This window comes from Mycobacterium neumannii (assembly GCF_048452905.1).
GTDB lineage: Bacteria > Actinomycetota > Actinomycetes > Mycobacteriales > Mycobacteriaceae > Mycobacterium > Mycobacterium neumannii_B.
Genome location: NZ_JBCGVF010000005.1, coordinates 1 through 54,436 on the forward strand (window position 1 = coordinate 1; position 54,436 = coordinate 54,436).

61 protein-coding genes and 1 pseudogene (1 of these 62 cut by a window edge) are annotated in these 54,436 nt (G+C 67.9%); 36 read left to right on the forward strand and 26 right to left on the reverse strand.

What is annotated here, in order from left to right; translation table 11 throughout:
• Positions 1-416, forward strand: a 416-nt coding sequence (locus tag AAHH99_RS16755) for an NAD(P)H-dependent flavin oxidoreductase (RefSeq protein ID WP_418769742.1), incomplete at its 5' end; no start/stop codon positions are given.
• A 133-nt stretch (positions 417-549) separates the two neighbouring features.
• On the opposite strand, the gene AAHH99_RS16760 is transcribed toward AAHH99_RS16755, so the two are convergent.
• Together AAHH99_RS16760 and AAHH99_RS16765 are read right to left on the reverse strand one after the other, a co-directional pair.
• On the reverse strand, positions 550-702 hold the full coding sequence (locus AAHH99_RS16760; protein WP_164673963.1) for a hypothetical protein: 153 nt from the start codon (positions 700-702) through the stop codon (positions 550-552).
• A 95-nt stretch (positions 703-797) separates the two neighbouring features.
• A complete protein-coding gene (locus AAHH99_RS16765; protein ID WP_418769743.1) occupies positions 798-1,340 on the reverse strand; it encodes a DoxX family protein in 543 nt (180 codons plus the stop codon).
• A 153-nt stretch (positions 1,341-1,493) separates the two neighbouring features.
• On the opposite strand from AAHH99_RS16765, the gene AAHH99_RS16770 reads away from it, so the two are divergent.
• Genes AAHH99_RS16770 through AAHH99_RS16780 form a run of 3 tightly spaced genes read left to right on the forward strand, consistent with a single transcriptional unit; the run spans position 1,494 to position 5,081 of the window.
• The gene (locus tag AAHH99_RS16770; protein ID WP_418769744.1) at positions 1,494-3,776 is read left to right on the forward strand and encodes an MMPL family transporter; all 2,283 of its coding nucleotides are present in this window, start codon (positions 1,494-1,496) and stop codon (positions 3,774-3,776) included.
• Complete coding sequence (locus AAHH99_RS16775; RefSeq protein ID WP_418769745.1) at positions 3,773-4,453, forward strand: TetR/AcrR family transcriptional regulator; 681 nt, start codon at positions 3,773-3,775, stop codon at positions 4,451-4,453. Before AAHH99_RS16770 ends, AAHH99_RS16775 begins: the two co-directional genes overlap by 4 nt.
• Positions 4,434-5,081: a class I SAM-dependent methyltransferase gene (locus AAHH99_RS16780; protein ID WP_418769746.1), complete on the forward strand. Its 648-nt coding sequence runs from the start codon at positions 4,434-4,436 to the stop codon at positions 5,079-5,081. The genes AAHH99_RS16775 and AAHH99_RS16780 overlap by 20 nt, the downstream gene beginning before the upstream one ends.
• Positions 5,082-5,086: 5 nt before the next feature.
• Here AAHH99_RS16780 and AAHH99_RS16785 read toward each other — a convergent pair whose 3' ends face one another.
• The gene (locus tag AAHH99_RS16785; protein ID WP_418769747.1) at positions 5,087-5,800 is read right to left on the reverse strand and encodes an NAD-dependent deacylase; all 714 of its coding nucleotides are present in this window, start codon (positions 5,798-5,800) and stop codon (positions 5,087-5,089) included.
• Between the two features lie 36 nt (positions 5,801-5,836).
• On the opposite strand from AAHH99_RS16785, the gene AAHH99_RS16790 reads away from it, so the two are divergent.
• Entirely contained in the window at positions 5,837-6,202 is a 366-nt protein-coding gene (locus AAHH99_RS16790) for a GntR family transcriptional regulator (protein WP_066847485.1), read from the forward strand.
• 9 nt (positions 6,203-6,211) lie between these two features.
• On the opposite strand, the gene AAHH99_RS16795 is transcribed toward AAHH99_RS16790, so the two are convergent.
• The 3 genes from AAHH99_RS16795 to AAHH99_RS16805 are packed head-to-tail and all read right to left on the reverse strand — an operon-like array spanning position 6,212 to position 8,435.
• Positions 6,212-7,018, reverse strand: a complete 807-nt coding sequence (locus tag AAHH99_RS16795; RefSeq protein WP_418769895.1) for a class I SAM-dependent methyltransferase — start codon at positions 7,016-7,018, stop codon at positions 6,212-6,214.
• A 59-nt stretch (positions 7,019-7,077) separates the two neighbouring features.
• Positions 7,078-7,599, reverse strand: a complete 522-nt coding sequence (locus tag AAHH99_RS16800) for a DUF1697 domain-containing protein (RefSeq protein ID WP_418769748.1) — start codon at positions 7,597-7,599, stop codon at positions 7,078-7,080.
• Positions 7,599-8,435 carry a class I SAM-dependent methyltransferase gene (locus AAHH99_RS16805; protein ID WP_418769749.1) on the reverse strand — a complete coding sequence of 279 codons (837 nt, stop codon included), beginning with the start codon at positions 8,433-8,435 and terminating at the stop codon, positions 7,599-7,601. The genes AAHH99_RS16800 and AAHH99_RS16805 overlap by 1 nt, the downstream gene beginning before the upstream one ends.
• 30 nt (positions 8,436-8,465) lie before the next feature.
• On the opposite strand from AAHH99_RS16805, the gene AAHH99_RS16810 reads away from it, so the two are divergent.
• Positions 8,466-8,909, forward strand: a complete 444-nt coding sequence (locus AAHH99_RS16810) for a PPOX class F420-dependent oxidoreductase (RefSeq protein ID WP_418769750.1) — start codon at positions 8,466-8,468, stop codon at positions 8,907-8,909.
• A gap of 42 nt (positions 8,910-8,951) precedes the next feature.
• Positions 8,952-9,119, forward strand: a complete 168-nt coding sequence (locus AAHH99_RS16815; protein WP_094289178.1) for a DUF5302 domain-containing protein — start codon at positions 8,952-8,954, stop codon at positions 9,117-9,119.
• On the opposite strand, the gene AAHH99_RS16820 is transcribed toward AAHH99_RS16815, so the two are convergent.
• From AAHH99_RS16820 to AAHH99_RS16830, 3 genes are read right to left on the reverse strand one after another with little or no spacing between them, the layout of a single operon-like run.
• Positions 9,120-10,310, reverse strand: coding sequence for an MFS transporter (locus tag AAHH99_RS16820; RefSeq protein WP_418769751.1), 1,191 nt, complete (start codon positions 10,308-10,310; stop codon positions 9,120-9,122). It lies immediately after the preceding gene.
• A gap of 41 nt (positions 10,311-10,351) precedes the next feature.
• The gene (locus tag AAHH99_RS16825) at positions 10,352-11,983 is read right to left on the reverse strand and encodes a cation acetate symporter (RefSeq protein ID WP_418769752.1); all 1,632 of its coding nucleotides are present in this window, start codon (positions 11,981-11,983) and stop codon (positions 10,352-10,354) included.
• On the reverse strand, positions 11,980-12,330 hold the full coding sequence (locus AAHH99_RS16830; protein WP_418769753.1) for a DUF485 domain-containing protein: 351 nt from the start codon (positions 12,328-12,330) through the stop codon (positions 11,980-11,982). Before AAHH99_RS16830 ends, AAHH99_RS16825 begins: the two co-directional genes overlap by 4 nt.
• Before the next feature lie 111 nt (positions 12,331-12,441).
• Here AAHH99_RS16830 and AAHH99_RS16835 point away from each other — a divergent pair, with 111 nt between their 5' ends.
• Complete coding sequence (locus AAHH99_RS16835; RefSeq protein WP_418769754.1) at positions 12,442-13,020, forward strand: HhH-GPD-type base excision DNA repair protein; 579 nt, start codon at positions 12,442-12,444, stop codon at positions 13,018-13,020.
• Here AAHH99_RS16835 and AAHH99_RS16840 read toward each other — a convergent pair.
• The gene (locus AAHH99_RS16840; RefSeq protein ID WP_064397985.1) at positions 13,017-13,397 is read right to left on the reverse strand and encodes a recombinase family protein; all 381 of its coding nucleotides are present in this window, start codon (positions 13,395-13,397) and stop codon (positions 13,017-13,019) included. The genes AAHH99_RS16835 and AAHH99_RS16840 overlap by 4 nt on opposite strands.
• A gap of 142 nt (positions 13,398-13,539) precedes the next feature.
• Here AAHH99_RS16840 and AAHH99_RS16845 point away from each other — a divergent pair, with 142 nt between their 5' ends.
• Positions 13,540-14,355: an alpha/beta hydrolase gene (locus AAHH99_RS16845; protein ID WP_418769755.1), complete on the forward strand. Its 816-nt coding sequence runs from the start codon at positions 13,540-13,542 to the stop codon at positions 14,353-14,355.
• Here AAHH99_RS16845 and AAHH99_RS16850 read toward each other — a convergent pair.
• Complete coding sequence (locus AAHH99_RS16850) at positions 14,336-15,004, reverse strand: nitroreductase family protein (protein WP_418769756.1); 669 nt, start codon at positions 15,002-15,004, stop codon at positions 14,336-14,338. The genes AAHH99_RS16845 and AAHH99_RS16850 overlap by 20 nt on opposite strands.
• A 47-nt stretch (positions 15,005-15,051) precedes the next feature.
• Between AAHH99_RS16850 and AAHH99_RS16855 the strand changes: the two genes are divergently transcribed.
• The gene (locus AAHH99_RS16855) at positions 15,052-15,198 is read left to right on the forward strand and encodes a DUF1059 domain-containing protein (protein ID WP_066808023.1); all 147 of its coding nucleotides are present in this window, start codon (positions 15,052-15,054) and stop codon (positions 15,196-15,198) included.
• Positions 15,199-15,356: 158 nt separating this feature from the next.
• On the opposite strand, the gene AAHH99_RS16860 is transcribed toward AAHH99_RS16855, so the two are convergent.
• Both AAHH99_RS16860 and AAHH99_RS16865 read right to left on the reverse strand, forming a co-directional pair.
• Complete coding sequence (locus tag AAHH99_RS16860; protein ID WP_418769757.1) at positions 15,357-16,367, reverse strand: hypothetical protein; 1,011 nt, start codon at positions 16,365-16,367, stop codon at positions 15,357-15,359.
• A 66-nt stretch (positions 16,368-16,433) separates the two neighbouring features.
• Entirely contained in the window at positions 16,434-17,003 is a 570-nt protein-coding gene (locus AAHH99_RS16865; protein WP_418769758.1) for a hypothetical protein, read from the reverse strand.
• A gap of 175 nt (positions 17,004-17,178) precedes the next feature.
• Here AAHH99_RS16865 and AAHH99_RS16870 point away from each other — a divergent pair, with 175 nt between their 5' ends.
• Positions 17,179-18,339, forward strand: coding sequence for a mannosyltransferase (locus AAHH99_RS16870; protein WP_418769759.1), 1,161 nt, complete (start codon positions 17,179-17,181; stop codon positions 18,337-18,339).
• Here the strand turns inward: AAHH99_RS16870 and AAHH99_RS16875 are convergent.
• A complete protein-coding gene (locus AAHH99_RS16875; RefSeq protein WP_418769760.1) occupies positions 18,317-18,601 on the reverse strand; it encodes a 4a-hydroxytetrahydrobiopterin dehydratase in 285 nt (94 codons plus the stop codon). The two genes, AAHH99_RS16870 and AAHH99_RS16875, sit on opposite strands and share 23 nt — an antisense overlap.
• Positions 18,602-18,628: 27 nt before the next feature.
• Between AAHH99_RS16875 and AAHH99_RS16880 the strand changes: the two genes are divergently transcribed.
• Positions 18,629-19,021 (forward strand): (deoxy)nucleoside triphosphate pyrophosphohydrolase, encoded by a 393-nt coding sequence (locus AAHH99_RS16880; RefSeq protein WP_066808028.1) that lies wholly within the window; start codon positions 18,629-18,631, stop codon positions 19,019-19,021.
• Here the strand turns inward: AAHH99_RS16880 and AAHH99_RS16885 are convergent.
• Positions 19,015-19,278 carry a hypothetical protein gene (locus AAHH99_RS16885; protein WP_418769761.1) on the reverse strand — a complete coding sequence of 88 codons (264 nt, stop codon included), beginning with the start codon at positions 19,276-19,278 and terminating at the stop codon, positions 19,015-19,017. The two genes, AAHH99_RS16880 and AAHH99_RS16885, sit on opposite strands and share 7 nt — an antisense overlap.
• Before the next feature lie 73 nt (positions 19,279-19,351).
• Positions 19,352-19,522, reverse strand: a complete 171-nt coding sequence (locus AAHH99_RS16890; protein WP_094292898.1) for a hypothetical protein — start codon at positions 19,520-19,522, stop codon at positions 19,352-19,354.
• A gap of 55 nt (positions 19,523-19,577) precedes the next feature.
• On the opposite strand from AAHH99_RS16890, the gene typA reads away from it, so the two are divergent.
• The 6 genes and pseudogenes from typA to AAHH99_RS16920 all read left to right on the forward strand — a co-directional run.
• The gene (gene typA / locus AAHH99_RS16895) at positions 19,578-21,467 is read left to right on the forward strand and encodes a translational GTPase TypA (protein WP_418769762.1); all 1,890 of its coding nucleotides are present in this window, start codon (positions 19,578-19,580) and stop codon (positions 21,465-21,467) included.
• Between the two features lie 50 nt (positions 21,468-21,517).
• Positions 21,518-23,380, forward strand: coding sequence for an ABC transporter family substrate-binding protein (locus AAHH99_RS16900; protein ID WP_418769896.1), 1,863 nt, complete (start codon positions 21,518-21,520; stop codon positions 23,378-23,380).
• A 57-nt stretch (positions 23,381-23,437) separates the two neighbouring features.
• Entirely contained in the window at positions 23,438-24,328 is an 891-nt protein-coding gene (gene mshB, locus AAHH99_RS16905; RefSeq protein WP_418769763.1) for an N-acetyl-1-D-myo-inositol-2-amino-2-deoxy-alpha-D-glucopyranoside deacetylase, read from the forward strand.
• Between the two features lie 161 nt (positions 24,329-24,489).
• Positions 24,490-24,882, forward strand: a complete 393-nt coding sequence (locus AAHH99_RS16910) for a hypothetical protein (RefSeq protein WP_418769897.1) — start codon at positions 24,490-24,492, stop codon at positions 24,880-24,882.
• Positions 24,883-25,012: 130 nt separating this feature from the next.
• A complete protein-coding gene (locus AAHH99_RS16915; RefSeq protein WP_418769898.1) occupies positions 25,013-27,562 on the forward strand; it encodes a bifunctional FO biosynthesis protein CofGH in 2,550 nt (849 codons plus the stop codon).
• Positions 27,563-27,663: 101 nt separating this feature from the next.
• Positions 27,664-27,915: pseudogene (locus AAHH99_RS16920) on the forward strand (YceI family protein); the annotation flags it as partial.
• A gap of 4 nt (positions 27,916-27,919) precedes the next feature.
• Here the strand turns inward: AAHH99_RS16920 and AAHH99_RS16925 are convergent.
• Entirely contained in the window at positions 27,920-28,531 is a 612-nt protein-coding gene (locus AAHH99_RS16925; RefSeq protein ID WP_418769764.1) for a DUF1353 domain-containing protein, read from the reverse strand.
• A gap of 245 nt (positions 28,532-28,776) precedes the next feature.
• On the opposite strand from AAHH99_RS16925, the gene fdxA reads away from it, so the two are divergent.
• Both fdxA and dapC read left to right on the forward strand, forming a co-directional pair.
• Positions 28,777-29,100: a ferredoxin gene (gene fdxA, locus AAHH99_RS16930; RefSeq protein WP_418769765.1), complete on the forward strand. Its 324-nt coding sequence runs from the start codon at positions 28,777-28,779 to the stop codon at positions 29,098-29,100.
• Positions 29,101-29,123: 23 nt separating this feature from the next.
• A complete protein-coding gene (gene dapC, locus AAHH99_RS16935) occupies positions 29,124-30,257 on the forward strand; it encodes a succinyldiaminopimelate transaminase (RefSeq protein ID WP_418769766.1) in 1,134 nt (377 codons plus the stop codon).
• Here the strand turns inward: dapC and AAHH99_RS16940 are convergent.
• Positions 30,244-31,827, reverse strand: a complete 1,584-nt coding sequence (locus AAHH99_RS16940) for a PucR family transcriptional regulator (RefSeq protein WP_418769767.1) — start codon at positions 31,825-31,827, stop codon at positions 30,244-30,246. The genes dapC and AAHH99_RS16940 overlap by 14 nt on opposite strands.
• A 93-nt stretch (positions 31,828-31,920) precedes the next feature.
• On the opposite strand from AAHH99_RS16940, the gene pruA reads away from it, so the two are divergent.
• Positions 31,921-33,555: an L-glutamate gamma-semialdehyde dehydrogenase gene (pruA, locus tag AAHH99_RS16945; protein ID WP_418769768.1), complete on the forward strand. Its 1,635-nt coding sequence runs from the start codon at positions 31,921-31,923 to the stop codon at positions 33,553-33,555.
• Entirely contained in the window at positions 33,555-34,553 is a 999-nt protein-coding gene (locus tag AAHH99_RS16950; RefSeq protein ID WP_418769769.1) for a proline dehydrogenase family protein, read from the forward strand. Before pruA ends, AAHH99_RS16950 begins: the two co-directional genes overlap by 1 nt.
• On the opposite strand, the gene AAHH99_RS16955 is transcribed toward AAHH99_RS16950, so the two are convergent.
• The 4 genes from AAHH99_RS16955 to AAHH99_RS16970 form a co-directional block, all read right to left on the reverse strand.
• A complete protein-coding gene (locus AAHH99_RS16955; protein WP_418769770.1) occupies positions 34,550-35,086 on the reverse strand; it encodes a hypothetical protein in 537 nt (178 codons plus the stop codon). The genes AAHH99_RS16950 and AAHH99_RS16955 overlap by 4 nt on opposite strands.
• Positions 35,087-35,144: 58 nt before the next feature.
• Positions 35,145-35,282: a hypothetical protein gene (locus AAHH99_RS16960; RefSeq protein ID WP_418769771.1), complete on the reverse strand. Its 138-nt coding sequence runs from the start codon at positions 35,280-35,282 to the stop codon at positions 35,145-35,147.
• An 80-nt stretch (positions 35,283-35,362) separates the two neighbouring features.
• Positions 35,363-35,737, reverse strand: coding sequence for a VOC family protein (locus AAHH99_RS16965; RefSeq protein WP_418769772.1), 375 nt, complete (start codon positions 35,735-35,737; stop codon positions 35,363-35,365).
• 72 nt (positions 35,738-35,809) lie between these two features.
• Positions 35,810-36,295, reverse strand: a complete 486-nt coding sequence (locus tag AAHH99_RS16970; protein ID WP_418769899.1) for an NUDIX domain-containing protein — start codon at positions 36,293-36,295, stop codon at positions 35,810-35,812.
• Positions 36,296-36,388: 93 nt separating this feature from the next.
• Here AAHH99_RS16970 and AAHH99_RS16975 point away from each other — a divergent pair, with 93 nt between their 5' ends.
• Both AAHH99_RS16975 and AAHH99_RS16980 read left to right on the forward strand, forming a co-directional pair.
• Complete coding sequence (locus AAHH99_RS16975) at positions 36,389-37,789, forward strand: acyl-CoA synthetase (RefSeq protein ID WP_418769773.1); 1,401 nt, start codon at positions 36,389-36,391, stop codon at positions 37,787-37,789.
• The gene (locus AAHH99_RS16980) at positions 37,786-38,136 is read left to right on the forward strand and encodes a VOC family protein (protein WP_418769774.1); all 351 of its coding nucleotides are present in this window, start codon (positions 37,786-37,788) and stop codon (positions 38,134-38,136) included. Before AAHH99_RS16975 ends, AAHH99_RS16980 begins: the two co-directional genes overlap by 4 nt.
• 37 nt (positions 38,137-38,173) lie before the next feature.
• Here the strand turns inward: AAHH99_RS16980 and AAHH99_RS16985 are convergent, their stop codons facing one another.
• Positions 38,174-39,229, reverse strand: a complete 1,056-nt coding sequence (locus AAHH99_RS16985) for an IS110 family transposase (RefSeq protein ID WP_418769775.1) — start codon at positions 39,227-39,229, stop codon at positions 38,174-38,176.
• 271 nt (positions 39,230-39,500) lie between these two features.
• On the opposite strand from AAHH99_RS16985, the gene AAHH99_RS16990 reads away from it, so the two are divergent.
• Entirely contained in the window at positions 39,501-40,061 is a 561-nt protein-coding gene (locus AAHH99_RS16990) for a M15 family metallopeptidase (protein ID WP_418769900.1), read from the forward strand.
• A 108-nt stretch (positions 40,062-40,169) separates the two neighbouring features.
• Here AAHH99_RS16990 and dapD read toward each other — a convergent pair whose 3' ends face one another.
• Positions 40,170-41,114 carry a 2,3,4,5-tetrahydropyridine-2,6-dicarboxylate N-succinyltransferase gene (dapD, locus tag AAHH99_RS16995; protein ID WP_418769776.1) on the reverse strand — a complete coding sequence of 315 codons (945 nt, stop codon included), beginning with the start codon at positions 41,112-41,114 and terminating at the stop codon, positions 40,170-40,172.
• A 24-nt stretch (positions 41,115-41,138) separates the two neighbouring features.
• On the opposite strand from dapD, the gene dapE reads away from it, so the two are divergent.
• From dapE to AAHH99_RS17015, 4 genes are all read left to right on the forward strand, one after another.
• Complete coding sequence (dapE, locus tag AAHH99_RS17000; RefSeq protein ID WP_418769777.1) at positions 41,139-42,203, forward strand: succinyl-diaminopimelate desuccinylase; 1,065 nt, start codon at positions 41,139-41,141, stop codon at positions 42,201-42,203.
• Between the two features lie 102 nt (positions 42,204-42,305).
• Positions 42,306-43,922, forward strand: coding sequence for an ABC-F family ATP-binding cassette domain-containing protein (locus tag AAHH99_RS17005; protein WP_418769778.1), 1,617 nt, complete (start codon positions 42,306-42,308; stop codon positions 43,920-43,922).
• A 93-nt stretch (positions 43,923-44,015) separates the two neighbouring features.
• A complete protein-coding gene (locus tag AAHH99_RS17010) occupies positions 44,016-45,134 on the forward strand; it encodes a hypothetical protein (RefSeq protein WP_418769779.1) in 1,119 nt (372 codons plus the stop codon).
• Positions 45,135-45,146: 12 nt separating this feature from the next.
• The gene (locus AAHH99_RS17015) at positions 45,147-45,836 is read left to right on the forward strand and encodes a hypothetical protein (RefSeq protein WP_418769780.1); all 690 of its coding nucleotides are present in this window, start codon (positions 45,147-45,149) and stop codon (positions 45,834-45,836) included.
• A gap of 3 nt (positions 45,837-45,839) precedes the next feature.
• On the opposite strand, the gene AAHH99_RS17020 is transcribed toward AAHH99_RS17015, so the two are convergent.
• Together AAHH99_RS17020 and AAHH99_RS17025 are read right to left on the reverse strand one after the other, a co-directional pair.
• Entirely contained in the window at positions 45,840-46,607 is a 768-nt protein-coding gene (locus AAHH99_RS17020) for an ESX-1 secretion-associated protein (protein ID WP_418769781.1), read from the reverse strand.
• Between the two features lie 46 nt (positions 46,608-46,653).
• On the reverse strand, positions 46,654-48,747 hold the full coding sequence (locus tag AAHH99_RS17025; RefSeq protein WP_418769782.1) for a tetratricopeptide repeat protein: 2,094 nt from the start codon (positions 48,745-48,747) through the stop codon (positions 46,654-46,656).
• An 83-nt stretch (positions 48,748-48,830) separates the two neighbouring features.
• Here AAHH99_RS17025 and AAHH99_RS17030 point away from each other — a divergent pair, with 83 nt between their 5' ends.
• The 7 genes from AAHH99_RS17030 to AAHH99_RS17060 form a co-directional block, all read left to right on the forward strand.
• Complete coding sequence (locus tag AAHH99_RS17030; RefSeq protein WP_418769783.1) at positions 48,831-49,406, forward strand: TIGR00730 family Rossman fold protein; 576 nt, start codon at positions 48,831-48,833, stop codon at positions 49,404-49,406.
• 49 nt (positions 49,407-49,455) lie between these two features.
• The gene (gene fadD6 / locus AAHH99_RS17035; RefSeq protein ID WP_418769784.1) at positions 49,456-51,237 is read left to right on the forward strand and encodes a long-chain-acyl-CoA synthetase FadD6; all 1,782 of its coding nucleotides are present in this window, start codon (positions 49,456-49,458) and stop codon (positions 51,235-51,237) included.
• Between the two features lie 131 nt (positions 51,238-51,368).
• Positions 51,369-52,193 carry a dihydropteroate synthase gene (gene folP, locus AAHH99_RS17040; protein ID WP_418769901.1) on the forward strand — a complete coding sequence of 275 codons (825 nt, stop codon included), beginning with the start codon at positions 51,369-51,371 and terminating at the stop codon, positions 52,191-52,193.
• Positions 52,190-53,137 (forward strand): glucosyl-3-phosphoglycerate synthase, encoded by a 948-nt coding sequence (locus tag AAHH99_RS17045; RefSeq protein ID WP_064396681.1) that lies wholly within the window; start codon positions 52,190-52,192, stop codon positions 53,135-53,137. Before folP ends, AAHH99_RS17045 begins: the two co-directional genes overlap by 4 nt.
• Positions 53,138-53,287: 150 nt before the next feature.
• Complete coding sequence (locus AAHH99_RS17050; RefSeq protein WP_418769785.1) at positions 53,288-53,641, forward strand: DivIVA domain-containing protein; 354 nt, start codon at positions 53,288-53,290, stop codon at positions 53,639-53,641.
• Positions 53,638-54,285 (forward strand): DNA-3-methyladenine glycosylase I, encoded by a 648-nt coding sequence (locus tag AAHH99_RS17055; RefSeq protein ID WP_418769786.1) that lies wholly within the window; start codon positions 53,638-53,640, stop codon positions 54,283-54,285. Before AAHH99_RS17050 ends, AAHH99_RS17055 begins: the two co-directional genes overlap by 4 nt.
• Before the next feature lie 145 nt (positions 54,286-54,430).
• Positions 54,431-54,436: the 5' end (the start) of a DUF3117 domain-containing protein gene (locus AAHH99_RS17060; protein ID WP_005059648.1), read on the forward strand. 162 nt of this gene lie beyond the right edge of the window; the window shows 6 of its 168 coding nt (coding positions 1-6); its start codon is at positions 54,431-54,433; its stop codon lies beyond the right edge, outside the window.

Consider the following 54,436-nt stretch of genomic DNA (forward strand, 5'->3'; position numbering starts at 1 on the left):
ACGGCATCAACATGGGATCGCGGTTCATGTGCACCGTCGAATCGGCGATCCACCAGAACGTCAAGGAGGCGATCGTTGCGGGCACCGAGCTCGACACGGAGCTGATCTTCCGGCCGCTGCGCAACACGGCCCGGGTGGCCAGCAACGCGGTGTCGCGTGAGGTCGTTGAGATCCTCAATCGCGGCGGTCAGTTCGAGGATGTCAAGGACCTGGTCGCCGGTTCGCGCGGGGTGAAGGTCTACGAGGTCGGCGACCTCGACGCCGGCATCTGGAGCGTGGGCACCGCGATGGGGCTGATCAACGACATCCCAACCTGTGGGGATCTGGTCGCGCGCATCGTCGACGAGGCCGAGGAGATCATCAGCGGCCGGCTCAGCGACATGATCGCTGACGACGAAGAAGAGAACGTGGCTTAAGAACGGGGATCGAATTTAGCGGGGCGGATTCAACTTAGCGGGGCGGGTTCAACAAGGAAGCATCACAGAACCGGCTCTGGCCCTCGAGGCCGAACCGTCGGAGCGAATGCGCGACCCCTCGGCGCGCGTTCGGTCAGACGGCGGTACGCAGGGTGTGCTCGTCGTCGAGCTGCTCCGAGGTGTCGCCTTCTACCAGGACGTCGCCGTGGTAGAGCGCCTCGAAGTCGACCTTGATGACATCGGCACTGGTGTCGTCGATCCACATGTACTCGACAGTAGGGGTCACCTCTAAGGAATCTTTGAGTCACGATTCGGAATACTGTGGCAATTCTTACCGCCAAGTAGGGTCGCGGACTACTCGCCAGTAGCGATTTGCTGGCGCTAGCCCCCGGCCGTGAAGTGGATGGGGTTGGTGCCGAGCAGCGCCACCCAGGTCAGGATCGCGGCTGCGAATGCCACGACCAGCAGGCCGACGGCTACGCGCCGCCCCCACGACACGCGGCCCCACACCTTGGCGTCGAGCGAGTACGCGCCCGCCCCGAGAAACAACAGTCCAGCGGCGCCGACGCCGATCAGGAACGGCACGTTGAACGGTTCGGACCAGAAAGCCGACTGCGACACGTTGACGGCCCAGGCGTCGACCATCGCCGCGATCACCGCGCACGCAGCCAGCGGCGTCAGCGCACCGAAGATGAGTCCAAGGCCACCGAGCGTCTCGGCTGCGGTGACCATGAATGCGGCCAACCCCGGCAACCGCCACCCGGCGGACTCCATGAAACCGACCGTGGTGCCGAAGTCGAAGGCCTTGATGAGGCCGGCCTGAAGAATGGCCGCGCCGACACCGATTCTCAGGATGAGCAGGCCGATGTCCATCGCGGTGTCGCGCGTGGTGGTGGCGGCGGTCGCCGCGTCTGTCGTCGTCATGTCGATTACGACTACCAGGAACGCCGCAACTCATCGCGAAGACTCGCAGTGAACGCGGCGGGTCCGTGAGTCGTGTGTCCGACAGGAGCGTTGACGCTGGTGACTTACCGTTGTTAAGTTACCGACGTTAGTCCAGAGCCGAGAGGACGCCGAGTGCTGCAACGAATCGCACATCTGGCCATAGCGGCGCCTCGGCGCATCATCGCGACAGCGGTGTTGGTGATGGTCGCGTGTGGGATATTCGGCATCCCTGTCGCCAAACACCTCTCCGCGGGCGGCTTCCAGGACCCTACGTCGGAGTCGGCGAAGGCCACCCAGCTCCTGGTCGACAAGTTCGGTCAGGGCGACATGGAGCTGATCCTCAGCGTGCATTCCGACGAGGGCGCGCAGAGCCCGACCGCCCGTGCTGTCGGGGAGGAACTCGCCGCCGAACTGCGGGCCGCACCGTCCGTCGTCGGGGTGACCTCGCTGTGGAGCGCACCGTCGACCGCTGCGCCCGCGCTCGTCAGCGAGGACGGGAAGACCGGGTTGATCGTCGCCGGTATCACAGGCGGTGAGAGCGCCGCGCAGAAGCATGCCAAGGAACTCTCCGAGCGTCTCGTGCACGACCGCGACGGCGTCACCGTGCGCGCCGGCGGCGAGGCCATGATCTACGTGCAGATCAACGGGCAGAGCGAAAGAGACCTCCTGAAGATGGAGGCGATCGCGATCCCGCTGTGCTTCGTGGCGCTGGTCTGGGTGTTCGGGGGCCTGCTTGCCGCCGCGCTGCCGTTGGCCATCGGTGGTCTCGCCATCCTCGGTTCGATGGCGGTGCTGCGCGGCGTCACCTACCTCACCGACGTCTCGATCTTCGCCCTGAACCTCACGGTCGCACTCGGTTTGGCGCTCGCAATCGATTACACACTGTTGATCATCAGTCGGTACCGCGACGAGCTCGCCGATGGGGTGGAACCCGACTCGGCGTTGGTGCGCACGATGGTGACCGCCGGGCGCACGGTGTTGTTCTCGGCGATGACGGTCGCGCTGTCCATGGTCGCGATGGTGTTGTTCCCGATGTACTTCCTGAAGTCGTTCGCGTACGCGGGAATTGCGGTGGTGACGTTCGCGGCCGTCGCTGCGGTGGTGGTCGCGCCCGCGGCGATCGTTCTGCTCGGCGACCGGTTGGACTCGCTGGATGTGCGGCGGTTCGGTCGACGGCTCTTCGGCAGGCCGGAGCCGGTTCGCAAACCCGTCGAGCAGTCGTTCTGGTACCGCTGCACGAAAGTCGTGATGCGCCGGGCGCTTCCGATCGGGCTCGCGATCGTCACGCTGCTGCTGGTCCTCGGCGCGCCGTTCCTCAACGCCCGCTGGGGGTTCCCGGACGAGCGGGTCCTGCCTCAGTCGGCGTCGGCGCGCCAGGTCGGCGACGAGCTGCGCAACGACTTCGCCGTCGACTCGGCCCGCAACATCACCGTCGTCATACCGGACACCAAGGGAATCACGCCCGCGATGGTGGACCGTTACGCCGCCGATCTTTCGCGGGTTTCCGACGTGTCGTCGGTGTCGGCTCCCGGCGGCACGTTCGTCGACGGTAGTTCGGTCGGGCCGCCGTCGGCCGCAACCGGCGTCAAGGACGGCAGCGCGTTTCTCACGGTGGCCAGTGAAGCGCCGCTGTACAGCGATGCCTCCGAAGCGCAGCTCGACCGGCTGGAGGCAGTGAGCACACCCGCCGATGTTCCGGTGCTGCTGACCGGCACCGCACAGGTGAACCGGGACAGTGCCTCGGCGATCACGTCGCGTCTGCCGCTGGTGCTCGGGGTGATCGGGGCCATCACCTTCGTGCTGCTCTTCCTGCTCACAGGGAGCGTGGTGCTGCCGGTGAAGGCGTTGATACTCAACGTTTTATCGCTGACGGCCGCATTCGGTGCGCTGGTGTGGATCTTCCAGGAAGGCCATCTCGGCGCGCTGGGCACCACGCCTACGGGGACCTTGGTGGCGAACATGCCGGTGTTGTTGTTCTGCATCGCGTTCGGGCTGTCGATGGACTACGAGGTCTTCCTGGTCTCGCGCATCCGCGAGTTCTGGCTGCAGTTGGGAAAGGAACCGGCGATGTCCGCGCGTGCCCGCAACGACGAGAGCGTGGCGCTCGGCCTGGCCAGGACCGGCCGCGTGGTCACCGCGGCGGCGTTGCTGATGTCGATCTCGTTCGCCGCGTTGATCGCCGCGGAGGTGTCGTTCATGCGGATGTTCGGTGTCGGGTTGACGCTGGCGGTGCTGGCCGACGCCACACTGGTGCGAATGGGACTGGTGCCGGCGTTCATGCATCTGCTCGGACGGTGGAACTGGTGGGCGCCCAAGCCGCTGGCGAGACTGCATGAACGGATCGGCTTCAGGGAGTCCGTCGAACCGTCGCGCGCCGCGGGGGAGACCCCGGTCGAACCGGCGGGTACGCGATGAAACGGCGACGCGCTCCGCGGGGGTCCGGCGAGCAGCTGCGCGACGAGATCCTCGACGCCACCACCGATCTGCTGCTCGAGTCGGGCAACGCGAAAGAGGTTTCGATCCGGTCGGTGGCGCAGCGGGTCGGGGTGACCCCGCCGTCGATCTACCTGCACTTCGCCGACAAGGACGCCCTGCTCGATGCGGTGTGCGCACGGTACTTCGAGAAGCTCGACGAGGAGATGCAAAGTGTGGCGGCGGGACAGCCGTCGACCATCGAGGTGCTGCGTGCCCAAGGGTTGGCGTATGTCCGGTTCGCGATGAAAACCCCTGAGCTGTACCGCATTGCGACGATGGGAGACAGCCGGCCGGGCAGCGATGTGGATATCGCGTTGAACAGCTCGGCATTCGTGCATCTGCGCAGCGCGGTTGAGGGACTGATGGCGGAGGGGACCTATCCGCCTGGCGATTCGACCGCGACGGCGCTGGAGTTGATGACCGTCGCGCACGGGGTCGCGGCGATGCTGATCTCCAAGCCGTACCTTCCATGGGGGGATGTCGAGGACTTCGCCGACCGGGTCCTGAAGGCCGTGTGTCTTGGCCATATCGCCCGGGGCGCGGTAGACCTCGATGCGCCACCACCGGAAACCGTCGCTCAGTTGAAGGGAATGCTTTATGTCGGACACGGTCGATAACCCGTTCTTCGCTCGGTTGTGGACGGTGATGTCCACCCACGAGACCGACGCCATCCGAAAGCTCAGGCGCGAGAACCTCGCAGGCTTGTCGGGACGGGTTCTCGAGGTCGGTGCGGGCACCGGAACGAACTTCGAGTTCTACCCCGACACGGTGAGCGAGGTGGTGGCCGTCGAGCCCGAACGCCGTCTCGCCGAACAGGCCCAGCGGGCCGCGGTGGGGGCCCGCGTGCCCGTCACCGTCAGTACCGACACCGTAGAGCACTTCGCCGCCGCGGGCAGCGAGCCGTTCGACGCGGTCGTCTGCTCGCTGGTGCTGTGTTCGATCGACGACTCGGATACGGTTCTGCGCCAGCTGCTTTCGTTGCTGCGACCGGGTGGTCAGCTCCGCTATCTCGAGCACGTCGCCAGTGACGGCGGCCGCGGGCGGCTGCAGAGAATCGCCGACGCGACGGTGTGGCCGCGACTGTTCGGAAACTGCCACACCCACCGCCACACCGAGCAGAGCATCGTGGGCGCGGGTTTCGAGGTCGAGGGTGCTCGGCGGGAATGGACGATGCCGAGGTGGGTGCCGCTGCCCGTCGCCGAGTTCGCGATCGGGCGGGCGGTCAAGCCTTCATTGGTTCAGTAACGCAGCTAGTTCAGTAGGGCAGGGAGCCGCTGCAGCAGGTTCGGCAGTGCACCGGCCGCCGTTTCGCGCAGTGACGCCGTCGCGGAGCCGGACAGCGGTGTGCGTTCCGGGTTGACTTCGATGACCGGGGTGCCGTTGGCCAGTGCGATCTCGGGTAGGCCCGCCGCGGGATAGACGATCGATGAGGTGCCGACGACGATCACCAGGTCGGCGCCGCTGACCGCCTCAACCGATCGCTGCCATGCGTCCTCGGGCAGCGCCTCGCCGAACCAGACCACGTTGGGTCTGATGAGCCCGCCGCACACACACCGCGGCGGGTCGACGGTCTCCACGGGTTCGGGCATGTCGGGTAGCTCACCGGAATACGTCTCCTGGCAGCGATCACAGCGGAACTCGAACAGGCTTCCGTGCACGTGGTAGACGTTCTTGCTGCCCGCTCGCTCGTGCAGGTCGTCGACGTTCTGGGTGACAACGTGCACGTCGGCGTAGTCCTGCCAGGCGGCGACGGCCCGGTGGCCGTCGTTGGGCTTCACCGCGCTCATCATGTGGTGGCGCCACAGATACCACGCCCACACCTTCTCCGGGTGTGCCCGCCACCCGTCCGAGCTGGAGATTTCATACGGGTCGACCTTCGCCCACAGCCCGGTTTCGACATCGCGGAACGTCGGCACCCCGCTTTCGGCCGAGATTCCCGCACCGCTGAGGACCGTCACTTGCACATGACCAAACTAGCCGCTGTGGGCGATACTGAGCACGTGGCCGGGTTGGGGGATTGGGTACGCATCGACCAGCGCTCGTCGGGGGCCTTGTTCGACCAGCTCAGAACGCAGATCATCGACGGGGTGCGCGACGGCAGGCTGCCGCCGGGAACGCGGTTGCCGACGGTGCGCGAGCTGGCGGGCCAGCTCGGGCTCGCGGTGAACACCGTGGCGCGGGCTTACCGCGAGTTGGAGGCGGCGGGCATTCTCGAAACCCGCGGCCGCTTCGGCACATTCGTCGCACATGCGGATCCCGTCGACGGAGCGATGGCCACCGCTGCGAACACGTTCGTGTCGGCGGCCAAGACGCTCGGCGTCGGCAGGGACGACGCGCTGCGGTATGTGGAAGCGGCGTTCGGTTGATTTCGGCAGCTAGCCGAATTCGAGCAGGGTGAAGACCGGTCGCACGGAATCGAACCACGGCAGTCGCTGAGCCCCCCACAACAGCGCGTTGAGCACCTTGCCGCGGCCGGGCGGCAGCGCGATATCGTGCACCGCGCGGATCCCGGGGATCTCGTTGACGAGGTTGGCGACCTGCGAGGGCGTCATGTGGAACGGCATGGGCGGGACCCGGTAGCTGAACGACGGCCGCAACAGGCCGCGGCTGATCAACCGGGCGAACCACGCCGGTGGCAGCTCGAACAGCATTCGTCCGCCGGGGAAGCGGGCCGCGCACTCGCCGATCAGGCCGAGTGCCTCCTCCGGCTGCAAATACATCAGCAGACCTTCGGCGGTGACGAACACGCCGTGCTCGGTGTCGACCTGGTCCATCCAGCTGTAGTCGAGCGCCGACTGGGCCAGCATGCGCACCCGATCCGATGCGGGCAGCAGACGTCGGCGCAGTTCGATGACCGGTGGGAGATCCACGGTGAGCCAGTGGAATTCATGCCCTACATCAGCGGCGTCGATCCGGTAGAAGCTGGTCTGGAGCCCCTCGGCGAGCGCCACCACCGTGGCGCGAGGATGGTCGCCGAGGAAGCGCCGCGTCTCGCGGTCGAACGCCAGGGCCCGCACCGCCATGTCCTGGCGGCGCGAGAGCCCGAATTTGGAGAAGTCGAAGTCGATGGAGTCGGCGAGCTGGATCGCCATCGGGTCGTCGATCAGTCTGTCCCGTCGACGCGCCTCCGTGGCTCGCACGTTCAGCGTCATCAGCGCGGTCTCGGAGACACCGGTCAGCATGGTGGCGTCGGCCTTGGCGGACTCGGCGTTCGAATCGGAACTCACCTGCTCGAATGTACCTAGCGCAGGACTTTGTCCAACGTCCGCAGGTTCCTGGTGGTGGTCGACGACTTGTACCGCTTTTTGCCCATGGTCTTGCCGATCGTGGTGTCGAGCGTCGCGGCCTTGGGCACCTGCCAGTAGATGACGCCATCGCCCCGCTCGATCTTCTCCTCGGGCGCGGCCTCAACTGCCAGGCCGGCGAGTTCGTCGAGCACCTGTTCGTCGGTCACGAATGTGACGTAGGAGTGGTGGTCGGGGACCTCGCGCTCGAACGGGTAGGCGCGCGAGATCGCCGCGACGGTGTCGATCGGGTAGGCCAGCACCCAGGCGTCGTATCCGAACGTGTCGCGCAGCGCCTTCTCGGCCTTCTTCCGCACCGCGTCGACCTTCGACCCGCTCTCGAACAGCACGTTGCCGCTGGCGAGAATCGTTCGTACCGAACGGAACCCGGCTTCTTCGAAGGCCTTCGCGACGTCAGCCATCTTGAGGTTGACGCCGCCGACGTTGACCCCTCGCAGGAAGGCGGCGTAGCGCGTCATCAGCCGAACTCCAACAGAGTGTGGCTGGGTCGGCCTCTGCGCAGGAAGCCGAGGCGGTCCCACACCGGCGAGGCCAGCACCTTGTACAGTCCACGCCCCGGAATCATGGGAAGGTCGTGGGCGGCGCGCACACCCGGGATGCGCCCAGCCAGCGCGACCGCCTCGTCGGGGGTCATCGCGAAGGGCATCGGTGGGGTGACGTAGCGGTCGGAGAGCTTCAGTTTGCCGCGCACCGTGCGTCGGCTGAACCAGGGCGGCACGTTGTCGAACACCATCCGTCCGCCGGGGAAGCGGGCCGCGCAGTCGCGGATCAGACCGAGCGCGTCGTCGGGGTCCAGATACATCAGCAGGCCCTCGGTGGTGATGAACACCCCGTTCGACGCGTCGATATGGTCCATCCAGCTACGGTCCAGCGCTGACTGTGCCAGCGAGACGACTCGGTCGTCGTGCGGCAACAGCTTCTCCCGTAGGGCCACGATGGGTGGGAGATCGACTGAGTACCAGGTCAATTCGTCGGTGACGCCCTGCCTCTGCAGTCGCCAGAAGCTGGTCTGCAGGCCTTCGGCGAGCGCCACCACCGAGGCCTTCGGATGTGCGGTCAGATACTCGCGGGTGGCGGCGTCGAAGGCGAGCGCCCGGACCGCGTGCGACTGGTTGGGTCTGCCGAACTTGCCGTAGTCGTAGTCGATGGCGTCGAACAGTGTGACCGCCCACGGGTCGCGGAGTACTCCGTCGGAGCGCTTGGCCTCGCTGGCGCGGAAGTACAGCGTCCACAGCGCGGTCGCGGATACGCCTTCGAGCACGTTGCCGTCGATTCGGGGTGCAGGACCGGTCACATCTCGATGGTAGAGACGTAGGCTCTGAACATGGGACGCCACGTGTTCGATGACAAACTGCTCGCGTTGATCGGCGGAAACTCGCTGGGCGTCCTGGCGACCATCAAACGCGACGGTCGCCCGCAGCTGTCGAATGTGTCGTACTACTTCGATTCGCGCGCGTTGACCATCCAGGTGTCGATCACCGAGCCGCGGGCCAAGACCCGCAACCTGCGGCGCGATCCGCGCGCCTCGCTTCACGTCAGCTCGGACGACGGCTGGTCCTACGCGGTCGCCGAGGGTGACGCGACACTGACGCCGCCCGCGGCGTCACCCGACGACGACACGGTGGAGGCGCTGATCGCGTTGTACCGCAACATCGCCGGCGAACATCCCGACTGGGACGATTACCGGCGCGCGATGGTCGACGATCGCCGGGTCTTGATGACGCTGCCGATCAGCCACGTCTACGGCATGCCGCCCGGCAAGCGCTAAAAGCAGGCGACGGCCGCCGGCCCCACGGGCTAGGCTGCCGTCATGGCTGAGACACCGGAAGACGACACCAAGCGCAAGTTCCGGGAGGCGCTGGAGCGCAAGAAGGCCAAGTCTGCAGGTGGAGGCGACCACAAGGACGGCGGTGCCAAGCAGCCGCGCACGCACGGGCCGGTCGAGCATCGCAGGGAGTTCCGCCGCAAGAGCGGCTAGCTAGCGGGACGCGCGCGCTTCGCGGAGCAGGATCGCGGCCAGACAGATCCCGGCGAGCACGGCCACCGCCACCGCGAAACTCACGCCCGCCGTGCGTAATCCCCATTGCTCGGCGGCCAGGCCCTCGCCGACGACGGGCAGCGAGATGGCCACGTAGCCGATGACGAAGTAGGTCGAGTTGACCTCTGCGCGACGGTCGGCCGGGCTGCGTTCGGAGATGGCGGCCAGGCCGCGGCTGAAGCTCATGCCCTGGCCCGCACCCGACACCACGGCAGCCGCGATGAGCCCGATCAGCGACGAGAGTTGAAGGGCCACTGCGAGAATTGCCATCCCGGCAACCAGGATCGCGCAGCCGATGGCGAGCGCCCGCTGCGGCTGCATGGTGCTGGTGGCGATCTGGGTCAGGGCGGACGCGGCGAAGATCGAGCCGGCGATGAGCCCGGCGACGGCCTGGTTGTCGATGCCGACGACGTCGGTCACGAAGGAAGGCGCGACGGCGGCGAACAGCCCGGTGACGGCGAATCCGGCGAAGCCTGCGATCGCGGCAAGGATGAACACCGAACGCACCTCGGGCGGTACCGCCAGCCGCTGCAGCGCGATGCGTCCGGACCGCGGCGAGGTCTCGGGCACCAGCAGCACCGCCACTCCCGCCAGTGTCGCCAGCACGATGTGCACGATGAAGCTCAGGTGCAGCGGCATCGGTGCGTACTCGACCAGCACGCCGGCCAGCATCGGACCGGCCCCCAGCCCGCCGATGTTGGCGACGGTAGCGACCGCGGCCGCCCGGCTGCGCCAGTGCGGCGGTGCGGCCTCGATGACGGCTGCGGTGGCCGTCCCGGTGAAGACGCCTGCGGACAGTCCCGAGAACACGCGGCCGATGACCAGCAGCGGCACCGAGTCCGCGACCAGGAACACCCCGGCACTGATCAGCGCCGCGACGACACCGCCGAGCAGCAGCGGGCGTCTGCCGATCGCATCGGACCACCGTCCGAACGCCAGCAGCGCGAACAGCACACCGCCCGCATAGGCCGCGTAGACGACGGTCGTGGTCACCACCGAGAACCGCATCTGCTCGCCGTAGAGCGCGTACATCGGCGTCGGCATCGTGGTGCCGAGCATGATCGCGGCGAATGCGTACGCCAGCAGGGGGAACGCCCAGCGCGTGTTCACGCGGGTCGCAGCCTCAGCCACGGCTCGGTGCTTTCTGCGCCGAGACTGCATTCCAGTAGAACTCAGTGGGCGACGGCCTTCTCGGCGCCGACGCCGGTCAGCGAGCGCACCTCGAACTCGGCGTTGATGTCCGGATCGCCCCGGTCGGATGAAGTCAGGGTGCCGAGGGTGCCGAGCAGGAAGGCCAGCGGAATCGACACGATGCCGGGGTTGGCGAGCGGGAACCATGCGAAGTCGACGCTGGGCAGCATCGCGGTCTTCGATCCCGACACCGCCGGGGAGAACACAATCAGCACGATCGTCGAGATCAGACCGCCGTACATGCTCCACAACGCGCCGCGGGTGTTGAACCGCGGCCAGTACAGCGAGTACAGGATGGTCGGCAGGTTGGCCGCCGCGGCGACCGCGAAGGCGAGCGCGACCAGGAACGCAATGTTCTGCTCGGCCGCCAGCACACCGAGGCCGATCGCGAAGACACCCAGCACCACGACCGTGATCCGCGAGACCCGCACCTGCTCGCTCTCGCTGACCCGGTCGCTCTTGAGCACGCTGGCATAGATGTCGTGCGCGAACGACGTTGCCGCCGTGATGGTCAGGCCGGCGACCACGGCGAGGATCGTCGCGAACGCGACCGCCGAGATGATGCCGAGCAGGATCACCCCGCCGAGTTCGAACGCCAAAAGCGGTGCGGCCGAGTTCTGTCCGCCGGGGGCGGCCAGGATGGTGTCGGGCCCGACGAGCGCCGCGGCGCCGTAACCGAGCGCCAGGGTGAACAGGTAGAACGCGCCGATGAGCGCGATCGCCCAGACCACCGAGCGGCGCGCCTCCTTGGCTGTTGGCACGGTGTAGAACCGCATCAGTACGTGCGGCAAGCCCGCGGTGCCCAGCACCAGGGCCAGTGCCAACGAGATGAAGTTGATCTGTGATGTCAACGAGGCGCCGTACTGCGCGCCGGGGGCCAGGACATCGCGAGCGGCGACGGCGTCGTTGGACGAACCCGATACCGCGGACTGGGCCGCGCCGAGGATGCTGGAGAAGTTCGCGCCGAACTTGGCGAGCACCCACGCCGTCATCAGCGCGGCGCCGCCGATCAGCAGCACGGCCTTGATGATCTGCACCCAGGTGGTGCCCTTCATGCCGCCGATCAGCACGTAGACGATCATCAGGACGCCGACGACGGCGATCACCACGGCCTGGCCGAAGTCACTGGTGACGTTGAGCAGCAGCGCGACAAGTCCACCCGCGCCGGCCATCTGCGCCAGCAGGTAGAACAGGCAGACCGCAAGTGTCGTTGTGGCCGCTGCGAGGCGCACCGGGCGCTGCCTGAGCCGGAAGCTCAGCACGTCAGCCATCGTGAATTTCCCTGCGTTTCGCAGCAATTCGGCGACCAACAGCAGCGCGACGAGCCAGGCGACCAGGAAGCCGATGGAATAGAGGAAGCCGTCGTAGCCGTAGACCGCGATCGCACCCGCGATGCCGAGGAAGCTGGCGGCGGACAGATAGTCACCGGAGATCGCGATGCCGTTCTGGGGGCCGGTGAACGACCGCCCGGCCGTGAAGAACTCGGCGGCGGTGGCGTTGCGCTTGCTCGCGCGGATCACGATGTACAGCGTCACCGCAACGAACAGCCCGAAGATGCCGATGTTGGCGGCGGGGTTGCCCACGTTCGGGTCGACGGCCAGCAAGGTGGTCATACCGCACCGCCTTCCAGCTTGGTGCGGATGGCCTCGGCCCGCGGGTCGAGTTCGCGGTTGGCAAAGCGCACATACAGGCCGGTGATCACGAACGTGGAGACGAACTGACCGACGCCGATCAACAGCCCGACGTTGATGTCGCCCCACAACTTGATCGCCATGAAGTCGTGGGCGAAGGCGCCCAGAATCACGTAGGCGGCATACCAGATGAGGAACACCGCGCTCATCGGAAAGACGAAGCGTCGCAGCCGGCTCCGCAGTTCCTGAAACTCCGGGCTGGCCTGCACGGCCCGAAATTCTTCGCCGCTGACCGCAGTGTCCGAGGATGATCGTTGCGTCTCGGGCACGGGCGACTCCTGATCTAGATGTCGTTGCGTGTGCGCAGCCGGGAGACGCGCGTCACGCTCAGCTGATTGCCAGGCAACTCTAAGCCCAAACCTCGGATCTAGACTGGCGTCGTGGCGAAACTGCAGCTTGTCCAAGATCCCGCGGCCGACGCGCTGCTGGAATCCAACCCGTTCGCATTGCTGACCGGGATGCTGCTCGACCAGCAGTACCCGATGGAGGCGGCGTTCGCAGGTCCCAAAAAGATCGCGGACCGCCTCGGTGGCTTCGATGTCCGCGAGATCGCCGACTACGACCCCGAGAAGTTCGTCGAGTTGTGTTCGAAAACGCCCGCCATTCATCGCTTTCCGGGTTCGATGGCCAAACGAGTACAGGCGCTGGCGCAGTTGATCGTCGATCGCTACGGCGGTGATGCGGCCGCGCTGTGGACCGAGGGCGACCCGGACGGCGCCGAAGTCCTGCGTCGGCTCAAGGCCCTGCCGGGGTTCGGGGAGCAGAAGGCGAAGATCTTTCTGGCTCTGCTCGGCAAGCAGTACGGCGTGAGCCCCGAAGGTTGGCGCAAGGCCGCCGGCGACTACGGCAAGGCGGGATCGTACCGGTCGGTGGCCGACGTGGTCGACGCCGGTTCGCTGGAGAAGGTGCGGTCGTACAAGAAGCAGGCGAAGGCAGCGGCCAAGGCCGCAAAGGGTTAGACCGCGGCGTCCTCGGAGTCCAGGCGGGCCAGCGTCTTGATGACGGATGCGACGACGCGGCCGGTGGAGGTCCCGGTGTCGAGGCCCTCTTTGAGAGTGCGAAGCCGAAGGCCGCGTTCGCAGAGTTCGGCGATGGTGCGGGTGACCTCGGTACCGGTGCGGCCGAGCCGGTCGAGCGCGACCACGACGATGGTGTCGCCGGAACGGGCGTAGCTCAGCATGGAGTGCAGGCCCGCGCCGATGCGGTCGGCGGAGTCGGAAAGCCGGTCGGTGAACACCCGTCGGGGGTCGACGCCTGCAGCGTTGAGCGCCGCGAGCTGACCCTCGAGGCCCTGCTCGGCGGTGCTTGCTGTGGCGTAGCCCAGCGTGCAGGTCACGTACCCAAGGTCTCACGAGGCAGGTCGTCCCGAAAGCGACGCCGTGATGTTTGCGCCGAACCGTTACCAGACGTCGATATCCGAGAGATGAAGTAGTGGATTACGCGTGGTGCCGGGGTCGAGACGGAGCACACTGCTTGCCATGGCTGACGAAGTCCTGGACCCTATCCGCTTGGTCGGGCTGGAAGTGCTCGACGAGGGCACGACCACTCCTGGGCATCCGGCGCCGCTACTCTTCATCCACGGCGCCTGGCACGCCGCATGGTGCTGGGAGAACTTCCTCGGTTTCTTCGTCGAGAACGGTTATCGCGCAGTGGCGGTCAGCCTGCGAGGCCACGGTGCCAGTGCCGTGCCAAAGCGATTCAGGCTCTGTTCGCTGGCCGACTACATCGACGATGTCGAAAGTGTCATTGCGCGATTACCCGTCGCGCCAATCCTCGTCGGCCACTCGATGGGCGGGTTCATCGTCCAGAAGTATCTCCAGCGCAACGACGCAGCGGCGGCCGTTTTGTTGGCGTCCGCGTCCGTTCGCGGCAGCCGTGGCTTCGCGCAGCGCTTGATGCGGCGACATCCGTGGCTGATGTTCAGGAACATGGTCACCGGCGACGGCGCTTACGGGTACAACACGCCGACCGTCGCCCGCGGGTTGTTCTACTCGCAGAACACCGCCGAATCGGACGTGGCTCGCTACGCGGGGCTGGTCGGTAACGAAAGCCTTCGGGTCGCATTCGACACCTTCCGTCCGATCGCCAGTCCCGAGGGCGTGACGACACCCGTCCTTGTTCTTGGCGCGGAACTCGACGGCGCGATCACACGCGCGGAGGTCGACGCGACCGCGAGGGCGTATGGCGGGCAGGCCGAGATCTTCCCGGACATGGGGCACAACATGATGCTCGAACCGGGCTGGGCCGAGGTGGCCCGCCACATCGACGCGTGGCTCACCGCTCGCGGTCTGTGAGCGGCTCTCCGTCGAAGCGCTCCCGTGTGGCGATCTCGGCGACGGGTTTGCGGGTCAACTTCGTCAGTTGGCGGACCGGCTTGCCGAGCGGCAGTACAGCGGCGACCGCGTAGTTGTCCGGGATGCCCAGCAACTCACGAACACGCGGCTCTTCGGCGACGGCGGCGGTGGTGAGCACACCGCCGTACCCCTCGTTGCGGGCGGCCAGCAGGATGTTCCAGACGAACGGGTACACTGACGCGCCGGCGATCAGACCCACCCGGTCCAGGTGCTGATCGAATGCGGCCACGACGCCCAGATCGACGCAGACCACGAGCACCACCTCGGCGGTGCGCAGCGGAGACTGGTTCGGTACGTTGACCGCCGCGATCGTCTGCTCGTCAACACCGCAGGGATGCAACGGATTCCACGGGCTCTCACCGTTACGCAGCTGCGCGATGTAGCGTTTTGCCCCGGGTATCGCGCATTCGATCAGCGCCTCGCGTGTTGCGGTATGGCGCACCACGACGACCCGAGTGCCCTGGCGGTTGCCGCCGCTCGGCGCGAAGCGGGCGTTGTCGAGAATGCGCTCGAGGACGTCGTCGGGCAGCGGGTCGCCGGTGTACTCGCGCACTGCAGCCGTCGTGCGCATGACGTCGTAGAGATCCATGGCTATATCTTGGGCCTGTTGGTGGCGACCTATGCGAAGGTGGGGATATGAAGACGCACCTGAACTGCCCGTGTGGCGAAGCGATTGTCGGTAAGGACGAGGAGGACCTGGTCGAGAAGGCCCAGGCGCATCTGTCCGAGTCGCATCCCGGCCGCGATTACGACCGGGACGCGATCCTCTTCATGGCCTACTGATCCTGATTCCAAACCGACGCAATGGTCGATCGCGGGCGGGCGAATCAGCCGAAACGTCGGTTTGACGACTACTGATCCCGGCGAGCGACCGCATTTGCACGCGCCGGCGCGGCATGTCGCGGTGCAAACACGGTCGCTCGCGGGGGTTGAGGCAGACGTTACGGAACGACCGTCGAGCCGATCGTCGGCATGAACTGGCACTGCCGTTCGGTCGTCGTGACCTGTCCGAAGATCGTCGAGAGGATGCTGCCCGACCCCGTGTCGGCGATCGCCGTCAGAGTGGTCGGACCCTCGGGGTTGATATCCGAGCGCGGCTTGAGCGTGGCACTGCCCGACTTGCCGGTGGTCAGGTTGACCCAGGTGACGTTGAGCGGCAACTTCTGCTCGGCAGCGGGACCCGGTGTGCCGACCGCGGTGAACACGTAGGCGGTTTGGCCCGGACCGGGGCCCGGAGTCGGGATCTTCGCGGGGCCGGCCACCGAAATCGCGGTGGCGAGCACGTTTCCGCCGTCACCCAGGCAGCCGTTGCTGATCGACGGGTACATGAAGTCCTGCGTCGGCGGGGCGTCCGGACCGAAGCCGGGGCCGGGCGCCGCGGCCGGAGCCGGTGCGGGCGCTGGGCCCGGAGCCGGTGCGGCCTCCGGAGCCGGTGCGGGTGCTGGAACCGGTGCGGCCTCGGGTGCGGGCGCCGCGGCGACAGCCACCGGTGCAGTCGCAGGCACGGGTGCCGGAGCGGGTGCGGCCGCAGGTGCGGGCGGCACCTCCGGTGCGGGCACCGCTTCCGGTACGGGTCCGACAGCGTGAGCCGGATTGATCCCCGCCGGCAGATGCGCCTGCTCTCCCGGCACCGCGCCGGGCGCAGGGTTGTGCGCGACGAACTCGTTCACGGCGGTCGCGACGTTCCGCGACTCGGTGGGCGCGACCGCGTCACCGGCGAACACCGCGGCAGCGGCCATCAGCGTCGACGCGGCATTCGTCGGATCCGCGGCGGCCTGCTGGATCGCCGGGCTGATGCCCTGGACCGCAGTCAGGCCGGGTGCCTGCAGCCCGTCGATCGGCGCCGGGGGCGCGGGTTCGGCGGCGGCCACACCGGTCACGCCGCTGGCGAGCAGCGTGGCCGATGAGCCGATCGCGAGGGCGACGGTGGCGAACATCCTTCGAGCTGACATGGCTCCCTCAGAACGTGGTTGTAGTGGTCGTGTCTGCCAGTGGGTCGTTCGGTGTCGCCCCTCGGATCACGGAAGAGCCGACAGCGGCATCAACAGCGGCGCCACACCCGCGCTGGGCAGAGCCGGGGCAGCGGCAGGTGCGGCGACCGGGGCAGCGGCGGCGGGTGCGGCGGCCGCTGGCGTGGCCGCCTGGGCCGCGGCGGGCAGGAGGCCGGTCAGCGGCGTTCCCTCAGGCAGCAGCGAGGCCAACCCGGTCGGCAGGTTGGACAGCAGGTTGGCTGGGTTGGCCGGTGCGGCCGCAGGCGTCGCTGCGGGTGCCGCCGGTGCCGCGGGCATACCGGGCAGTGATGACGGCGGCTGCGGAAGGGTGACCGTCGCCGTCGCCGACGGAGGCGTCGCGGCCGGGGCGGCAGGGGCCTGAGCGGTGTTCAACAGCGATGTGAAGCCCTGCATGAGCTGCGTCGCGGCGGCCGGGTTCGACGCCAACTGCTGGATGAGCGGCAAGCCCGGCACGCTCGGCGCGGGCGCAGGCGCCGCGGGCTGGGCGGTGGCGGTGGCGCTCAGCGCCAGCGCGGCCGAGACCGCTCCCGCCGCGGCGATCATGGTGGTCGCGAACAGTTTTCCGGTGCTGCGCATGGTTCTCCCAATCAGTTGTGTCGGCACGTCTTCGCCCGAAGCTACGGAGTTACTGGTGTGACTCAAGTGACACGTGTGGCGGTGACTCAACCGTTACGCAAGCGAGGGGTTTCGGTGACCGGCGGATAGAGTCGGGCGGATAGACACCTCGACAAGCGCCCCGTCGACGTCGCGGATGGCTGCCCGACTGGCCGCTGCGGCGCCCGTGCTGTTGGTGATCAGCATCGCCGCGCGACTGGCGTGGACCTATCTGGTGCCCAACGGCGCGAACTTCGTCGACCTGCACGTCTACGTCGGAGGTGCCGGCACACTGAACCAACCCGGCGCGCTCTACGACTACATCTACGCCGAGCAGACGCCGGACTTCCCGCTGCCGTTCACCTATCCGCCGTTCGCCGCGGTGGTGTTCTACCCGCTTCACCTGTTGCCGTTCGGCCTCGTCGCGTTGTTGTGGCAACTCGGGATCATCGCCGCCCTCTACGGCGTGGTGCGCATCAGCCAGCGACTCCTGGGTTCCGGCGATCGGCGGATCGCGATGCTGTGGACGGCGGTCGGCATCTGGCTCGAACCGCTCCGCAGCACCTTCGACTACGGGCAGATCAACGTGGTGCTCGTGCTGGCGGTCCTCTATGCGGTGTACAGCACGCGGTGGTGGTTGTCCGGCCTGCTGGTCGGGGTCGCGGCGGGGTTGAAGCTGACGCCCGCGGTCTCGGGGTTGTACTTCCTCGGCGCGCGGCGATGGGGTGCGGTGATCTTTTCAGCGGTCGTATTCGTTGCGACCGTGGGGATTTCGGCCTTGGTCGTCGGCGACGAGACCCGGCGCTACTTCACCGAACTGCTCGGTGACGCCAATCGTGTCGGCCCGGTCGGCACGTCGTTCAACCAGTCGTGGCGCGGCGGGATATCGCGGATACTCGGGCACGACGCGGGTTACGGGCTCGCGGTCGTGGCGGGCATCGCGTTGACGGCTGTGCTGGCGATCCTGGCGTGGCGCGCAATCGGCGGCGCTTCGGATCGGTTGGGTGCGATCGTCGTGGTGCAGTTGTTCGGTCTGCTGCTGTCACCGATCTCGTGGACGCATCACTGGGTGTGGCTGATCCCGTTGATGATCTGGTTGCTGCACGGGCCGCTGAGCGCCCTGCAGGGCACGCGGGTGTTGGGGTGGGGGTGGCTGGCCCTGACCCTGATCGGCGTGCCCTGGCTGCTGAGCTTCGCGCAGCCCACGATCTGGGTGATCCCGCGACCGTGGTATCTGGCGTGGGCCGGGTTGATCTACATCGTCGCCACGCTGGCGACGCTGGCGTGGATCGCCGCTACTGGCCGACGATCCCGTTGATGTCCTTGGCCATCTCGAGGTCCTTCTCGGTGATGCCGCCCTCGGAATGTGTCACCAGTGCGAAAGTCACCGTCCGCCAGCGGATGTCGATATCGGGATGGTGATCCTTGGACTCCGCGTGCTCACCGACCCGGCGCACCGCGTCGATGCCGTCGAGAAACGCGGGGAACTTGATCGAGCGTCGCAGGGCGCCGTCGGCTCGCTCCCAGCCGGGCAGATCGGGCAGTGCGGCGTCTACTTGTTCGTCCGTTAACACAGCCATGGGTTCGACGGTATACCTTCGGTCGCGATGTCAGAGCAGATCGTGGTGGCCGGTGCGCTGATCGACGCCGGGGTGCTGCTGGTGGCGCAGCGCGAGCGGCCGCCCGAACTGGCCGGGCTGTGGGAGTTGCCCGGCGGCAAGGTGTCGGCAGGCGAGACCGACGAGGCCGCGCTGGCCCGCGAGCTACACGAAGAACTCGGCGTGGAAGTGACCGTCGGCGCGCGTCTGGGCGCCGACGTCGCGCTCGGACCGACGACGTCTCTGCGCGCCTACGTCGTCACCCGGACCGGTGGCACCCTGCATCCCAATGACCACCGGGCGCTGCGCTGGGTCACCGCCGACGAACTCGACGGCCTCGCTTGGGTTCCCGCCGACCGCGCGTGGGTGCCGGAGCTGCGCCTGGCGCTGGGGGGTCAGTAACGCAAGCCGTCGCGGACGACGCGCACCGCCGGTTGGTGATGCATCGCGTAGATGGGGTGCAGCAGCGCCGGATGCCGGCAGTGCACGCAGGATTCGCGCGATGCGGTGGTCGACGACAGCGTCAGGTGGTGACAGGTCGCGCATCGCACCACGAAAGCGGCGCCCATCCAGTTGAGCAGTCCGATGTAGATCGCCGCGACTGCGGCGGCCGCCAGCGCTCCGATGAGCACCACGGTGAGGATCTCGAAGATCATCATGACCCGTCTCCCTCCCTCGGGTAAGGAGGTCGACGGTAGTCACCGCACCTGCGCAAACGCTGTGTGCTCCGGACTACTTGATCTTGCGCGCCCGCTTGTGCACCTTCGCCAGGTCCTTGCCGCGCAGACCGTTGAGTTCCGCCTTGCGGACCTGGTGCACCACGACCGGGCAGCGCTTACACCGGGGCTTGCTGCGGCAGCACTTCTTCTTCGGCTTGAGGTCGGCGAGCTTGCTGGGCTTCAAGTGACGGACATCTCTCGTTTTCGTGATCGGCCGACCGCACTGCGACAATCTCGAAGTGGATTTTAGGAACGTCGCCATCGTGGCACACGTCGACCACGGGAAGACGACCCTGGTCGACGCCATGCTGCGTCAGTCGGGCGCGCTCACACACCGTGGTGACGACGCCACCGAGCGCATCATGGACTCCGGCGACCTCGAGCGGGAAAAGGGCATCACGATCCTCGCCAAGAACACCGCCGTGCACCGCCACCATGCCGACGGCAACGTGACCGTCATCAACGTCATCGACACCCCGGGACACGCCGATTTCGGCGGCGAGGTCGAGCGCGGGCTGTCCATGGTCGACGGCGTGCTGCTGCTGGTCGACGCGTCCGAGGGCCCGCTGCCGCAGACCCGCTTCGTGCTGCGCAAAGCGCTGGCAGCGCACCTGCCGGTGATTCTGGTGGTCAACAAGACCGACCGCCCGGACGCCCGAATCAGCGAGGTCGTCTCCGACAGCCACGACCTGCTGCTCGACGTGGCATCCGACCTCGACGAGGAGGCGCAGAAGGCCGCCGAGGAGGCGCTCGGGCTGCCGACGCTGTATGCGTCCGGCCGCGCAGGCATCGCCAGCACCACCGAACCCGCCAACGGTGAGAACCCGGACGGCACCAACCTCGACCCGCTTTTCGACGTGCTGATGGAGCACATCCCGCCGCCCACCGGCGACCCCGAAGCTCCCCTGCAGGCGCTGGTCACCAACCTCGACGCCTCGGCGTTCCTGGGCCGCCTGGCGCTGATCCGCATCTACAACGGCAAGCTGCGCAAGGGCCAGCAGGTCGCCTGGATGCGCGAGGTCGACGGCGTACCGGTCTTCACGAACGCCAAGATCACCGAACTGCTGGCCACCGTCGGCGTCGAACGCAATCCGACCGACGAGGCTATCGCCGGCGACATCGTCGCCGTCGCGGGCATGCCCGAGATCATGATCGGCGACACGCTCGCCGATCCGGACCACGCGCACGCGCTGCCGCGCATCAGCGTCGACGAGCCGGCCATCTCGGTCACCATCGGCACCAACACCTCACCGCTGGCGGGCAAGGTGTCCGGCCACAAGCTCACCGCGCGGATGGTGCGCAACCGCCTGGACCAGGAACTGGTCGGCAACGTGTCGATCAAGGTCGTCGACATCGGCAGGCCCGACGCGTGGGAGGTGCAGGGCCGCGGCGAACTGGCGCTGGCCGTGCTCGTCGAGCAGATGCGCCGCGAGGGTTTCGAGCTGACCGTCGGCAAGCCGCAGGTGGTGACCCGCACGATTGACGGCAAGCTGCACGAGCCGTACGAAGCGATGACCATCGACTGTCCCGAGGAGTTCGTCGGCGCCATCACGCAGCTGATGGCCGCACGCAAGGGCCGCATGGAGGACATGACCAACCACGCCGCGGGTTGGGTGCGGATGGACTTCGTCGTGCCGAGCCGCGGGCTCATCGGGTTCCGCACCGACTTCCTGACCATCACCCGCGGCACCGGCATCGCCAACGCGGTCTTCGACGGCTACCGGCCGTGGGCGGGGGAGATCCGCGCCCGGCACAGCGGCTCGCTGGTCTCCGACCGCAGCGGTCAGATCACGCCGTTCGCGATGATCCAGCTCGCCGACCGCGGCCAGTTCTTCGTCGAGCCCGGCCAGGACACCTACGAAGGTCAGGTCGTCGGGATCAACCCGCGCGCCGAGGATCTCGACGTCAACGTGACCCGGGAGAAGAAGCTCACCAACATGCGCAGCTCGACGGCCGACGTCATCGAAACCCTGGCCCGGCCGCTGGAACTGACCCTGGAACAAGCCATGGAGTTCTGCGCAGAGGACGAATGCGTCGAGGTCACCCCCGAGGTCGTCCGCGTGCGCAAGGTGGAGTTGAACGCGAGCCTGCGCGCCAGGGCCAAGGCGCGCGCGAAGGCCCGCGGCTGAAACCGACGGTCGCCGATCGGGCGGGTGCCTCAAAGTTGCCCGATACCCTGTTGGGCGTGCCCGGCCCCCGACGCGTCATCGCCATGTTGTCCGCGATGGTGACACTGTTGGCCGCCTGCACCGTCAGCCCGCCGCCCGCGCCGCAGAGCACCGACACGCAGCAGCAGCCGCCGCCTCCTCCGTTGAAGGCGACGCAGATCATCATGGCGATCGACTGGATCGGCCCCGGCTTCAATCCGCATCTGCTGTCCGATCAGTCGCCCGTCAACGCGGCGATCAGCTCGCTCGTGCTGCCCAGTTCCTTCCGGCCCATCGCCGATCCGAAGACCCCGACCGGGTCGCGGTGGGAGCTCGACACCACGCTGCTGGACTCGGCAGAGGTGACGAGCCGAGACCCGTTCACCGTCACGTACAAGATCCGCCCCGAGGCGTCGTGGACCGACAACGCGCCCATCGCCGCCGACGACTACTGGTACCTCTGGCAGCAGATGGTCAGCCAGCCCGGGGTCGTCGACCCGGCGGGCTACGACCTGATCACCGGCGTGCAGTCGGTCGAAGGCGGCAAGACCGCGGTCGTGACGTTCTCGCAGCCGTATCCGGCGTGGCGCGAGTTGTTCAACGACATCCTCCCGGCCCACATCGTCAAGGACGTGCCTGGCGGGTTCGCGGCGGGCCTCGCGCGGGCGCTGCCCGTGACCGGCGGTCAGTTCCGCGTCGAGAACATCGACCCCCAGCGCGACGAAATTCTGCTGGCCCGCAACGACCGGTACTGGGGTCCTCCGGCGAAACCCGATCAGGTGTTGTTCCGCAGGGGTGGCGACTCGGCGGCGCTGGCCGATTCGATTCGCAACGGTGACACGCAGGTCGCCCAGGTGCACGGCGGGTCGGCCGTGTTCGCCCAACTGTCCGCGATCCCCGACGTGCGCACGGCGCGGATCGTCACGCCGCGCGTGATGCGGTTGAGTCTGCGGGCCCAGCAGCCCGCGTTGCGGGATCCGCAGGTCCGCAAGGCCGTTCTGGGCCTGCTCGACGTCGACCTTCTGGCCGCCGTCGGCGCAGGTGACGACAACACGGTGACGTTGGCGCAGGCGCAGGTGCGCTCGCCGTCAGATCCCGGTTACGTCCCCACCGCCCCGCCCGCGATGGCCAAGGAGGACGCCCTCGGGCTCCTGGCCGACGCGGGCTACGAGCTGGAACCGGTCGTGACCAGTGCGCCGCTCACTCCCGGGAGCCCCCCGCCGGACGGTGACCGCGGGCGCATCGCCAAGGACGGTGAGCCGTTGGCGTTGGTGATCGGGGTGGCGGCCAACGACCCGACGTCGGTGGCCGTGGCCAACACCGCAGCCGATCAGCTGCGCAACGTCGGCATCGCGGCATCGGTGTCGGCGCTCGACCCGGTGGCGCTGTACGCCGAGGCGCTGCCCAACAACCGGGTCGATGCGGTGGTGGGCTGGAATCACGCGGGCGGGGATCTGGCCACGTCGCTCGCGTCGCGCTACGGCTGCCGCGCGCTGGAGGCGACGCCGGTGGCGACGGCCGAACCCGGCCCCCGGACCACGCCTCCCGCCACCCCGACACCGAAGACGACGCGGCCCACACCGACGGCCACGACGCCGAGCCCGCAGCCAGAGCCGGACTCGGACGAGCTGGTCCAGGCGCCGAGCAACATCACCGGGATCTGCGATCGCAGCATCCAGCCGAAGATCGACGCCGCGCTCGACGGCAGCGACGACATCGCCGATGTCATCACCGCCGTCGAACCGCGCCTGTGGAACATGGCGACCGTGCTGCCGATCCTGCAGGACACCACGATCGTGGCGTCCGGTCCGAGCGTGCAGAACGTCAGCCTGTCCGGCGCCGTGCCGGTCGGCATCGTCGGCGACGCCGGCGAATGGGTGAAGACCAAGCAGTAGCGCCGCGCCGGGACACCTGGTGAAAATGTGTTCCGGGCGGCAGGCAAGCTGGTGCGAATGGAACGCGATGATCACAGCGATGGGCGGCTGTTGTTCGTGCACGCCCATCCCGACGACGAGACGCTGACCACCGGCGCCACGATCGCCCACTACGTCTCCCGCGGCGCGCAGGTGCGCGTCGTGACGTGCACGCTCGGCGAAGAGGGCGAGGTCATCGGCGAGCGGTGGGCGCACCTGGCCGTGGACGAGGCCGATCAGCTCGGCGGGTACCGCATCGGCGAGTTGACCGCGGCGCTGAACGCGCTGGGCCTCGACGAACCGGAGTATCTCGGCGGTGCCGGGCGCTGGCGCGACTCTGGAATGGCGGGCACACCGCGGCGGCACCACGAGAGGTTCATCGACGCCGATCCCGCCGAGGCCGTGGGCGCGCTGGTCGAGGTCATCCGCGAGCTGCGCCCGCACGTCGTCGTCACCTACGACCCGCAGGGCGGCTACGGACATCCCGACCACATCCACACCCACGAGGTGACAATGGCCGCCGTGGCCGCCGCCGAAGGGCCGGAGTTTCCTGGCGAGCCGTGGGCCGTGCCGAAGGTCTACTGGGCTGTGACGTCCAAGGACGCGATCGCTGAAGGGCTCGCCAGGATCGACGATGCGCCCTCCGAGTGGACCCGAGTGACTGTGGACGAGGTGCCGTTCGGCTATCCCGACGACGAGATCGACGCGGTGATCGAAGATTTCGAACAGTTGAGCGCAAAGGTGGCGGCGATGCGCGCGCACGCCACGCAGATCACCGTCGCCGCGGACGATCGCTCGTTCGCGCTGTCCAACAACATCGCGCTACCGGTCGGGGGCGTCGAGCACTACATCCTGGCCGCGGGTTCGGCCGGTGAACGCGACAGTCGAGGGTGGGAAACCGACCTCCTCGCCGGACTGGACCTTCAATAGCGGCGCCGAGAGGGAGTAAGCTCGCCCGCAGTCGGCGGCGCGACGAAGGGACGGCACATGGATCCAGATCTCGATCCCAACCTGCAGCACTGGCAGGACCGGTTCGACAGCCTGCAGTGGGTGATCGGTTCCCTCACCGGCATGCTGGACAGCATCCCGACCTGACCTCGCTCACTACCACCGCCGGGCCTCGAAGCGTGGCGGTCCTGACGCTGCTGGCCATCGATGGGGTGTTGTGCGCCATCGCTTCGGCCTTCTTCCTTCCGCTCCGCCTGGGATCCGTTCCTTTTCCGATCAGCGCGCTGATCGCCGGCCTGGTCAACGCCGCGCTGGTGTGGGCCGGGTTGCACTGGACCACGTCGCCGCGGGTCGCGGCCCTTCCGTTGTGGACCTGGCTGTTGACGGTGGGGCTGATGACGCTGGGTGGACCGGGAGACGACCTGATCTTCGGCGGCGCCGGCGTGCTGGAGTTCGCGGCGCTGCTGCTCATCGTGCTCGGCACGCTCCCGCCTGCGGCGGTGCTGCGGGCGTACGTGAAGCGAGGACTAGGGTGACCCGTATGTCAGGCGTACGGCACGCGCAAGCGGTTTCACCATGTGAGACCGGATCTGAGTCGGAGGGGATGAAACTCTTCGGCGGCGGGGTTACAGGGGAGTGGCTCTGAACCCTCAGCGCGGCGCCGATCTGCCCGACCCGGTGATCTCATCGAAGCCCGATCAGCCCAGTCCTGCGGCGCTGCGGCGGGTACTGCGACGCGCACGCGACGGGGTGGCGCTCAACGTCGACGAAGCCGCGATCGCGATGACCGCTCGCGGCGATGACCTCGCCGACCTGTGCACCAGCGCCTCACGGGTGCGCGACGCCGGACTCGAGGCGGCAGGGCGGCGCGGGCCCTCGGGACGGCTTCCGGTCAGCTACTCGCGCAAAGTCTTCATTCCCGTCACGCATCTGTGCCGTGACACCTGCCACTACTGCACGTTCGTCACCGTCCCCGGCCGGCTGCGTGCGCAGGGCAAGGGCATGTACATGGAGCCCGACGAGATTCTCGACGTCGCGCGGCGCGGAGCCGAATTGGGTTGCAAGGAGGCGTTGTTCACGCTCGGTGACCGCCCTGAGGCGCGGTGGGACGAGGCCCGACAGTGGCTCGACGAGCGGGGTTACGACTCCACGCTGGACTACGTGCGCGCGATGGCGATCCGCGTCCTCGAAGAGACCGGGCTGCTGCCACACCTGAATCCCGGCGTGATGAGTTGGTCGGAACTGTCCCGGCTCAAGCCGGTCGCACCGTCGATGGGCATGATGCTCGAAACCACCTCGCGGCGGCTGTACGAGACTCGCGGCGCGGCTCATTACGGCAGCCCGGACAAGGACCCCGAGGTTCGGCTGCGGACCCTGGCCGACGCGGGTCGGCTGTCGATCCCGTTCACCACGGGCCTGCTCGTCGGGATAGGTGAAACGCTTGTCGAGCGGGCCGAGGCCATTCACGCGATTCGTCGGTCGCACAAGGAGTTCGGGCACGTTCAGGAAGTGATCGTGCAGAACTTTCGGGCCAAGGACCACACCGCGATGGCCGCATCGCCGGACGCGGAGTTCGAGGACTTCCTGGCCACCATCGCGGTCACCCGTCTGGTGCTGGGACCGAAGATGCGGGTTCAGGCACCGCCGAACCTCGTGTCGCGCAACGAGTGTCTGGCCCTCGTCGGGGCTGGGGTCGACGACTGGGGCGGTGTCTCGCCGTTGACCCCCGACCACGTCAACCCCGAACGCCCGTGGCCTGCACTCGACGAGCTGGCCGCGGTGACCGCCGACGCCGGCTACGACCTGGTGCAGCGGCTCACCGCGCAGCCGCAGTACGTGCTGGCGGGTGCGGCGTGGATCGACCCGCGAGTGCGGGGCCACGTCGACGCGCTTGCCGACCCCGACACCGGTTTCGCGCTGGACGTCAACCCAGTTGGGCGGCCGTGGCAGGAGCCCGATGAGGCGTCGGAGTCGTTGGGCCGCACCGACCTTCACTCCGCGATCGACGACGCCGGGCGGCTCACCGAGACCCGCAGCGACCTCGACAGCGCGTTCGGCGATTGGGAGTCGATCCGGGAGAAGATTTCCGAACTCGCGGCCAGGGCACCCGAACGCATCGACACCGATGTGCTGGCGGCGTTGCGCGCCGCCGAACGCGATCCGGCCGGGCTGTCGGATGACGCGTACCTGGCGCTGGCGTGCGCCGACGGTCCGGCATTGGACGCGGTTGGCGCGCTTGCCGATTCGCTGCGTCGCGACGCCGTGGGCGACGACGTCACGTTCGTCGTCAACCGCAACATCAACTTCACCAACATCTGCTACACCGGCTGCCGGTTCTGTGCTTTCGCACAGCGTAAAGGCGACGCCGATGCGTACTCGCTGTCGGTGGACGAGGTCGCCGACCGGGCGTGGGAGGCGCACGTCGCGGGCGCGACCGAGGTGTGCATGCAGGGCGGTATCGACCCCGAACTGCCCGTCACCGGCTACGCCGATCTGGTGCGCGCGGTGAGGAAGCGCGTGCCGTCGATGCATGTACATGCGTTCTCGCCGATGGAGATCGCCAACGGTGTCACCCGCAGCGGCCTGTCGATTCGCGAATGGCTGACGTCGTTGCGCGAGGCGGGGTTGGGCAGCATCCCGGGCACCGCGGCAGAAATTCTCGACGACGAAGTGCGATGGGTGCTGACGAAAGGCAAGCTGCCGACGTCGATGTGGATCGAGGTCGTGACGACCGCCCACGAGGTCGGTCTGCGATCCAGCTCGACGATGATGTACGGCCACGTCGACCAGCCCCGACACTGGGTCGGCCACCTACGGGTATTGCGCGAAATCCAAGACCGTACGGGCGGGTTCACGGAATTCGTGCCGCTGCCGTTCGTGCACCAGAGCTCGCCGCTGTACTTGGCCGGCGGCGCGCGGCCGGGCCCGACACACCGCGACAATCGCGCCGTGCACGCGCTCGCGCGCATCATGCTGCACGGCCGGATCTCCAACATCCAGACCAGCTGGGTCAAACTCGGCGTCGAGCGCACCCAGGTGATGCTCACCGGCGGCGCCAACGACCTCGGCGGCACCTTGATGGAGGAGACGATCTCGAGGATGGCCGGTTCGGAGTTCGGCTCCTACAAGACGGTCGAGGAACTCGTCTCGATCGCCGAGGGCATCGGCCGCCCGGCGCGCCAGCGTTCCACGACGTACGCCCCCCTCGCCGCCTAGCTTTACTTCCGCGAGCGACCGTGTCTGCACCCCGACACGCCGCGTTCCGGCGACATTCTGCGGTCGCTCGCGGCCTGAAACGGGCCTGAAAGCGCGGGCCCAACGGCGACGCCTATTTCGTCGATGGCGACTTCACGCTCAAGGGCGTCACCAAGCCGATCACCCTCGAAGTCGAGTTCAACGGCGTCAACCCCGGCATGGGGCAGGGCGAGGTCGCCGGCTTCGGGGCCTCAGTTGTGCTGAACCGCAGAGACTTCGGCATCGACATCGACATGCCGCTCGAGACCGGCGGCGCGGTCGTCGGCGACAAGGTCACCGTCACACTCGAGATCGAGGCCCTCAAGCGGGCCTGACCCGTCAGGTCTTCAACGGCAGCGGTGGTGGTGTCTCGTCGGGCACCACCACCGCGACGACCGACTCGAGAAGCCAGAAGACCACGGTCGCCACCACGATCACCAACGCGGGCACGACGATGATCGGGGCGGCGACGAGCAGCACCAGAAGCAGGGCGCCCGGCAGATCTCTCCACCAGCCGGCGCCTCCCTTGCCCTGCAGGATCGCGGCCAGCCGCACCGTCGCCCAGATAATCCAGCGCCGCAGCAGGCTCACGCCATCGCGCTGCATCTGCAGGCGAAAGCGATAGTCGGCGGTCCGGCGGTCGCAACCCGTGCGCTCAGGAAAGCGCCACAGGTAGTCGTGGAGGACGGCCGCGCGCGCATAACGCCCGGCGCGAGGCACGAACCAGGCCACCACGCCCGGCACCGACACCAGATCGGTTGCGAAGTCGGCGCTGACCTCGAACTGCTCGTTCGGCCCCTCGAACCTGAGCCGCTGCGTAGTTCGCCACTCGTCCCACGCGCTCTCCTTGAAGACCCGTTTGGTGGCGCGTACGGCGTCGACCTCGGCTGCGGTCAGTTGTCGGACATGGAGGACGGCCGTCTTGTCGACGGGCGGGGCGCAACGTTCCATCACGCAGGTATAGCAAGGTCGTCGCCTCGCGCGGTCGGACTAAGGGGTGTCTGCTAGGCAGTTGTATGTGCAACGTTTAGTATCAGTAACCACGCGCAACCCTTAACAGGGCTGCGTGTGAAAGTTAGGGCACACTGAGACGACCGTCCAAGTAACGACCACGGATACTTGCGGCTGAGCTTGGATGCCCACCCCGTACGGCAGCCCACCGGACAGGAGATCGAGGAGACCTTGAGGAGAACACGGTGACGTACGTCATTGCCGAGCCTTGTGTCGACGTCAAAGACAAGGCGTGTATCGAGGAATGCCCAGTCGACTGCATCTACGAAGGCGCTCGCATGCTCTACATCCACCCAGATGAGTGCGTGGACTGTGGTGCCTGCGAGCCGGTGTGCCCCGTCGAGGCCATCTACTACGAAGACGACGTGCCCGATCAGTGGAGCAGCTACACGCAGCTCAACGCCGACTTCTTCGACGAACTCGGTTCGCCCGGTGGCGCGTCGAAGGTGGGCCAGACCGACAACGACCCGGAGCCGGTCAAGAGCATGCCGCCGCAAGGTGAGGACTGAAAACGGTTCACACAGGGCGCAGTATGCCGCCGCCCGCACAGCGCGGCCGAGCGGCGCGACAGCCCCGTAGCGCGTCGCTGCCGGCGTTTCCCTGGGACACGCTGGCCGACGTGACCGCTCTGGCTCGCGCGCACCAGGACGGCATCGTCGACCTGTCCGTGGGCACCCCGGTGGACCCGGTGGCGCCGGTCATCCGCGATGCGCTGACGGCGGCCAGCGCCTCGCCCGGCTACCCGACCACGGCAGGCACCCCGGCACTGCGAGAGGCTGCCGTGAACGCGCTGGCGCGTCGCTACGGCATCACGGGCCTGTCGGCCGACAGCGTGCTGCCGGTGATCGGAACCAAAGAGCTCATCGCCTGGTTGCCGACGCTGTTGGGGCTGGGTCCCGACGACGCTGTGGTCGCGCCCGAGCTGGCCTATCCGACGTACGACGTCGGCGCGCGGCTGGCGGGCGCGCGGATCGTGCGGGCCGACTCCCTGACACAACTCGGTCCGCAGACCCCCGCTCTGGTGTACCTGAACTCGCCGAGCAACCCGACGGGCAAGGTGCTGGGCGTCGACCACCTACGCAAGGTGGTCGGCTGGGCACGCGAGCGCGGTGTACTGGTCGCCTCCGACGAGTGTTACCTCGGGCTCGGCTGGGACGCCGCACCGGTGTCGGTGCTGCATCCGTCGGTGTGCGACGGGGACCATACGGGGTTGCTGGCCGTGCATTCGCTGTCCAAGACGTCGTCGCTGGCCGGGTATCGGGCCGGTTTCGTCGCGGGAGACCCGAGCGTCGTCGCCGAGCTGCTGGCGGTTCGCAAGCACGCCGGAATGATGGTGCCGACACCGGTGCAGGGCGCGATGGTCGCCGCTCTCGACGACGACGAGCACGAATGCGAGCAGCGCGCCCGCTACGAGAAACGGCGTGAGATCCTGCTTCCGGCCGTGCGTGCGGCCGGGTTGACCGTCGAAGACTCCGAGGCCGGGTTGTACCTGTGGGCAACGCGCGGGGAGCCTTGCCGCGACACCGCCGCCTGGCTCGCGCAGCGCGGCATCCTCGTCGCACCCGGCGAGTTCTACGGCGCCCGCGGGACCAAACACGTGCGGATCGCGTTGACCGCGACCGACGAGCGGATATCGGCGGCCGCACAGCGCCTCACGGCCGGCTAGGTTCCGTCGCTCGTAAGCCGAGCGCGAGCACCAGCCGGTCGTCGGGATCGTTCAGCGACGTCGACAACAACTTCTCGATGCGACGGATTCGGTAGCGCACCGTGTTCGGATGCACGTGTAATCGCTGAGCGACCGCGGTGATGTCACCGAACGCGTCAAGGTAGGCCCCGAGCGTTTCGGCGAGCACCGGATCCTGTTCTCGCAGTTGATGTATCCGCGGGTCGACGAGCCGCTGACCGACCCGCGACACGATCTCGTCGAGCAGCACGGTGGTACGCGCGTCGTCGAGCGACGCGACATGGCCGATCGCGCCGGGATGACGCTGTGCGCTGTCGAAGACCCGGTCCACATCGGCGCGTGCGTTCGCGGCGGCCGCCAGTCCGGCAAGCGGGGCGGCGACGACCGTCCGCAGCGAGAGACCCAGTTCCCGGTCGAGCGTCGCGACCACACCGCGCGCCCACGACATCACCGACGACGGCGCACCGATCTTCGGAAGTAGCACATAGACCCGCCCACCACTCGACGTGATCTGAGCATCGGGCCGAAAAGCGCTGGCGCTCAGGGCGATCACGCTCGCCGGTGTGGTGCCCTCGGGATCGACGAAACCGACGAGTGCCCCTCGGCCCTCGACGGAGATGCCGAGTTCCTGTGCGACGGCTGCGACATCGACCGCGTCACCGGACAGGCCGAGCAGCTCCTGCAGCTGTCTGGTGTGTGTGGACGGCGAGGCCGACAGCCGCGACAGGATTCGTGCCGCCAAGACAGCGCCGCCGCGCAGCACCTCCTCCACATCGTCGGCCAGCGCAACCGAACCCTGCTGCAGCCAAATGGTTCCGGCGAACCGGTCCGCTTTCGCATCGGGAACGTGGATGCCGACCGCCAGGCGCGGTCGCAGCCCCAACTCCGGTCGTTCGGCGACGCGCACGATGTCGGTGCTCGAACGCAGGGCGTCGAAAATGCCCCACTGCGCGAGCCAGGCCAGGTGCTCGGGCGGGCCGGCGCGGCCGAGGATGGTCAGCCGGCGTAGCTCGTCGGCCTCATCGCTGGACGCCGAATACGCCAGCACGTGGGAATTCTCGTCCTCGATGCTGATCATGCCGCGAGTGCGATCGGCCATCGACTGGGCCAAGCCGAACAGGTCGGTGCCCGGATCGTGGTGCGGATCGCCATGGTCGCCGTGATGTTCGAACGCGTGGTTCACCAGTTTGTACAGCGACTCCCAGCGGGCCTGCGGTTCGACGGCCACCACCGCGGTGCCCAGCGCGACCGCCTGCTCGACCGCGGCAGGAGACGGTTCCTTGACGAAGATCGCCGCGGGCACCCGGCCGGTGCCTGCGAACTGCCGCTCGAGCCAGCGCACCGCGTCCACGTCGTCGACACCGAGCAGAAAGAACAGGTCCGCCGAGCCGGGTCCGACGGCCAGACCCAGCCGGACATCGTCGGCGTCGACCAGGGCGACCGATGCGACGGGCATGTCCAGGCCGCGCGGCGCCTCGACCAGCGTCACCATGGTCCGGTCCAGCGTCAGCAGCAGTCGGCCGAGGCCGAGACCGGCGGTTCGTGGCTCCATCGCACACCCCTTTGTCTGATCCGACTATAGATCGCCGGTGGCATTGTCGAATCGGCCATCGGATCGGGAGTCGTGGCAGAGCATCATTTCGTCATGGATGCGATCACCGACGTGCCCCCTCCGGTGAACGAGCCGGTCCACGAATACGCGCCGGGCTCGGGTGAACGCGCCCGGCTCATCGAGGCACTCACCTCCGTCGCCGCCCACCCCGCCGACCTGCCGCACGTCATCGGCGGCCGGCACCGGATGGGTGACGGCGACCGCATCGACGTGGTGCAGCCACACCGTCACACCGACCCTTCCGGGCGGTTGGGCACTCTGACCAACGCCACTCACGCCGACGCTGCTGCCGCCATCGAGGCCGCGATGGCCGCCAAAGTGCAGTGGGAGGCCACTCCGTTCGACGACCGGGCAGCGGTGTTCCTGCGGGCGGCCGACCTCCTCGCAGGCCCGTGGCGCGAAAAACTGTGCGCCGCCACCATGCTCGGGCAGTCGAAGTCGGCGTACCAAGCCGAGATCGACGCGGCCTGCGAGCTCATCGACTTCTGGCGGTTCAACGTCTCGTTCGCCCGAAAGATCCTCGAGCAACAACCGATCAGCGTGCGCGGGGTCTGGAACCGCACCGACTACCGACCGCTCGATGGATTCATCTACGCGATCACGCCGTTCAACTTCACCGCGATCGCGGGCAACCTGCCGACCGCGCCTGCGCTGATGGGCAACACCGTGATCTGGAAGCCCTCGCCCACCCAGACATTCGCCGCCTATCGCACGATGCAGTTGCTGGAGCAGGCCGGTCTGCCGCCCGGCGTCATCAACCTGCTCACCGGGGACGGCGTGGCGGTTTCCGAGGTGGCGCTGTCGGATCCGCGGCTGGCAGGCATCCACTTCACCGGGTCGACCACGACGTTCCAGCATCTGTGGCGCGAGGTGGGCAACAACATCGACCGCTACCACGGCTACCCGCGTCTGGTGGGCGAGACGGGCGGCAAAGACTTCGTCGTCGCCCATGCCAGCGCGCAGCCCGACGTGCTGCGCACGGCGCTGATCCGCGGCGCGTTCGACTATCAGGGCCAGAAGTGCTCGGCGGCGTCACGGGCGTTCATCGCGCGCTCGGTGTGGCAACAGATGGGTGACGACTTTCTCTCGGCGACAGAGGAACTGCGCTACGGCGACGTGGCCGACCTGAGCAACTTCGGCGGTGCGCTGATCGACGCACGGGCGTTCGCCAAGAACGTCAAGGCGATCGAGCGCGCGAAGACGGCCCACGTGACCATCGCCGTCGGCGGCGAATACGACGACATGGAGGGCTATTTCGTCCGCCCGACCGTGCTGTTGTCCGACGACCCGACCGACGAATCGTTCCACACCGAGTATTTCGGGCCGATCCTGGCGGTTCACGTCTACCCCGACGACGGATACGACCGCATCCTCGACGTCGTCGACACCGGGGCGAAGTACGCGCTGACCGGTGCGGTGATCGCCGACGACCGCTCGGCGGTGCTGCAGGCCGAACGGCGACTGCGCCATGCCGCAGGCAACTTCTACATCAACGACAAGCCGACCGGCGCAGTCGTTGGGCAGCAGCCCTTCGGCGGATCGCGGGCATCGGGCACCAACGACAAGGCCGGTTCGGCGCTGAACCTGCTGCGGTGGACGTCGGCGCGCTCGGTCAAGGAGACCCTCGTCCCCCCGACCGACCACAACTATCCGCACATGGGGCAGTGATGGGGGTCTTCGAACGGTTTGCGCGGCCGGCGATCATGGCCGCGGGCCGGCGGGACTCTCTGCGAAGAGCCGCCGAGCGCCTTCCGGTGACACGCGATGTCGTGCACCGGTTCGTGCCGGGGGAGACGGTGCACGACGCGCTCGATGCCGTTGTCCAATTGCGTGATTCGGGTCGCCTCGTGTCGGTCGACCACCTCGGCGAGGACGTGACCGACGCGGACACCGCGACCGAGAACGTGCACGCGTATCTGGCGCTGCTGGACGGACTCGCACGGCGTGAAGAGGGGCCGGCGGTCGTGCGACCGCTCGAGGTCTCGTTGAAGTTGTCGGCGTTGGGGCAGGCGCTGGCACGCGACGGTGAGAAGATCGCGCTGGAGAACGCTCACACCATCTGCGAACGGGCACAGGGCATCGGCGTGTGGGTGACGGTGGATGCGGAAGACCACACCACCACCGATTCGACCCTGTCGATCGTGCGCGATCTGCGCACCGAGTTCGGCTGGCTGGGAACGGCTCTGCAGGCGCACCTCAAGCGCACCCATGCCGACTGCCGGGAATTCGCCGCCCCTGCTGCATTCTCTTCGCGCAAGCGCTCATCGGCGGCTGCGCGAATCCGGTTGTGCAAAGGTGCTTACAACGAACCGGCGTCGGTGGCCTACCGCGACCGCGACGCCGTCACCGACTCCTACCTGCGCTGCCTTCGGGTGCTGATGGCAGGGAACAGTTACCCGATGGTGGCCTCGCACGACCCGGCCGTCATCGCGGCGGTACCCGCACTGGCCGCCGAGAACTACCGCAGCCGAGACGATTTCGAATACCAGATGCTGTACGGCATCCGCGATGCCGAGCAGCGCAGGCTGACCGATGCGGGCAACCATGTGCGGGTGTACCTGCCATTCGGCGCCCAGTGGTACGGGTACTTCGTGCGCAGGCTCGCAGAGCGGCCCGCCAACCTGATGTTCTTTCTGCGGGCGCTGGCCGAACGTCGCGGCGCCTAGAGTGCCACGCCGACGGGAATACCGGGCGAGCTGACGGGGCGGGCCGCGACCGGCATCACGACCGTCCCCCGGCATGCTCCGCCCAGGATCTCGGTCTGCCAGGTCCCGAACAGCTGTCCGTCGATGTCGGGGGCGTAGAACACGCGGGACCGCGCCGGCGCGTACTCGCTAGCAACCCCATCACCGCGGAAGCACTCCCACTGCCAGTTGTAGGCGTACTGCCACCGCGCCCCGTCCCAGGTGTAGCGGACCGGTTGCGGGATGGTGGGATTGCCCGGCGCGGGACCCGACACGACGGTGGCGACGCACAGCCCAGTCGAGCAGTCGGTCGCCAGCACGTACTGCGCGCTGAAATCGGGTTCAGGTTGAGCGGCGGCGATGCTGGTGCCCATCTTGTCCGACGCGTAGGTGACGATCTCGTAGCGCCCGTTCCACGCCGGATTCGCTGCGGCGGCCGTCGGCAACAGCGAAACACTCGCGGCCACAGCACATGTCAGCCCCAACAGCGCACTGGTCAGGGCACGGGCGGACATATCGTGAACATTACTGAGCCGAATTCCCCCGACCCCTCGCGACACGGTTTGCCGAAGGCTACGACACCGTCACGGATTGGTCTCGATGTGCCGGTGGTTGCGGGGTCTCGCCGCAACCGGCGGAGGACACGACGAAGTAGCCGGCGCCGCCGAACACCAGCGGCATCATCGCCATCATCCCGTAGATCGCGGTCATCGTGTCACCTCCCCCGATCGCTCCTACTTGGTATACGAAGCAGCGCGGCTCGCGGTTCGAAGTCATTGTCGACGGGCCGGTTACACCCGAGGCGAGAAGATGCGGAACGTGTTGTCCTCGGGATCGCGGAAGACGACCCAGTACAAACCGTCCTCCTGGTGATCACTGACCCGCACCGCGCCCAACGATTCGACCCGGTCGGCGTGCTCCGACCACGCGGGTCCGCCGTTGAAGTCGATCATCAGCCGATTCTGTCCCGTGGGTAAATCCGCGGCCGTTTGCCCCTGGAACATCCAGGTCACGCCGCCGTCGTCGAGGCCGACGGTCGCGAACTCCGCGGTCGCGTGCTCGTCGACCGGCCGGTTGAGCACCCTGGACCAGAAGCGCGCCAGCGCAGCGGCGTCGCGGCAGGCGAACGAGTACATGCCGATCGGCATGGTGTCTGAGGTCGCCATGTTCAGTCTCCCGTGGTCGCTTTTCTGCGTCACTGTGAAGACTCGGCACCGCGACCAAACTCATCGCATCCGCTAGTGCCCCGACAGCACCAGCAGGGTCCATGCCGCGATCGACTGCGCGTCGGTGATCACCCCGTCGCGCATCATCTGCTCGATCTCGGCACGGGTGAACCATTCGCTGTGCATGTCCTGTTCCTCGTGCTCGCGGTCGTGCTCGCCCTCGGTGATGCCGGTCGCCAGGAACACCCAGCCGCGCTGGCTGCTCATTCCGGGCGCCACGTCGAGCAGTCCCAGCCGCACCAGCTCCGACGCGCGCAGGCCCGTCTCCTCGCGCAGTTCGCGGGCCGCAAGGTCGGCGGGCGCGAGTGCCTTCTGGTCCGGGGCGGTGCCCTGCGGAAACTCCCAGCGCCGGAGACCCAGCGGATAGCGGAACTGCTCGACCAGTCGGAACCGGTCACCGTCCCTGGCAATCACCAACGCATACGTAGGCTTGTCCACGACCGCGTAGATGCCGTCGCTGCCGTCGGGTCGGCGGATGTCGTCCTCACGCAGCGCCATCCAGTTGTTTCGGTAGACCTCGCGCGACGCCAGCCGCTCAATGTGAGTCACGCGCCCAGTATCGCCGAGTCGATATGGGTAACCTCGCTGCTTATGCTGCTGGCTTCGCTCAACCCCGCCGCGGTCGCGGGTGGTGCTGACGTCGGGGACGCGGTCCGCATCGCCGGGGCGCAGTTGTCGCGCAGCGATCTGGTGGGCGCCGCGACTTCGGTGGCCGAACGCGTCGCGGGTGCGCACCGGGTCGCCGTGCTGGCCACCCCGACCGTGGAGACCGTATTGGCGGTGACGGGCTGCCTGATCGCCGGTGTGCCGGTCGTCCCGGTGCCCGCCGACGTCGGCGCCGCCGAGCGCAGACACATACTGGGCGACTCGGGCGCGCAGGCGTGGCTGGGGGAGAAGCCCGCGGAGACCGAGGGTCTGCAGCACGTGCCGGTGCGACTGCACGCCCGCTCGTGGCACCGCTACGCCGAACCGCCCGCCGAGTCGCCCGCGTTGATCGTCTACACGTCCGGCACGACCGGCCCGCCCAAGGGTGTCGTTGTCAGCCGCCGCGCGATCGCCGCCGACATTGACGCACTCGCCGAAGCGTGGCAGTGGACCCCCGACGATATCCTGGTGCACGGCTTGCCGCTGTATCACGTGCACGGGTTGATCCTCGGCCTGCTGGGGTCGCTGCGCATCGGAAACCGATTCGTGCACACCGGAAAACCGAGTCCGCAGAACTATGCGGCGGCAGGTGGGACGGTGTACTTCGGGGTGCCGACGGTGTGGTCGCGGGTGGCCGACGACGCGGAGGCGGCAAAGGCTCTGGGGTCGGCGCGGCTGCTGGTATCGGGCAGCGCCCCGCTGCCGGTGCCGGTGTTCGACAAGTTGGTCGAAAGGGCCGGGCACCGGCCTATCGAACGCTACGGCTCGACGGAGTCGTTGATCACGATCAGCACCCGCGCCGACGGTGAGCGCAGACCCGGCTGGGTAGGCCTGCCGCTGACCGGTATCCAGACGCGGCTGGTCGACGAGCACGGTGGCGCGGCGCCGCACGACGGGGAAACCATTGGTCAGCTTCATGTTCGGGGCGCGACGTTGTTCGACGGCTACCTCAACCGACCCGATGCGACAGCCGAGGTACTCGACGCCGACGGCTGGTATCGCACGGGCGACGTCGCGGTGATAGACGCCGACGGTATGCACCGGATCGTCGGACGCGAATCCGTCGACATGATCAAGACCGGAGGTTTCCGGGTGGGCGCCGGCGAGATCGAGGCGGCGCTGCTTGGGCACGATGGCGTGCGCGAAGTCGCGGTCGTCGGTTTGCCCGACGAGGACCTCGGCCAGCGCATCGTCGCGTTCGTCGTCGGTGACGCCACCCCGGACGAGCTGATCGAGTTTGTGGCCCAACAGCTTTCGATACACAAGCGACCTCGTGAGGTGCGGCTGGTGGACTCGCTGCCGCGCAACGCGATGGGCAAGGTGCTCAAGAAGGAGCTGGCACGGTGACGCTGAAGTTCGACGAGATCTGCATCGACGCCCACGACGCTTCCGCATTGGGCCGGTGGTGGTCGCAGGTGCTGGGCTGGCCGCACGACGTCGACGACGACGGTGACGTCGTGCTGCACGCACCGACTGGCGCCGGCCCCAACTGGCTGTTTCTCGGGGTGCCCGACGACAAGGTCGTCAAGAATCGCATCCACTTCGACTTTCGGCCCGACGATCAGCAGGCCGAGGTCGAGCGGGTGGTCGGCCTCGGGGCCCGCCACGTCGACATCGGCCAGGGCGACGAAAGCTGGATCGTGCTGGCCGATCCGGAGGGCAACGAATTCTGCATCCTGGCCGCCGAAGATTGACCCCGCCCGCCCTTGTTGTGCGAGCATTGCTCCTATGTCAAGCCGCGGTGGTTTGGCCTGTGTGGTGGCGTGTTTGTTCGTCGGCGTGTAAGCGGTTGTAGACGACTCGTGCCAGGCGTCGTTTGAGGCAGCGCAGGGCTTCTTTGGTGGAGTCGCCCTGGGCGAGTTTCATGCGGTAGTAGGCGTGTCCTGGGCTGCCGACGAGGCGGATCTGGGTCAGTGCGATGCGGTGCAGGGCGGCGTTGAGTTGTCGGTTGCCGGCGCGGCTGAGGCGCACACGGCCGGTGGTGTTGCCTGACCAGACGGGGATGGGGGCGGTGCCGCTGTGGCAGGCGAAGGCGGCTTCGCTTTTGAACCGGGTGATGCCGGCGGTTTCGCCGACGAGTTTGGCGGCGGTGAGCTCGCCGCAGCCCGGCAGTGCCAGCAGTTGTGGAGATACTGGCTGCACGGCGTCGCTGATGCGGGTGTCGAGGGCTTTGATGGCCAGGGTGAGTCGGATGATGTCACCGAGCTCGTCGGTGGCCAGCTCGGCCAGCAGCCCGTCTTGGGTGGCCAACCATGCGGCCAGGGTGGTCTGGGTTTTGGCCCGGTCAAGTGATCCCTTCTTCGGCGCCTGGGTCGGGTCGAGTTCGTGGATCCGGCCCAGGAGTCTGTTGATGGTGGCAGTGCGTTGTCCCACAAGGTCTTCGCGTCGATCGACCAGTAGCTTGAGTTCGCGCGAAACCTCGTCGTGTGCCGCTACAGGCAGATCGCGATGGCGCAGGACCGCGCGAGCCACCGCCAAGGCGTCGATGGGATCGGATTTCCCTCGAGTGCGTGCACCGGCGCGTTCGTGGGCCATCAGTTTCGGTGCCACTCGCACCACCTTCTGCCCGGCCGATAACAGGTCGCGCTCCAGCCGCGCCGAGAGATTGCGGCAATCTTCGATACCCCACAGTAGGTCCTCGCCGAAGGTGGTCTTGGCCCAGGCCAACGCGGCTAGATGCCCTTGTGTCGTTGCGGGGACGACTTTCTCTCCGACCTCGCGGCCCCGTTCGTCGACAGCGACGAAGGTGTGGGTGCGCTTGTGTACATCGGCTCCAAGAACCACCATGGACGGTGCCTTCTTTCATCGTGATGGGTGAGGAGAAGGTTGGGCCGACCGGTTGGACACATCTCAGTGGGGGCGATACCACGCTCCTATCAAGTCACGCCGGTCGGTCCTTCCATCCGGCGTCGGCAATATGCTCGAATGCCAACCCCGAAAGATGGCAGTGCGCGTCTGAGCCAAACACCAGATGAAAAGAACCCAACCACCGCTACGCGGCAATCACCACAGTGACACTGAGTGCGTGTTCGCACACGACACGCCGCGAAATCTCAGCATCTTGCGCACGCTCGCGGCGGCTTCAGTGTGCGCAATCGCCGCATGTGGCACACCTCCGCCACCGCCACCCCCGGCGCCCGCCCTCGGCCAAGAGCCGCTGAGCATCGGACCGGCCGCGCAGGACACCGTCGGTGGCTGGCTGCCCGACAACCGGACGGTCAGCCCGTTCGACACCGAGCATCCGATCGTGAAGTGGCTCGACCCCGCGCTGCGCGAGGCGGTGCAGAAAGCGGCGCGTAGCGCCGAAGACGACGGCATAAAGATGCGCATCACATCCGGCTGGCGATCGAAGGGGTTTCAGGAGCGGCTCTTCGACGACGGCGTCGTCCGGTACGGAAGTGTCCAAGCGGCAAGGGAATTCGTCGCCTCACCGGAGAAGTCGAAGCACGTGACCGGCGAAGCCGTCGACATCGGGCCCGTCGAGGCGGACAAGTGGCTCATCACCAACGGCCGCCGCTTCGGTCTGTGTCAGATCTACGCCAACGAGATCTGGCACTTCGAGTTGGCGGTCGTCGGCGGACGCTGTCCGCCGCTCAAGCCGAACGCCGCAGCGGATTGAGCAGTGTTCTCACGCCGCGAGCGACCGCAAAATGTACGCCCACACCGGCGTGTTGCGGTACAAACACGGACGCTCGCGCAACATAAGGAAGGGGGGCGGTGCTCAACCTCAGTTCTGGTGGAGCGCTTCGTTCAGTGTGATGCCGGTGCCGTCGCGATTGACCACCTCGACGGCGCCTGAAAGCGAATTACGCCGGAACAACAGGTTGTTGGCACCCGACAACTCCCGCGCCTTGACGGTCTTGCCGTCACCGGTCTGCACCTTGGTGCCCGCCGTGACGTACAACCCCGCTTCAACCACACAGTCGTCGCCGAGCGAAATGCCAAGGCCCGCATTGGCGCCGAGCAGACACCGCTTGCCGATCGAGATCACCTCGGTGCCGCCGCCCGACAGCGTGCCCATGATCGACGCGCCGCCGCCGACGTCGGATCCGTCGCCGACCACCACGCCGCCCGAGATCCGGCCCTCCACCATCGAGCTGCCCAGCGTGCCCGCGTTGAAGTTGACGAAACCCTCATGCATGACGGTCGTGCCCTCGGCCAGATGCGCACCGAGCCGTACTCGATCCGCGTCGGCGATCCGCACGCCCGTCGGCAGCACATAGTCGACCATCCGCGGGAACTTGTCGACGCCGTAAACCGTCACCGGACCGCGTTTGCGCAGGCGCGCCCGCACGGTCTCGAAGCCCGCGACCGCGCACGGTCCGTGGTTCGTCCACACGACGTTCGTCAGCACCCCGAAGAAGCCGTCCGCGTTCAAGCCGTGCGGCGCGACGAGGCGGTGCGAGAGCAGGTGCAGCCGAAGATAGGCGTCGTAGGCGTCGGCGGCCTTGTCCTCCAGCGACGAGATCACCGTCCGGACCGCCACGATGTCGACACCGCGATCCTCGTCGCGCCCGGTCAGCGCGCCCAACTCTTCGGGCACCTCGGCCACCGACAGCCGCACCGTGCCCGACGGGCCGTCTGCTCCGAGTTCGGGTGCCGGGAACCACGTGTCGAGGACAGATCCGTCGGCGGCGATCGTCGCCAGTCCTATACCTGCAGCAGAAGTCACGCAGTAGAGACTAACGTCAGCCGTGTGGGCCTCGATTTGCACGGTGATCCGATCGCGCTGACCGCTGCGCTGGTGGACATTCCCAGCGAGTCGCGCCACGAACGGTGCCTCGCCGACGAGGTCGAGGCCGCGCTGCGCGAGCAGACCTCCCTCGAGGTGATCCGCAGCGCCGACGCCGTGCTGGCCCGCACGAACCTGGGGCTACCGTCGCGGGTGCTGCTCGCCGGCCACCTCGACACAGTGCCCGTCGCCGACAACCTGCCCAGCCGGCTCGTCGACGGGGAACTGCACGGCTGCGGCACCTCGGACATGAAATCGGGCAACGCGGTTTTCCTGCACCTGGCGGCCACCGTCGCCAAGCCGACGCACGACATCACGCTGGTCATGTACGACTGCGAGGAGATCGAGGCGTCGGCCAACGGACTGAACCGCATACAAACCGAACTGCCCGACTGGCTGCGGGCCGACGTCGCGATCCTCGGCGAACCCTCCGACGGCTACATCGAGGCCGGCTGCCAGGGCACGCTGCGTGTCGTGATCAGCGCGAGCGGTACCCGCGCCCACTCGGCGCGGTCGTGGTTGGGCGACAACGCGATTCACAAACTCGGACCCGTGCTCGACCGGCTGTCGTCCTATCAGGCCCGCAGCGTGGAGATCGACGGCTGCACCTACCGCGAAGGCCTGTCCGCCGTGCGCATCGACGGCGGTATCGCGGGCAACGTCATCCCCGATGGGGCCTCGGTGTCGGTGAACTTCCGGTTCGCACCCGACCGCGATGTGGACGAGGCGCTGCACCACGTGCGCGAGGTGTTCGACGGCCTCGACGTCGAGATCGAACTGACCGACTCGGCGGCCGGCGCGCTACCCGGACTGACCAAGCCGGCCGCGGCCGCGCTGGTGGCTGCCGCAGGTGGACAGGTCCGGGCCAAGTACGGATGGACCGACGTGTCGCGATTCGCCGCGCTCGGCGTTCCCGCGGTCAACTACGGCCCCGGTGATCCGAACTTGGCGCACCGTGTCGACGAGCGCGTCGAGGTCGCGAAGATCACCGCCGCGACCGATGTGTTGCGCCGGTATTTAACCGCTTGACCGCGCACCTACGCTGAATGCATGTGAGTTGACGACGTCTCCGGGTGCCGCCCGGATCCGACCGTCCCCCTTTTCCGTGCGAGAAACGAAGCGATCACTCACATGTCTTCCATCGTCTGTTCCCAGTTGTCTTTTCTATGGCCCGACGACACGCCGCTGTTCGACGGATTGTCCTGCACCGTCGGAGAGGGCCGGACCGGTCTGGTCGCCCCCAACGGCGCAGGAAAGAGCGTGCTGCTCAAACTGATCGCCGGTGAGATGACGCCGACGTCGGGTTCGGTCACCGTCGGCGGCACGCTCGGGTACTTGCCGCAGACGCTGCCCTACATCGCCCACCACACCGTCGCCGAACTGCTCGGTGTCGCATCGGTCATCGCAGCGCTCGACGCGCTGGCCGAGGGGAACCTCGATGCCGACATCTTCACCACGATCGGCGACGACTGGGACGTCGAGGAGCGCGCGCGGGCGCAGCTGGATCGGCTCGGACTGAGCCACATGGCGCTCGACCGTCGACTCGACACGCTGTCGGGCGGCGAGATCATCAGCATCGGCATCGCCGGTCAGCTGCTGAACCGGCCCGACGTCTTGCTGCTCGACGAACCGACGAACAACCTCGACATCGACGCGCGCCACCGGCTCTACGATGTGCTCGACGACTTCAAGGGCTGCCTGCTGGTGGTCAGCCACGATCGGCTGCTGCTCGACCGCATGGACCGGATCGCCGAGCTGCACCGTGACGAGATCCGCTCCTACGGTGGCAATTTCACGCGGTACACCGAGGCGGTGAGCCACGAGCGGCGCGTCGCCGAGAACAATGTCCGCAGCGCTCACCAGCTGCTGAAGCGCGAGAAGCGCGAGATGCAGCAGGCGCGTGAGTGTGCGGCGCGGCGGGCGGGCACGGCGGCGCGCAATCTCAGCGACGCCGGGCTACCGAAAATCGTTGCAGGAGCGCGTAAGCGGCGAGCCGAGGAGACCGCGGGCCGCGTCGACGGCGTGAACGCCGCGCGGGTCGACGCTGCCAGGGCTCGCCTGGACGACGCCGAGCGGGCGATCAGGGACGACGACGCGCTCGTACTGGACCTGCCCGGCACTGACGTACCCGCCGGCCGGGATGTGCTCACCGTAAAGGGGTTGCGCTTCTCGGCCGGTGAGCGGCTGCTTTTCGACGACGTCGACCTGTCGGTGCGGGGGCCGGAGCGTATCGCGCTGATCGGGCGCAACGGGGTGGGCAAATCGACGCTGCTGCGCATCGTCGGCAGGGACCTGGCGCCGGACGCCGGTTCGGTATGGCGCAGCGGCGGCCGCGTGGCGTATCTGTCACAGCGACTCGACCTGCTCGATCCGCACCGTAGCGTCGCCGAGAGCCTCGCCGCGTACGCGCCGAGCCTTTCTCACACCCGTCGCATGCACCTCCTGTCACAGTTCCTCTTCCGAGGCGACCGGATCCATTTGCCGGTCGGCGTACTGTCCGGCGGTGAGCGGCTGCGCGCCACGCTGGCGTGTGTGTTGTTCGCCGAACCGGCGCCCGAGTTGCTCCTGCTCGACGAGCCCACCAACAACCTCGACCTCGTCAGCGTCGGGCAGATTCAAGCCGCGCTGAACGCGTACCGGGGCGCGTTCGTCGTCGTCAGCCACGACGAGCGCTTCCTCGCCGACATCGGCGTGCAGCGGTGGCTCCGGCTATCCGGCGGCCGTCTCGAGGAGCAATGGATGCCCTGATCGGACGTCACGCCGCGTGAAATCGGCGCACTGGCAGCTATCCGCGGCACGGTAAGTTTGAGACCCGTAGCGTGTCGTCAAGGGGGTCGCGCCATGGGCATCGCGCCCGATTCCAGCCCGTACGGTGGTCAGACCGTGACCGGCCCGGGCTGGCCGAACGTCGACGAGGAGACGTTGGCCGCAGCGGCCGCGTCGTACGAGGCGTTGGCCTCCAAGATCAGCGGCAACGTCGTCCCCGAACAGCAGGGCCAGCTGATGCAGCTGTCCGATTCGTGGGAGGGCGCGGGCGCGCTGGCCGCCGCGGGGGAGGCCACCAGCATCATCGGCGGGCACGAGGCCAACGCGGCGCAGGCGGCCGCGATCGCGGCGAAGCTGCGCGCGATGGAGGCCACGGTCGTGAAGACGAAGATGCTGGCGAACACGATCGCCCAAGAAGTCCAGCACGAGTGTGAGGCCCTCGCGGCGATGCCGTTCAGCAACGCCCAAGAGCTGGTGCAGAGTCGGATCAAGATGGGGCTGTCGCAGAACATCGCCAACATCACGGCCAGCACCACCGAACTCGCCAACACCCTCGGTGTACCGCCGAGCATCCCGCTTTTCGGCGTGCCGCCCGTGCCCGGCGCCAAGGAGGCGCAGGACAGCGGGGAGGAAGCCGCGAAGCAGGCCGGTGACGGTTCGCAGCAGGCGATGCAGATGGTCGGCCAGATGGGAGCCATGGCCGCACAGCTGCCGATGCAGATCGGCCAGTCGCTGATGCAGGTGCCGCAGCAGCTGGGCCAGCAGCTCTCGCAGCCGCTGCAACAGCTGACGTCGATGTTCGGCCAGGGCGGAAAGGCCGACTCCCTCGGTGCCGCGGGGCTGCCGTTCTCGTCGTTCTCCAACCATCCGCTCGCCGGCGGCTCGGGCGCCGGCGGCGGGTCCGGCATGGTGCGGGCGGCGTCACTGCCGGGCTCCGGCGGTGCGCCACTGCAGACTCCGCAGATGGCCAACCTTGTCGGCAGCAAGGCGGTCAGCACCGCACCCGCGCCCGAGGGCGCGACCGCGGGGGCCGCAGCGGTCGGCGGGGCCGCCCCGATGGCCGCGGGCGGCGGTATGGGGGGGATGGCCCCGATGATGGGCCAGCGCGGCGTCAGCGGTGGCACCGCACCGGGGTTGGCCGTGCCCGCCCCGCTGGAGCACGATCTCGACGACGACGACGATGACGACTGGTGACGAGGAGCGCGCATGGGTAGCCCACTGAAAAAGCCCGACGGCATCAGCTGGAACGCGGCGGCGGTCGAACTGCCCGAGATACCGATGATTCCAGCGGGACAAGACGCGATGAGCGCCACCATTTCGGCGGTGCTGCCGACCCTGGCCGCCCAGCTGACCACCAACGTCGCCGCGCTGTCGGCCAAGGAGAACACGTTCTCGGGCAAGGTGGGCGCCGCGCAGGCCGCCTATGAGAACTCCGACGACGCGGGCTCTCAGTCGGTCGGCCAGATCGTCGGGATGCTCGGCCAGGTGGGCCAGCAGGCGGGTCAGATGGGGCAGATGGCTGGGGCGCCCGCTCAGGCCCTCGGCGGGCAGACCGGAATGTTCGGCTCCCTCATGCAACAGGCCATGCAAGGCGCCCAGTCGCCGGGCGGCTCGTCGGCAACCGGCGGGGGTGCGCCACCGAGCGGTGGTGCCGCCGCCACGGGCGGGCCGACGGCGCAGAGCCCGGGTGCGGGCGCACCGGCGCAGCAGCCTCGCGACGATTCCGGGCTGCAGACCGGTGAATCCGTCGACCGTGAGGACCAGCGGCCGTTGCACCGCGCCGACGACCGCCCGTGGGACGGCGCCGCAGGACCACAGGGCAGTGAATCGGGTGCGGGCGCTGTCCCCGTCACCCCGCCGGAGTCTGGGGACGACGACGTCGCCCGCAACCTGTAGCGGTTAACCCACCTGGGGACGCGTCTGTGCGGGTCGCGGGACCTCCGCGGCGGCCGGCGCCTCCGCTGCGCGACCCACCGCCGAATCGCTAGGTGCGGCTTGGTATTCCGGTTCGGCGCGGCGCGTCAGCTCGGATGGCTCCTCGGACAGTCCCTCGTCGGAGCGTTCGCCGGCGCCCTCATCGTTGACGCGACTGTCGTCGCGCTCGGGTGTCTCCTCGCCTCGCGCGGCCTGCTGTAAGCCTTGCGCAATCATCTGCGGAACCTGTTGCAGCCCTTGGGCAAGACCCAGCAGCGGTGCCGTCATCGACCCGACGAGCTGCCCGACCTGCTGTCCGACCTGCCCGAGCATCTGGCCGACCATCTGATCGCCGGGCGGGCCTGCCGTGCCGTTCGCGGGGGAGCCTAGGACACTCCCTGTTGTCGGTGCGCTCTCGCTCGCTTGCGTATCCGGTTGGCCGTCAAGCGCTTCAGCGGCCGCACGCAACTTCTCGGCCCCGTCGTGGTCGCCCTGCTCGTACATCTGGGCGGCCTTCCGCAGCAGTTCGGAGATCGTCGCACCCGTGCCGGCGGTGGCGTGCACGGTGCCTAGCCGGGCGTCGAGCGCGCTCGACAACGCGGCACCCACTCCGGCCGCGATCCGGCCGTGGCTGGTCTGCACTCCGGTTGCCTCGGGTACGCCGGTGAGCACGTGCGACAGGTCCGTCGCGACGCGGTCGTGGATCGAAGCGGATGACCGCAACCCGTCTGTCTGCGCGAACAACTGGCTCATGACAGTCAAGCCTAAAGCTGCTGCAGAACCGGTCCTGACACGAATTTCAGCGGTGGGCTTCGCCTTGGGCTGCGGCGTCCGCGGCGGCGCCGTGCCACCCGCACGCCGCATAGGCCTGGGACGCCTCGGCCAGCGCAGCGGCATCCCGCGCGGTGAGCGCCCGGCTGTGCGCTAGCGCCAATTGCCCAGTTGTGCAGTCACATTCGACGCTCACCCGTTCGATCGCGTCCGCGGCCCGCATGTCGCCGAGCCGCACCGCGTCCACCAGTGAGCGCATCGCGACGGCCGTCTGGCCTCCGCGTTCGGCACTGCGTACCGCCTCACGAGCCGCGGCGACGGCGCCGTGCTCGTCGCGGCGCGCCCACATCGTCCACGCCCGTGCGAGCGCCAACTCCGGGGCGAACAGCATCGATTTCAAGCCGTGCCGAGACTCGGCGCGCGCCAATGCCTTTCCCGCCTCGACACCCGCACCGAGCTGGCCGAGCGCCTGGGCCAGCAGCATCCACGCCAACGGACCCCACGAGTAGCCGGTCGGGGCCAACGCCGCGGCCGCACGGCGCAGCAGGCGCACCGCTTCCTCGAGCTCACCCTTGGCGATCAACACGTCGGCCACCAGCACCTCACCGATCGCGCGCCCCGGTTGTTGCAGCTGCGCGAAGTCGGTGAGACTCTGGGCAAGCTGCTGGGCCCGGTCCAGTTCACCTGCCATCAGCAACGCCGTCGTCTGCCCGAATCCGCTGGTGAACCGCAGAAGCCCCGGATGTCCGGCGGCCATCGCCCGCTCGGCCAACGCGTCGACATCGGCGAACCGGCCCGTCCGCGCCGAGCTCAACGCCGCGGCCGCCGCCGCCCAGCCGATCGCGGTGTCGTCGGCGTCCGGCGACGCCAACACGTGGGCGGCCACCTCCATCGCCCGCGACACGCTCCCGGCGTTCATCGCAAACGTCGCCGACAACGCATCGAGTGTGATGCGTGCGGCCGGCGACGACACCCGGTTGCGTGTCGCACGCAGGAACGCCGTGGCGCGCTCGGGCTCGGACAGCATCCAGAACTGGTTGGCGGCGCGCGGCAGCGCCCACGCCATCAGCTCGGTCTCCGACAGCGCGGCACCGTTCACGCCGTCGAGCACCGCGTCCGCGTCGCGGCCTCGGCCCTGCCACGCCAACGCGTACGCCAGCGTCAGCCGGGTGGGGAGGTCGTCGGGTGCGCCCTGCAGCGCGGCGCGGCCGAGCCGTTCGCTGAGCACCAGATCGCCGAGGCGCAATGCCTCCGCGGCCGCCGGGGACAGCTCGGCGGGTCCCTGCGGACTGTCGCTGTCGAGCGCCAGCACCGCGCGGCGCAACCTGTCGACGGCGCCGTGACCGGCCCGCCCGGCCAGTCGGTCGACGACTTCGCCCCGCAGCCTGCGCAGCTCCGGGCCTCCCAACGCCTCGCGCACCGAGTCGGCGAACAGCGGATGCGCCGGGTGCACCCAACCGTCGTCGACCACGACGGCGCCCGAAGCCGCTGCGGCCTCGACCGATTCCGGGTCCACCAAGGCTTCGAGCTCGTCGAGCGCCAGCGGGTCGTCGACGGCCAGGTACTCCAGGACGCGATAGGCGGCGTCCGGCAGGGCGGCGACGAATTCGCCGACCGAAGTGGCCACCCGACGGTCGTCGTGTCCCGGCGGCTCGAGGTCGATGCGTTCGACGAGGCCGTCGTCCCACAACGCCGAGACACCGTCGGCCATCACCCCGGCCGGCGCCACCGTCACGATCAGCGCGGCGGCGCCGCTGACCGCGAGCTGGTAGATCAGCGCCGCCGACAACGGATCCAGTAGATGAGCGTCGTCCACCACCAGCAAGCGCCCGTCGCCCAGAGTGTCGCGGGCGCTGCGCAGAACGTCTGTGGTCTTGCCGGTGTCGGCGACATCGATGAGTCGACTGACCGCGGCGAATGGGACCGCGGCCATCGGCGTGGTGGCGGTGACCCAGTCGACGCGGTGGTAGGCCCCTGCGAGCCGTTCTGCGGCCGCCCGCGCCAGCGTCGTCTTACCCACGCCCGCGGGACCGATCAGGACGGCGCCGGAACGCTTCTGCAGACCGGCTTCGATCGAATCGAGTGCCGGTCCGGGCGGCGAGGTGACCCACTCAATCGGCACCGCCGGAGTCTATGGCTAAATCGATCGCCGCACTCCTGAACGCGGCTGGGGCCGCTTGATCGTCGTGCGGCTAGGTTGTGCTCGTGTCCGCTGAACCCAACGCTCGCGAGTCCGGTCGTCAGTGGGCGGTGTGTGTCTACTGCGCGTCGGGTCCGGTGCATGCCGAGCTCATCGGGCTGGCCGAGGAGGTCGGGATCGCGATCGCCGAGCGGGGTTGGAGCCTGGTCTCCGGCGGCGGAAACGTCTCGGCGATGGGTGCGTTGGCGACGGCGGCCAGGTCCCGCGGGGGCCACACCGTCGGTGTCATCCCGAAGGCGCTGGTGCATCGCGAGGTCGCCGACGTCGACGCCGACGAACTCGTCGTCACCGACACGATGCGTCAACGCAAGGAAGTCATGGAGGGGCGGGCGGACGCGTTCATCGCCCTGCCCGGAGGCATCGGCACGCTCGAGGAGTTCTTCGAAGCCTGGACAGCGGGTTATTTGGGTATGCATGACAAACCGGTCGTGCTGCTCGACCCCATCGGGCACTACGACGGGCTGTTGGCTTGGCTGCACGATCTGCGCGACAGCGGGTACGTCGCGCAGGGGGCACTGGACCGATTGGTCGTCGCTGTCGACGTCGAGTCGGCCATGACGGCGTGTGCGCCACCGCCATGAACACGGTCACTAGGGTGTGCGACAAACGAACAGGGAGGGACGAACGCGCATGACCGAGAAGTCGGGGATTCGCCGCAGCGTCGGTTTATTGGACATCGCCGCCCGCGCGCCGGGCTTGATTGCGGACCTGCCGACGATCCTGCGCGGCGTCGTCACCGGTTTCGGTGCCAGGCCCTCGGCCAAGACCTCGATCGGCAAGGTTTTTCAGGACCGCGCCGCGCGCTACGGCGACAAGGTGTTCCTCCAGTTCGGTGACGAGCAGATCACCTATCGCGAGGCCAACGAGACCGTCAACCGCTACGCCGCGATCCTGGCTGCCCGCGGCGTGGGCCACGGCGATGTCGTCGCCATCATGCTGCGCAACTCCGCGGAGCCCGTGCTGCTGATGCTGGCGTCGGTCAAGTGCGGCGCGATCGCCGGCATGCTGAACTACAACCAGCGAGGCGACGTACTCAAGCACAGCCTCGGGCTGCTGGAGGCCAAGGCCGTCGTCGCCGATACCGACTTCGTCGAGCCGATCACCGAGTCCGGCGCCGACACCGAGGGACTGCTCACCATCGACGACCTCAAGCGCCTGGCCTCTTCTGCGCCCACCAGCAACCCGCCGACCACCGCGGCGGTGCTCGCCAAGGACAACGCTTTCTACATCTTCACGTCCGGCACCACCGGCATGCCGAAGGCCAGCGTGATGACGCATTACCGCTGGCTGCGGGCGCTGGCCGGGTTCGGTGGCCTCGGAATGAGGCTGACCAGCAAGGACACGCTCTACTGCTGTCTGCCGCTGTATCACAACAACGCGTTGACGGTCGCGTTGTCGTCGGTGCTGAACTCCGGTGCGACGCTGGCGATCGGCAAGCAGTTCTCGGCGTCGAAGTTCTGGGATGAGGTGATCCGCTGCGACGCAACCGCGTTCGTCTACATCGGCGAGATCTGCTCGTACCTGCTCAGCCAGCCACCCAAGGACACCGACCGCAAGCACAAGGTGCGGGTCATCTGTGGCAACGGGCTGCGCCCGGCGATCTGGAACGACTTCACCGAACGGTTCGGCATCGACCGGGTGTGCGAGTTCTACGGCGCCAGCGAGGGCAACACCGCCTTCGTCAACGTGTTCAACATTCCGCAGTCCACCGGTATCTGCCCCTCGCCGGTGGCCTTCGTCGAGTACGACCCCGAGACCGGCGATCCGCTGCGCGACGACAAGGGCCGCGTCAAGAAGGTGCCCACCGGAGAGCCTGGCCTGTTGCTGTCCAAGGTCAGCAACTTCCAGCCGTTCGACGGCTACACCGATCGCGAAGAGACCGAAAAGAAGTTGGTGCGCAACGCTTTCCGCGACGACGACGTGTGGTTCAACACCGGCGACCTGATGCGCTCGCAGGGGTTCGGGCACGCGTCGTTCACCGACCGGCTCGGCGATACCTTCCGGTGGAAGGGCGAGAACGTCGCCACCACGGAGGTGGAGACGGCCATCTCCGCCGCCCCGCAGGTCGAGGAGTGCACGGTGTTCGGCGTCGAGGTCGAGGGCGCCGGCGGACGCGCGGGCATGGCCGCGATCCAGCTCAAAGAGGGTGAGAAGTTCGACGGCAAGGCGCTGGCCAAAGCCGCATACGACAAATTGCCCAATTACGCGGTGCCGCTGTTCGTGCGGGTGGTCGAGGAGCTGGCGTACACGTCGACGTTCAAGAGCCAGAAAGTCGACCTTCGCAAGGAGGGCTTCAACGTCGAGGAGATCGAGGATCCGATCTACGTGCTCTCCGGCCGCGACGAGGGTTACGTCGAGTTCTACGACGACTACCCCAAAGAGGTTGCCGACGGAAAGAAGCCCAAGAACTAGCGATCTGTGGAGCCGCAGCGGCCGTGAGCGCCGCCAAAACTCCACAAACGGCACGACCGTAGCCTGGAAGGGTGGACACGCACTCGGGCCGCTTCCTGGGCCGGCCCGTCGCCGCTGATCGAGCGCTGATCATGGCGATCGTGAACCGGACGCCGGACTCCTTCTACGACCGCGGCGCCGCGTTCACCGACGAGGCCGCCAAAGCGGCGGCGCACCGGGTGATCGAGGACGGCGCCGACGTCGTCGACGTGGGCGGGGTCAAGGCCGGCCCGGGCAACACCGTCGACACCGACGAGGAGATCGCGCGCGTCGTTCCGTTCATCGAATGGTTGCGCGGCACCTACCCCGATCAGCTGATCAGCGTCGACACCTGGCGCTCGGCGGTCGCCAAACAGGCGTGCGCGGCCGGAGCCGACCTGATCAACGACACCTGGGCCGGCCACGATCCGGTGCTGCCGGAGGTGGCCGCGGAGTTCGGTGCTGGGCTGGTGTGCTCGCACACCGGCGGCGCACAACCGCGCACCAGGCCCTTCCGGGTCAACTACGGGATCACCGAACGCGGCGTCGTCGACGACGTGATCGCCGAGGTGACGGCGGCGGCCGAACACGCGGTAGCGGCGGGGGTGGCGCGCGACGCCGTGCTGATCGATCCGACGCACGATTTCGGCAAGAACACTCACCACGGTCTTAGTTTGTTGCGCCATGTGAAAGAGCTTGTAAACACTGGATGGCCCGTCCTGATGGCGCTGAGCAACAAGGATTTCGTCGGGGAGACTCTGGGTGTGGGTTTGACCGAACGCCTGGAGGGCACCCTTGCAGCCACCGCCTTGGCGGCCGCAGACGGAGCCGCGATGTTCCGGGTGCACGAGGTCGGACCGACTCGGCGCGTACTGGAGATGGTCGCGTCGATCCAGGGCGGACGGCCGCCGACGCGCACGGTGAGGGGACTGGCATGACACTCACACCCGAACTTCCCGCTACTGACGTCGTCATCGCACGCTGGCTCAGCGACCACAGCTGGAGCCGGCCGACGTGGACGGTCTCCGAACTCGAAGCCGCCAAACGCGGGCGCACCATCTCGGTGGTGCTGCCCGCCCTCAACGAGGAAGAGACGGTCGGCAGCGTCGTCGAGACCATCACCCCGCTGCTCGGGGGGCTGGTCGACGAGCTGATCGTGCTGGATTCCGGCTCGACCGACGACACCGAGATCCGCGCCCTGGCCGCCGGGGCCCGGGTGATCAGCCGCGAGGCGGCGTTGCCGGAGGTGGCTCCGCAACCCGGCAAGGGGGAAGTGCTGTGGCGCTCGCTGGCCGCCACGACCGGCGACGTCGTGGTGTTCGTCGACTCGGACCTCATCGACCCCGACCCGATGTTCGTGCCCAAGCTGGTCGGTCCGCTGCTCACCACCGACGGTGTCCACCTGGTCAAGGGCTTCTACCGCAGGCCGCTGAAGGTCAGCGGCAGCGAGGACGCCAATGGCGGCGGGCGCGTGACCGAGCTGGTGGCCCGGCCGCTGCTGGCCTCCCTGCGGCCGGAGCTCAGTTGCATCCTGCAACCGCTTGGCGGTGAGTACGCCGGCACCCGTGAGCTGTTGACGTCGGTACCGTTCGCGCCGGGCTACGGGGTCGAGATCGGCCTGCTGATCGACGCCTACGACCGGCTCGGCCTCGACGGGATCGCCCAGGTCAACCTCGGTGTTCGCACACATCGCAACCGTCCGCTGACCGAGCTGGCCAGCATGAGCCGCCAGGTGATCGCGACCCTGTTGTCACGCTGCGGAGTGCCGGACTCCGGGGTGGGGCTGACGCAGTTCTTCGCCGACGGCCAGGACTACACGCCGCGGACGTCGTCGGTGTCGCTGGCCGACCGCCCCCCGATGGTGACCCTGCGCCCACGCTGAGTTTCTCGCCGAGCGCTCCTCAGCGCGGCTCGTTCCTCGCCGCTTGATCGTCGTCCGCCGGGTTGAATTGGCGGACTCCTCAGCGCGGCTCGTTCCTCGCCGCTTGATCGTCGTCCGCCGAATGTCGGCACGCTGAGGCAGTATCGAGTTGTGAGCCTGGTTCTGCTGTATCTGGTCGTGCTGGTCCTGATCGCCGTGGTGCTGTTCGCCGTGGGCAGCGTCGTGTTCGGCCGCGGTGAACCGCTGCCTCCGTTGCCGCGGGAGACCACCGCTACGGTGCTGCCTGCCTCCGGCGTGACGAGCGCCGACGTCGACGCCGTCAAGTTCGCCCAGACGCTGCGCGGCTACAAGACCAGCGAAGTCGATTGGGTGCTCGACCGGCTGGGCCAGGAACTCGACCTGCTGCGCGGTCAGCTGGCCACCTTGCGGGCCACACACGGCATCGAAGACGACGAGCCCGTCGAGGGTGGCGCGCACGCATTGCAATCCGAGGAGGAGGCGTGACCGCCGCCACCCCGAGAACCTCCGAAGAACTCTCCGTCGAACCCGACGGCCGTGTCCGGTGCGCGTGGATCGACGAATCACGTTTGGCTCCAGCTGATTTCATTCTCTACCGCGACTATCACGACACCGAGTGGGGGCGGCCGCTTCGCGACTCGGTCGCCCTGTTCGAGCGGGTGAGCCTCGAAGCGTTCCAGAGCGGGCTGTCGTGGCTGGTGATCCTGCGCAAGCGGGAGAACTTCCGTCGCGCGTTCCACGGTTTCGACATCGACCGGGTCGCGCGCTACACCGAGCGCGACATCGCGCGGTTGATGGGCGATGCTGGGATCGTGCGCAACCGCGCGAAGATCGAGGCCACCATCGCCAATGCGCGCGCGGCGGCCGACCTGCGTGACGGGGGAGCCGACCTCGCCGAGCTGCTGTGGTCGTTCGCACCGTCACCCCGGCCGCGCCCCAACAGCCTCGCCGAGGTTCCGGCCGTCACCCCCGAGTCGACCGCGATGGCCAAGGAACTGAAGCGCCGCGGCTTCCGCTTCGTGGGACCCACGACCGCCTACGCGTTGATGCAGGCGACCGGAATGGTCGACGATCACACCACCGACTGCTGGGTACCGGCGACTTCAGCGGCACCCGGGAAGCGGCCTTAGCCGGGTCTTTGCACACCGAACGGCGCCGATAGGGAAGAATAGAGGCGTTCAGTAGCAGTTTCAGCGCCGGGAATGTCAAACGAGTGGGCAGTCTCGGCCCCGACCGAGCCCGCGGGCGGGCCGGCTCATCTGGAGGGAGCACTCGATGGCG

What these genes read in the sequence shown, in the direction of transcription:
- AAHH99_RS16780 (WP_418769746.1), top strand. Translation starts at nt 4,434, where the DNA reads ATGTCGGACACGGTCGATAACCCGTTCTTCGCTCGGTTGTGGACGGTG.
- AAHH99_RS17010 (WP_418769779.1), top strand. Translation starts at nt 44,016, where the DNA reads ATGGGCATCGCGCCCGATTCCAGCCCGTACGGTGGTCAGACCGTGACC.
- AAHH99_RS16825 (WP_418769752.1), bottom strand. Translation starts at nt 11,983, where the DNA reads ATGACCACCTTGCTGGCCGTCGACCCGAACGTGGGCAACCCCGCCGCC.
- folP (WP_418769901.1), top strand. Translation starts at nt 51,369, where the DNA reads ATGGCGATCGTGAACCGGACGCCGGACTCCTTCTACGACCGCGGCGCC.
- AAHH99_RS16950 (WP_418769769.1), top strand. Translation starts at nt 33,555, where the DNA reads ATGGGGGTCTTCGAACGGTTTGCGCGGCCGGCGATCATGGCCGCGGGC.
- AAHH99_RS16860 (WP_418769757.1), bottom strand. Translation starts at nt 16,367, where the DNA reads ATGTCAGCTCGAAGGATGTTCGCCACCGTCGCCCTCGCGATCGGCTCA.
- AAHH99_RS16815 (WP_094289178.1), top strand. Translation starts at nt 8,952, where the DNA reads ATGGCTGAGACACCGGAAGACGACACCAAGCGCAAGTTCCGGGAGGCG.
- AAHH99_RS16880 (WP_066808028.1), top strand. Translation starts at nt 18,629, where the DNA reads ATGTCAGAGCAGATCGTGGTGGCCGGTGCGCTGATCGACGCCGGGGTG.
- AAHH99_RS16800 (WP_418769748.1), bottom strand. Translation starts at nt 7,599, where the DNA reads ATGACGCGCTACGCCGCCTTCCTGCGAGGGGTCAACGTCGGCGGCGTC.
- AAHH99_RS17005 (WP_418769778.1), top strand. Translation starts at nt 42,306, where the DNA reads ATGTCTTCCATCGTCTGTTCCCAGTTGTCTTTTCTATGGCCCGACGAC.
- AAHH99_RS16875 (WP_418769760.1), bottom strand. Translation starts at nt 18,601, where the DNA reads ATGGCTGTGTTAACGGACGAACAAGTAGACGCCGCACTGCCCGATCTG.
- AAHH99_RS17015 (WP_418769780.1), top strand. Translation starts at nt 45,147, where the DNA reads ATGGGTAGCCCACTGAAAAAGCCCGACGGCATCAGCTGGAACGCGGCG.
- AAHH99_RS16955 (WP_418769770.1), bottom strand. Translation starts at nt 35,086, where the DNA reads ATGTCCGCCCGTGCCCTGACCAGTGCGCTGTTGGGGCTGACATGTGCT.
- AAHH99_RS16940 (WP_418769767.1), bottom strand. Translation starts at nt 31,827, where the DNA reads ATGGAGCCACGAACCGCCGGTCTCGGCCTCGGCCGACTGCTGCTGACG.
- AAHH99_RS16765 (WP_418769743.1), bottom strand. Translation starts at nt 1,340, where the DNA reads ATGACGACGACAGACGCGGCGACCGCCGCCACCACCACGCGCGACACC.
- AAHH99_RS16885 (WP_418769761.1), bottom strand. Translation starts at nt 19,278, where the DNA reads ATGATGATCTTCGAGATCCTCACCGTGGTGCTCATCGGAGCGCTGGCG.
- AAHH99_RS16970 (WP_418769899.1), bottom strand. Translation starts at nt 36,295, where the DNA reads ATGGCGCTGCGTGAGGACGACATCCGCCGACCCGACGGCAGCGACGGC.
- AAHH99_RS16845 (WP_418769755.1), top strand. Translation starts at nt 13,540, where the DNA reads ATGGCTGACGAAGTCCTGGACCCTATCCGCTTGGTCGGGCTGGAAGTG.
- AAHH99_RS16865 (WP_418769758.1), bottom strand. Translation starts at nt 17,003, where the DNA reads ATGCGCAGCACCGGAAAACTGTTCGCGACCACCATGATCGCCGCGGCG.
- fadD6 (WP_418769784.1), top strand. Translation starts at nt 49,456, where the DNA reads ATGACCGAGAAGTCGGGGATTCGCCGCAGCGTCGGTTTATTGGACATC.
- pruA (WP_418769768.1), top strand. Translation starts at nt 31,921, where the DNA reads ATGGATGCGATCACCGACGTGCCCCCTCCGGTGAACGAGCCGGTCCAC.
- AAHH99_RS16775 (WP_418769745.1), top strand. Translation starts at nt 3,773, where the DNA reads ATGAAACGGCGACGCGCTCCGCGGGGGTCCGGCGAGCAGCTGCGCGAC.
- dapC (WP_418769766.1), top strand. Translation starts at nt 29,124, where the DNA reads ATGCCGCCGCCCGCACAGCGCGGCCGAGCGGCGCGACAGCCCCGTAGC.
- AAHH99_RS16975 (WP_418769773.1), top strand. Translation starts at nt 36,389, where the DNA reads ATGCTGCTGGCTTCGCTCAACCCCGCCGCGGTCGCGGGTGGTGCTGAC.
- AAHH99_RS16925 (WP_418769764.1), bottom strand. Translation starts at nt 28,531, where the DNA reads ATGGAACGTTGCGCCCCGCCCGTCGACAAGACGGCCGTCCTCCATGTC.
- AAHH99_RS16985 (WP_418769775.1), bottom strand. Translation starts at nt 39,229, where the DNA reads ATGGTGGTTCTTGGAGCCGATGTACACAAGCGCACCCACACCTTCGTC.
- AAHH99_RS16960 (WP_418769771.1), bottom strand. Translation starts at nt 35,282, where the DNA reads ATGACCGCGATCTACGGGATGATGGCGATGATGCCGCTGGTGTTCGGC.
- AAHH99_RS16795 (WP_418769895.1), bottom strand. Translation starts at nt 7,018, where the DNA reads ATGCTGACCGGTGTCTCCGAGACCGCGCTGATGACGCTGAACGTGCGA.
- AAHH99_RS16855 (WP_066808023.1), top strand. Translation starts at nt 15,052, where the DNA reads ATGAAGACGCACCTGAACTGCCCGTGTGGCGAAGCGATTGTCGGTAAG.
- AAHH99_RS16810 (WP_418769750.1), top strand. Translation starts at nt 8,466, where the DNA reads ATGGGACGCCACGTGTTCGATGACAAACTGCTCGCGTTGATCGGCGGA.
- AAHH99_RS16965 (WP_418769772.1), bottom strand. Translation starts at nt 35,737, where the DNA reads ATGGCGACCTCAGACACCATGCCGATCGGCATGTACTCGTTCGCCTGC.
- AAHH99_RS16850 (WP_418769756.1), bottom strand. Translation starts at nt 15,004, where the DNA reads ATGGATCTCTACGACGTCATGCGCACGACGGCTGCAGTGCGCGAGTAC.
- AAHH99_RS17045 (WP_064396681.1), top strand. Translation starts at nt 52,190, where the DNA reads ATGACACTCACACCCGAACTTCCCGCTACTGACGTCGTCATCGCACGC.
- mshB (WP_418769763.1), top strand. Translation starts at nt 23,438, where the DNA reads ATGGAACGCGATGATCACAGCGATGGGCGGCTGTTGTTCGTGCACGCC.
- AAHH99_RS17020 (WP_418769781.1), bottom strand. Translation starts at nt 46,607, where the DNA reads ATGAGCCAGTTGTTCGCGCAGACAGACGGGTTGCGGTCATCCGCTTCG.
- AAHH99_RS16870 (WP_418769759.1), top strand. Translation starts at nt 17,179, where the DNA reads ATGGCTGCCCGACTGGCCGCTGCGGCGCCCGTGCTGTTGGTGATCAGC.